The 57,000-nt window shown below is 71.5% G+C and carries 49 protein-coding genes and 1 pseudogene (1 of these 50 only partly in view); 18 read left to right on the top strand and 32 right to left on the bottom strand.

What is annotated here, in order from left to right:
- The 3 genes in view from ACWC5C_RS31525 to ACWC5C_RS31515 are tightly spaced (at most 9 nt apart) and all read left to right on the top strand, a layout consistent with a single transcriptional unit that may run on beyond the window.
- Positions 1-4,511 carry the 3' portion of an SDR family NAD(P)-dependent oxidoreductase gene (locus ACWC5C_RS31525; protein WP_450880948.1) on the top strand. It extends 2,818 nt beyond the left edge of the window, so only the last 4,511 of its 7,329 coding nucleotides appear in the window; its start codon lies beyond the left edge, outside the window; the stop codon is at positions 4,509-4,511.
- On the top strand, positions 4,508-5,299 hold the full coding sequence (locus ACWC5C_RS31520; RefSeq protein ID WP_450880946.1) for a thioesterase II family protein: 792 nt from the start codon (positions 4,508-4,510) through the stop codon (positions 5,297-5,299). Before ACWC5C_RS31525 ends, ACWC5C_RS31520 begins: the two co-directional genes overlap by 4 nt.
- Positions 5,300-5,308: 9 nt before the next feature.
- A complete protein-coding gene (locus tag ACWC5C_RS31515) occupies positions 5,309-5,704 on the top strand; it encodes a GNAT family N-acetyltransferase (RefSeq protein WP_450880944.1) in 396 nt (131 codons plus the stop codon).
- An 18-nt stretch (positions 5,705-5,722) separates the two neighbouring features.
- Here the strand turns inward: ACWC5C_RS31515 and ACWC5C_RS31510 are convergent, their stop codons facing one another.
- From ACWC5C_RS31510 to ACWC5C_RS31470, 9 genes are read right to left on the bottom strand one after another with little or no spacing between them, the layout of a single operon-like run.
- Complete coding sequence (locus ACWC5C_RS31510) at positions 5,723-6,337, bottom strand: hypothetical protein (RefSeq protein ID WP_450880942.1); 615 nt, start codon at positions 6,335-6,337, stop codon at positions 5,723-5,725.
- 37 nt (positions 6,338-6,374) lie between these two features.
- Positions 6,375-6,995, bottom strand: coding sequence for a hypothetical protein (locus ACWC5C_RS31505; RefSeq protein ID WP_450880940.1), 621 nt, complete (start codon positions 6,993-6,995; stop codon positions 6,375-6,377).
- A 9-nt stretch (positions 6,996-7,004) separates the two neighbouring features.
- Entirely contained in the window at positions 7,005-8,186 is a 1,182-nt protein-coding gene (locus tag ACWC5C_RS31500; RefSeq protein ID WP_450880938.1) for an MFS transporter, read from the bottom strand.
- Positions 8,183-9,415, bottom strand: a complete 1,233-nt coding sequence (locus ACWC5C_RS31495) for an ATP-grasp domain-containing protein (RefSeq protein ID WP_450880936.1) — start codon at positions 9,413-9,415, stop codon at positions 8,183-8,185. The genes ACWC5C_RS31500 and ACWC5C_RS31495 overlap by 4 nt, the downstream gene beginning before the upstream one ends.
- The gene (locus tag ACWC5C_RS31490) at positions 9,412-10,494 is read right to left on the bottom strand and encodes a pyridoxal-phosphate dependent enzyme (protein WP_450881115.1); all 1,083 of its coding nucleotides are present in this window, start codon (positions 10,492-10,494) and stop codon (positions 9,412-9,414) included. The genes ACWC5C_RS31495 and ACWC5C_RS31490 overlap by 4 nt, the downstream gene beginning before the upstream one ends.
- Before the next feature lie 8 nt (positions 10,495-10,502).
- Complete coding sequence (locus tag ACWC5C_RS31485) at positions 10,503-11,519, bottom strand: ABC transporter substrate-binding protein (RefSeq protein WP_450880934.1); 1,017 nt, start codon at positions 11,517-11,519, stop codon at positions 10,503-10,505.
- Entirely contained in the window at positions 11,516-12,358 is an 843-nt protein-coding gene (locus ACWC5C_RS31480) for an ABC transporter ATP-binding protein (RefSeq protein ID WP_450880932.1), read from the bottom strand. Before ACWC5C_RS31480 ends, ACWC5C_RS31485 begins: the two co-directional genes overlap by 4 nt.
- The gene (locus ACWC5C_RS31475) at positions 12,359-13,453 is read right to left on the bottom strand and encodes a FecCD family ABC transporter permease (RefSeq protein WP_450880930.1); all 1,095 of its coding nucleotides are present in this window, start codon (positions 13,451-13,453) and stop codon (positions 12,359-12,361) included. It abuts the gene before it with no gap.
- Positions 13,454-13,492: 39 nt separating this feature from the next.
- The gene (locus ACWC5C_RS31470) at positions 13,493-14,284 is read right to left on the bottom strand and encodes a class I SAM-dependent methyltransferase (protein ID WP_450881113.1); all 792 of its coding nucleotides are present in this window, start codon (positions 14,282-14,284) and stop codon (positions 13,493-13,495) included.
- 143 nt (positions 14,285-14,427) lie between these two features.
- Here ACWC5C_RS31470 and ACWC5C_RS31465 point away from each other — a divergent pair, with 143 nt between their 5' ends.
- Both ACWC5C_RS31465 and ACWC5C_RS31460 read left to right on the top strand, forming a co-directional pair.
- On the top strand, positions 14,428-15,174 hold the full coding sequence (locus ACWC5C_RS31465) for a hypothetical protein (protein WP_450880928.1): 747 nt from the start codon (positions 14,428-14,430) through the stop codon (positions 15,172-15,174).
- 68 nt (positions 15,175-15,242) lie between these two features.
- On the top strand, positions 15,243-15,896 hold the full coding sequence (locus ACWC5C_RS31460; RefSeq protein WP_450880926.1) for a sigma-70 family RNA polymerase sigma factor: 654 nt from the start codon (positions 15,243-15,245) through the stop codon (positions 15,894-15,896).
- Positions 15,897-16,136: 240 nt separating this feature from the next.
- Here the strand turns inward: ACWC5C_RS31460 and ACWC5C_RS31455 are convergent, their stop codons facing one another.
- The gene (locus ACWC5C_RS31455) at positions 16,137-18,137 is read right to left on the bottom strand and encodes a beta-N-acetylglucosaminidase domain-containing protein (RefSeq protein WP_450880924.1); all 2,001 of its coding nucleotides are present in this window, start codon (positions 18,135-18,137) and stop codon (positions 16,137-16,139) included.
- Positions 18,138-18,317: 180 nt separating this feature from the next.
- Positions 18,318-19,244: an EamA family transporter gene (locus ACWC5C_RS31450; RefSeq protein WP_450880922.1), complete on the bottom strand. Its 927-nt coding sequence runs from the start codon at positions 19,242-19,244 to the stop codon at positions 18,318-18,320.
- A 122-nt stretch (positions 19,245-19,366) separates the two neighbouring features.
- Here ACWC5C_RS31450 and ACWC5C_RS31445 point away from each other — a divergent pair, with 122 nt between their 5' ends.
- A complete protein-coding gene (locus tag ACWC5C_RS31445; RefSeq protein ID WP_450880920.1) occupies positions 19,367-19,714 on the top strand; it encodes an ArsR/SmtB family transcription factor in 348 nt (115 codons plus the stop codon).
- Between the two features lie 23 nt (positions 19,715-19,737).
- Here the strand turns inward: ACWC5C_RS31445 and ACWC5C_RS31440 are convergent, their stop codons facing one another.
- Entirely contained in the window at positions 19,738-20,931 is a 1,194-nt protein-coding gene (locus ACWC5C_RS31440) for a cytochrome P450 family protein (RefSeq protein ID WP_450880918.1), read from the bottom strand.
- Between the two features lie 72 nt (positions 20,932-21,003).
- On the opposite strand from ACWC5C_RS31440, the gene ACWC5C_RS31435 reads away from it, so the two are divergent.
- Positions 21,004-22,623, top strand: a complete 1,620-nt coding sequence (locus ACWC5C_RS31435; RefSeq protein ID WP_450880916.1) for an ABC-F family ATP-binding cassette domain-containing protein — start codon at positions 21,004-21,006, stop codon at positions 22,621-22,623.
- Between the two features lie 23 nt (positions 22,624-22,646).
- Here the strand turns inward: ACWC5C_RS31435 and ACWC5C_RS31430 are convergent, their stop codons facing one another.
- From ACWC5C_RS31430 to ACWC5C_RS31410, 5 genes are all read right to left on the bottom strand, one after another.
- The gene (locus ACWC5C_RS31430; RefSeq protein WP_450880914.1) at positions 22,647-23,864 is read right to left on the bottom strand and encodes an acyl-CoA dehydrogenase family protein; all 1,218 of its coding nucleotides are present in this window, start codon (positions 23,862-23,864) and stop codon (positions 22,647-22,649) included.
- 44 nt (positions 23,865-23,908) lie between these two features.
- Positions 23,909-24,685: a crotonase/enoyl-CoA hydratase family protein gene (locus ACWC5C_RS31425; protein ID WP_450880912.1), complete on the bottom strand. Its 777-nt coding sequence runs from the start codon at positions 24,683-24,685 to the stop codon at positions 23,909-23,911.
- Positions 24,686-24,729: 44 nt separating this feature from the next.
- The gene (locus ACWC5C_RS31420; protein ID WP_450880910.1) at positions 24,730-25,896 is read right to left on the bottom strand and encodes a CaiB/BaiF CoA transferase family protein; all 1,167 of its coding nucleotides are present in this window, start codon (positions 25,894-25,896) and stop codon (positions 24,730-24,732) included.
- A gap of 132 nt (positions 25,897-26,028) precedes the next feature.
- Positions 26,029-26,940, bottom strand: a complete 912-nt coding sequence (locus ACWC5C_RS31415) for a LysR family transcriptional regulator (RefSeq protein WP_450880908.1) — start codon at positions 26,938-26,940, stop codon at positions 26,029-26,031.
- Positions 26,941-26,950: 10 nt separating this feature from the next.
- Positions 26,951-28,570 (bottom strand): carboxylesterase/lipase family protein, encoded by a 1,620-nt coding sequence (locus ACWC5C_RS31410; RefSeq protein WP_450880906.1) that lies wholly within the window; start codon positions 28,568-28,570, stop codon positions 26,951-26,953.
- A 265-nt stretch (positions 28,571-28,835) separates the two neighbouring features.
- On the opposite strand from ACWC5C_RS31410, the gene ACWC5C_RS31405 reads away from it, so the two are divergent.
- Positions 28,836-29,630, top strand: a complete 795-nt coding sequence (locus tag ACWC5C_RS31405; protein WP_450880904.1) for a SigB/SigF/SigG family RNA polymerase sigma factor — start codon at positions 28,836-28,838, stop codon at positions 29,628-29,630.
- Between the two features lie 70 nt (positions 29,631-29,700).
- Here the strand turns inward: ACWC5C_RS31405 and ACWC5C_RS31400 are convergent, their stop codons facing one another.
- The 7 genes from ACWC5C_RS31400 to ACWC5C_RS31370 form a co-directional block, all read right to left on the bottom strand.
- A complete protein-coding gene (locus ACWC5C_RS31400) occupies positions 29,701-30,156 on the bottom strand; it encodes a group II truncated hemoglobin (protein WP_450880902.1) in 456 nt (151 codons plus the stop codon).
- Complete coding sequence (locus ACWC5C_RS31395) at positions 30,153-30,479, bottom strand: putative quinol monooxygenase (RefSeq protein WP_385437280.1); 327 nt, start codon at positions 30,477-30,479, stop codon at positions 30,153-30,155. The genes ACWC5C_RS31400 and ACWC5C_RS31395 overlap by 4 nt, the downstream gene beginning before the upstream one ends.
- Before the next feature lie 284 nt (positions 30,480-30,763).
- A complete protein-coding gene (locus ACWC5C_RS31390) occupies positions 30,764-31,819 on the bottom strand; it encodes an acyl-CoA dehydrogenase family protein (RefSeq protein WP_450880900.1) in 1,056 nt (351 codons plus the stop codon).
- The gene (locus ACWC5C_RS31385; protein ID WP_450880898.1) at positions 31,816-32,886 is read right to left on the bottom strand and encodes a peroxidase-related enzyme; all 1,071 of its coding nucleotides are present in this window, start codon (positions 32,884-32,886) and stop codon (positions 31,816-31,818) included. Before ACWC5C_RS31385 ends, ACWC5C_RS31390 begins: the two co-directional genes overlap by 4 nt.
- A gap of 52 nt (positions 32,887-32,938) precedes the next feature.
- Positions 32,939-33,880: a carbohydrate ABC transporter permease gene (locus ACWC5C_RS31380; RefSeq protein WP_450880896.1), complete on the bottom strand. Its 942-nt coding sequence runs from the start codon at positions 33,878-33,880 to the stop codon at positions 32,939-32,941.
- The gene (locus ACWC5C_RS31375; protein WP_450880894.1) at positions 33,877-34,725 is read right to left on the bottom strand and encodes a carbohydrate ABC transporter permease; all 849 of its coding nucleotides are present in this window, start codon (positions 34,723-34,725) and stop codon (positions 33,877-33,879) included. The genes ACWC5C_RS31380 and ACWC5C_RS31375 overlap by 4 nt, the downstream gene beginning before the upstream one ends.
- The gene (locus tag ACWC5C_RS31370; RefSeq protein WP_450880892.1) at positions 34,722-36,116 is read right to left on the bottom strand and encodes an ABC transporter substrate-binding protein; all 1,395 of its coding nucleotides are present in this window, start codon (positions 36,114-36,116) and stop codon (positions 34,722-34,724) included. The genes ACWC5C_RS31375 and ACWC5C_RS31370 overlap by 4 nt, the downstream gene beginning before the upstream one ends.
- A 325-nt stretch (positions 36,117-36,441) precedes the next feature.
- On the opposite strand from ACWC5C_RS31370, the gene ACWC5C_RS31365 reads away from it, so the two are divergent.
- The 9 genes from ACWC5C_RS31365 (at position 36,442) to ACWC5C_RS31325 (ending at position 47,712) form a co-directional block, all read left to right on the top strand.
- Entirely contained in the window at positions 36,442-36,858 is a 417-nt protein-coding gene (locus ACWC5C_RS31365) for a (2Fe-2S) ferredoxin domain-containing protein (RefSeq protein ID WP_450880890.1), read from the top strand.
- 104 nt (positions 36,859-36,962) lie between these two features.
- The gene (locus tag ACWC5C_RS31360) at positions 36,963-39,104 is read left to right on the top strand and encodes a glycoside hydrolase family 127 protein (protein ID WP_450880888.1); all 2,142 of its coding nucleotides are present in this window, start codon (positions 36,963-36,965) and stop codon (positions 39,102-39,104) included.
- Between the two features lies 1 nt (position 39,105).
- Positions 39,106-40,365, top strand: a complete 1,260-nt coding sequence (locus ACWC5C_RS31355; protein WP_450880886.1) for an SGNH/GDSL hydrolase family protein — start codon at positions 39,106-39,108, stop codon at positions 40,363-40,365.
- A gap of 181 nt (positions 40,366-40,546) precedes the next feature.
- Positions 40,547-42,256, top strand: coding sequence for an ABC transporter substrate-binding protein (locus tag ACWC5C_RS31350; RefSeq protein ID WP_450880884.1), 1,710 nt, complete (start codon positions 40,547-40,549; stop codon positions 42,254-42,256).
- Complete coding sequence (locus ACWC5C_RS31345; RefSeq protein WP_450880882.1) at positions 42,256-43,212, top strand: ABC transporter permease; 957 nt, start codon at positions 42,256-42,258, stop codon at positions 43,210-43,212. The genes ACWC5C_RS31350 and ACWC5C_RS31345 overlap by 1 nt, the downstream gene beginning before the upstream one ends.
- Complete coding sequence (locus tag ACWC5C_RS31340; RefSeq protein ID WP_450880880.1) at positions 43,212-44,201, top strand: ABC transporter permease; 990 nt, start codon at positions 43,212-43,214, stop codon at positions 44,199-44,201. The genes ACWC5C_RS31345 and ACWC5C_RS31340 overlap by 1 nt, the downstream gene beginning before the upstream one ends.
- Positions 44,198-45,013, top strand: coding sequence for an ABC transporter ATP-binding protein (locus ACWC5C_RS31335; protein WP_450880878.1), 816 nt, complete (start codon positions 44,198-44,200; stop codon positions 45,011-45,013). The genes ACWC5C_RS31340 and ACWC5C_RS31335 overlap by 4 nt, the downstream gene beginning before the upstream one ends.
- Complete coding sequence (locus tag ACWC5C_RS31330; RefSeq protein ID WP_450880876.1) at positions 45,010-45,891, top strand: ATP-binding cassette domain-containing protein; 882 nt, start codon at positions 45,010-45,012, stop codon at positions 45,889-45,891. Before ACWC5C_RS31335 ends, ACWC5C_RS31330 begins: the two co-directional genes overlap by 4 nt.
- 357 nt (positions 45,892-46,248) lie before the next feature.
- Positions 46,249-47,712, top strand: a complete 1,464-nt coding sequence (locus ACWC5C_RS31325) for an aminopeptidase P family protein (RefSeq protein WP_450880874.1) — start codon at positions 46,249-46,251, stop codon at positions 47,710-47,712.
- Here the strand turns inward: ACWC5C_RS31325 and ACWC5C_RS31320 are convergent.
- Positions 47,709-48,347, bottom strand: a complete 639-nt coding sequence (locus ACWC5C_RS31320; RefSeq protein ID WP_450881111.1) for a GntR family transcriptional regulator — start codon at positions 48,345-48,347, stop codon at positions 47,709-47,711. The genes ACWC5C_RS31325 and ACWC5C_RS31320 overlap by 4 nt on opposite strands.
- Positions 48,348-48,467: 120 nt before the next feature.
- Between ACWC5C_RS31320 and ACWC5C_RS31315 the strand changes: the two genes are divergently transcribed.
- Entirely contained in the window at positions 48,468-49,292 is an 825-nt protein-coding gene (locus ACWC5C_RS31315; RefSeq protein ID WP_450880872.1) for an SCO6745 family protein, read from the top strand.
- 60 nt (positions 49,293-49,352) lie between these two features.
- On the opposite strand, the gene ACWC5C_RS31310 is transcribed toward ACWC5C_RS31315, so the two are convergent.
- The 7 genes and pseudogenes from ACWC5C_RS31310 to ACWC5C_RS31280 form a co-directional block, all read right to left on the bottom strand.
- Entirely contained in the window at positions 49,353-49,925 is a 573-nt protein-coding gene (locus ACWC5C_RS31310; RefSeq protein WP_450880870.1) for a DUF2165 domain-containing protein, read from the bottom strand.
- Between the two features lie 115 nt (positions 49,926-50,040).
- A complete protein-coding gene (locus ACWC5C_RS31305) occupies positions 50,041-50,649 on the bottom strand; it encodes a cytochrome P450 (RefSeq protein ID WP_450880868.1) in 609 nt (202 codons plus the stop codon).
- Positions 50,650-51,002: 353 nt separating this feature from the next.
- Positions 51,003-51,791, bottom strand: a complete 789-nt coding sequence (locus ACWC5C_RS31300) for a hypothetical protein (RefSeq protein ID WP_450880866.1) — start codon at positions 51,789-51,791, stop codon at positions 51,003-51,005.
- Complete coding sequence (locus ACWC5C_RS31295) at positions 51,788-53,860, bottom strand: hypothetical protein (RefSeq protein WP_450880864.1); 2,073 nt, start codon at positions 53,858-53,860, stop codon at positions 51,788-51,790. Before ACWC5C_RS31295 ends, ACWC5C_RS31300 begins: the two co-directional genes overlap by 4 nt.
- Positions 53,857-54,939, bottom strand: a complete 1,083-nt coding sequence (locus ACWC5C_RS31290; RefSeq protein ID WP_450880863.1) for a hypothetical protein — start codon at positions 54,937-54,939, stop codon at positions 53,857-53,859. The genes ACWC5C_RS31295 and ACWC5C_RS31290 overlap by 4 nt, the downstream gene beginning before the upstream one ends.
- A gap of 96 nt (positions 54,940-55,035) precedes the next feature.
- Positions 55,036-55,731: a Crp/Fnr family transcriptional regulator gene (locus ACWC5C_RS31285; RefSeq protein ID WP_450880861.1), complete on the bottom strand. Its 696-nt coding sequence runs from the start codon at positions 55,729-55,731 to the stop codon at positions 55,036-55,038.
- A 946-nt stretch (positions 55,732-56,677) separates the two neighbouring features.
- Positions 56,678-57,000, bottom strand: a pseudogene (locus tag ACWC5C_RS31280) (IS200/IS605 family accessory protein TnpB-related protein); the annotation flags it as partial.

Genomic DNA, 57,000 nt, shown 5'->3' with positions numbered 1-57,000 from the left:
GCGGGGCGGTGGTGATGCCAGGCGCCGCGTATCTGGAGATGGCGCTCGCGGCTGGTCGTCGAACCGGCCACGAGGGGCCGGTCGAGGTCACCGGCCTGGACATCGGCAAAGCGCTCGTCCTGCCGTGGGACGACCCGGACATGGACGTCACCGTGCAGACCTCCCTCTCCGGCGAGGTGGCCCGGATGGCCTCCCGCCGGGGCGGTGAGGACTGGCAGGAACACGCCCGGGGGCGGGTGCGCCGACTGCACACCGGGCCACCGGCGCCGCTGGACGTGGTCGCCCTCCGCGAGGCCGCTCGGACCGAGGTCTCCGGGGAACGCCACTACGCGCGGATGCGGCAGGTCGAGCTGGCGTACGGGGAGGCGTTCCGCGGTGTCCAACGGCTCGCCGTGGCCGATGACACGGTGCTCGCCGACTACGCCAACCCCTCGGGGGTACGGGAGTTCGCCGCCCACCCGGCCCTGATCGACGCCACGCTGCAGTCCATCGGGGCGTTGCTCCCGCACGCCGAGAACGGGCAGGTCCACCAGTTCCTGCCCGCCGCGCTGGAGCGGGTCCGGTTCTGGCGGACCCCCGCCGACCGGGGCGTGGCCCTGATCCGGGCGCGCGATCTGTCGCTGCGCGAGGCGGTGGTGGACATCACCGTCGCGGATCCGGATGGCACCGTGGCCATGGAGTTGCACGGTGTCCGGGTAGGCCGGAACAAGGGCGCGGCGAACGGAGTCGACTGCGTCGTCAGCACGCTGCGGGCCGCCCCGCTTCCCGGCGCCACCGGCCCGGCCGGGCTGCCGACGGCCACCGCGCTCGCCGCCGCGCGGGCAGCCGAGGTGGCGGCGCTGACCGTGGCGTTCCGCCACTACGACATCCGCGCCTTCGTCCGCCGCGTCACCCACCTGACCGGCCACTTCGTGGTGGCCGCGCTCGCTGAACTGGAGGCGAAGGGCGCGCGGCCGGCCAACCGGATGCTGTACGAGAAGCTGCGGGCGCTCGCCGAGCGGGAAGGTGTGCTCGACCGGGCCCCGGAACCCGACCGGCTCCTGGCCGACCTGCTGCGGGACTTCCCCGGCATGGCGCCGGAGCTGCTGCTGTACGCGCGGTGCGGTCCGCAGCTGGCCGGGGTGCTCACCGGAGACGTGGATCCGGTGCGGTTGCTGTTCTCGGATACCGAGCGCCTCGCCGAACTGCACTACACGACCTCCCTGGCGCACCAGTACCTGAACCGGACGGCCAGGGAACTGCTCACCGAACTGGTCGAGGCGTGGCCCAAGGACCGGCCGCTGCGGATCCTGGAGGTCGGCGCCGGTACCGGGTCCACCACCGCCTGGCTGCTGCCCCGGCTGCCCGCCGACCGCGCCAGTTACGTCTACACGGACATCTCCAGCGCGTTCTTCCCCCGGGCCCGCCACCGGTTCGCCGACCACCGGTTCCTCGACTACCGGACGCTGGACCTGGACCGGGACCCCGCCGAACAGGGCTTCACCGCCGCCTCCTTCGACCTGGTCATCGCCGCCAACGTCCTGCACGCCACCACCGATGTGCGCCGGGCCCTCGGCCATGTCGCCGAACTCCTCGACAGCGGCGGGCGGTTGCTCGCCACCGAGTTTCACGACAACGACCTCTTCGCCCCCTGCTACGGGCTGCTCACCTCGGCGGCAAAGTTCACCGACACGGACCTGCGCGAGGACACGCTGCTCGCCCGTGAGCAGTGGCCCGAGGTGCTGCGCTCCACCGGGTTCGCCGACGTCGTGCAGCTCGGTGAGGAGCCCATCTGCTCGGTGCTCTTCGCCGACCGGGACGAACGCGAACAGCCCGCGCCGACGCCCGAGGCCGCCGCGCCCACCACACCCGGCCACTTCCTGGTGGCGACGGACGGCCTCGACGACCTGCCCGCAGCCGTCGCGGCGCGGCTGCGCGATCTGGGGTGCTCGGTGAGCCATGTCGACGCCTCGGGGGACCCCGCGCGATGGGGCGCCGCGCTGAACGACACCGAGGAGAGCACCGGGATCCTGGTCATGCTCGGGGAGGGGGCCGGGGAGGGCACCGGAGTGGATGACACCGACCTGGTGGTCCGGCAGGCGGCGATCCTGAGGGCGATGGTCACCGCCTGCCAGGCGCTGCTCGAGAGCCGTGAGGTGCGTGCCTGGGTACTGACGCCCGGTGCGCACACCGCGGTCCCCGAACGCCCCGCACCGGCCGCCGCCTGGGCCCAGGCGCGTACCCTGACCAGCGAAAACCCCCTGCTGAGGGTCCGCAGGATCGCGGTGGCCCCCGGTGCGACCGCGGCACACGTCTGCGCGGAGCTGCTCGCCGACACCGAGGAGGACGAGGTCGTGCTCACCGCGGGCGGGCGCTTCGCACCGCGGATCACCCAGCGCACGCCCGTCACCCGCACCGTCCGCCCCTTCGCCCTGGCCGTGGCGGACGACGGACCGGCGTGGACGGCCGTGGCCGAGCCCGAACCAGGCCCCGGAGAGGTGGTCATCGAGGTGCGGGCGGCGGCGCTCAACTACGCCGACATCATGGTCTCCCGGGGACTGGTGCCGCCCATGGCCGAGACACCGGACACCGGAACCCCGCTGCTGGGCCTCGAATGCGCCGGAGTGGTGATCCGCGTCGGTGCCGGTGTGACCGACCGGGCCGTGGGCGACCGGGTGATGGTCGCGCAATCCGGCAGCCTCACCACGCAGGTGCGCTGCCGGGCCGGGCTCACCGTTCCGATCCCCGAGGGCATGCCGTTCACCGAGGCGGCGACCATCCCGACGGTCTTCGCCACGGTGCACTACGGCCTCGACTACCTGGCCCGGCTCCGCCAGGGCGAGACGATCCTCGTACACGGCGCCGCCGGTGGCGTGGGCCTGGCCGCGCTGCGATACGCCGAACACGTCGGGGCCACCGTCATCGCCACCGCGGGCACCCCCGCCAAACGGCAGCTGCTGCGCCTGCTCGGCTACGAACACGTACTGGACTCCCGCGGACTCGGCTTCGCCGATGAGGTCCGCGAGATCACCGAGGGCCGCGGGGTGGACGTGGTGCTCAACTCGGTGGCGGGGGAGGCGCTGGGCCGTGGCATGGAGTTGCTGCGGCCGCACGGCCGGTTCGTGGAGCTGGGGAAGCGCGACATCCTCGCCGACAACGCGCTCGCCCTGCGGCCGTTCTCCCGCGACCTCTCCTTCTTCGGGGTCGACCTCACCAGTCTGCTCCAGGGCGACGGCCCGGTGGCCGGGCAGATGATCGCCGAACTGGCCGAGCGCGTGGCGTCCGGGGTGTACCGGCCGCTGCCGCATCTCACCTACCCGGCGCACCAGATCGCCGCCGCCATGGCGCTCCTGCGGGACTCCCGGCACATCGGCAAGATCGTCATCACGCTCGACCCCGCCGAGCCGGTGCCCGTACGGGTTCCGCGGCCGCCCATGGCACTGGATCCGGCGGCCACGTACCTCGTCACCGGCGGGCTGGGCGGGTTCGGCGCGGCCACCGCCGTGTGGCTGGCCCGGTGCGGGGCGCGCCACTTGGCGCTGGCCTCCCGCAGTGGCGCCGCCCACCCGGAGGCCGCCGCGGTGCTCGCCCGCCTCGCCGAGGAGGGGGCGCGGGGGACCGCCTACGCCACCGATATCAGCGACCCCGGGGCCGTCCGGGAGCTGGTGGCCGCCATCGACACCACCGGCCCTCCGCTGCGGGGCGTCATCAACGCCGCCATGGTGCTCGACGACGTCCTCGACGACGCCACCGCGGTGGAACTGGACGATGAGCGCACCCGCGCGGTGGTGAGCCCGAAACTCGACGGGACGTCACATCTGGACCGGCTCACCCGTGACCGGCCACTCGACTTCTTCGTCTTCTACAGCTCCATCTCCGCCCTCGCCGGAAACCTCCGGCAGAGCACCTACGCCGCGGGCAACCTGGCAGGCGAGGCGATCATCCGGCAGCGCCGGGCCGCGGGGCTGCCCGCACTCGCCGTGCAGTGGTGCGCCATCTCCGACACCGGCTACGCCGACCGGGCGGGCATGGTCGACACCATGCGGCAGGCCGGTTTCGGTGAACTCGATTCCACGACCGCCACCCGGGCCCTCGGTGAGCTGATCACCGATCCCGATGTGGACGTCATCATGGTGGGGAACACGGACTGGGCGCAGACCGCGAAGCTCCTCCCCGCCGTCGCCGCCCCGCGCTTCACCGACCTGCTGCCCGCGCCGGACGCCGATCCCCATGACACCGACCGGAACATCCCGGAGCTGGTGCGCTCGGCTTCCGAGCCGGAGGCGCTGGGCATCGTCACCGAGGTGCTGGTCTCGGCGCTGGCCACGGTGCTGCAGACCACCCCGGAGCGGATCGACCCGGACACCCGGCTCGACCAGCTCGGCCTGGAGTCGCTGATGGCGGCCGAGCTGAGTTCCGTGCTGCAGCGCAGGCTGGACTGCGTCGTCCCGACGATGGAACTGGCCACCGCGGCCGGTGTCCGGCAGCTCGCCCCACGCCTGCTCGGGCGGGTCAGGAGGGGCGCCGCATGACCCCGCCCCCGCCGTTCCCCGCCCCACGGCTCAACCGGCTCACCGACCGGCAGACCGCGCGGATCCGGCTCTACTGCGTGCCGCCGTCCGGCACCGGCTCGGAGTTCTTCCTGCCCTGGGTCGCCGCGTTCTCCGAACTCTTCGACCTGGCCGCCGTCGACCTGCCGGGCCGCGGCACCCGCGCCGTGGAACCGTCGATCACCGATGTCGGCTGGGCGGCCACCGGCATCGCGGAGGCCATCGCCACGGACCTCAGCCACCGGCCACCCGCCGACGGCTTCTACGCCGTCTTCGGCCACAGCTTCGGAGCGCTGCTCGCCTACGAGGCCACCCACCGGCTCCGCGCGGTGGCGCACACCGAACCCGACCTGCTCGCGCTGTCCGCCGTCCCGCCACCTGGCCGCGATGGCCTCGACGACCACATCGCGCGCAACCTCGGCTCCGGGATCGCCGCCATCACCGAAGTCATGGGCTGGGAGCAGCCCACCACCGACGACGCGCTCACCCGCACCGTCTACACCCCGTTCCTCGCGGACGCGGTGGCCCTGCTGCAACACACCCGGCAGCCACGCCCCCCGCTGCGCGCGCGGCTGAGCGTCTTCGGCGGCCTCGACGACCCGATGGTCGGCCCCGGGACACTGCACGAATGGAGCACCCACACAACGGCCGACACCCGAGTCCACCACTTCCCCGGCGGCCACCACTACGTACGCTCCCAAGCCCCCGAGGTGGCCGACCGCCTCACGGACGACCTGCTGTCCGCGTACCGGAGTCCGGCTGGACACTAGGATCCGGGCGTGACGATCCGGTACGAGTGGCGAGGCGACGTCGACAACGCCTCCCTCAACGCGCTGCACGCCGACGGCTTCGGCTCCCCGGTCGGTCGGACCGACTGGAGAGCCCGCCTTGAACGTCACAGCCTCGGCTGGGTCTGCGCGTGGGAAGACGGCTCTCTGGTCGGCTTCGTCAACGTCGCCTGGGACGGCGGAGCCCACGCCTTCCTCCTCGACACGGTGGTCGCCCGGCACCGCCGTTCGAGGGGAATCGGCGCCGCCCTCGTCGCGGCCGCGGCCAAGGAGGCCCGCGCCGCGAGGTGCGAGTGGCTGCACGTCGACTTCGAGGAGCACCTGCGCTCGTTCTATGTCGACGCCTGCGGCTTCAGGGAGTCGGGGGCGGGCCTGATCGCCCTCTGACGAAGACGGATCGCGGGCTCACTCCGGCAGGCCGATCAGGCCCCAGCCGTGGCGGGCGGCCTCCGTTACGACGTCGCCCCATTCGCGGATGAGGACGCTGAACGCCTCGTAGGTGTCCGGGCGTCCGGCCCAGCCCTCGCACTCCGCGGCGAAGGGGCCGCGCAGCTTCTCCAGGCGCGGAGCCGCCCGCTCCCAGGCGTGGGCCTTGGCGCGCGTCACCTCTGGCGGGCAGACGAGGAGCAGGTTGCGCCGCCAGCGGTCGGTGGCGGGCGGGAAGAAGCCCCCGCCGCCGGTCAGCGTGGGGTCCTCGTCCGGATCCTCGTCCCAGATCAGCCCGTTCAGGAAGTGGTCCATCACCTCGCGCAGCGACGCGTCGGCGAGCGCCCGCATGTCGTCCCACGCATCGCCTGCGCGACTGTGCCACCGGTAGGAGCCGGTGGTGCAGAAGAATCGGTACTCGGCACACCACGCGGGCCCCGGCCCCGGCGGCCAGACCCACCCGTCGGCCACGCCGTACGCGCTGTCGAGACCGGTCGGCCAGAGGGCATCGTCCAGTGCCGCGATGCGCTCGCCGACGGGCAACGCGCGGAGCCGTTCCCAGTCGGCCATGACCACGGTGAGATCCAGTCCCATGGCGGCAGCCTACGCATGGCAGGTGTCGGCGGCGGGATCAGGTTTTGGGGCGGATGTGGATGGCCGCGCGGTCGTAGGCGCCGTATGTGATCAGGTCCTCGGCCGTGAGCAGGGCCACCCAGGAGTTGCCGCGCTCCCACGCCAGGTACTTGTGCACGGTCTCCTCGTCGTCGGGGAGCTGGTACGTGCCCTCGGGGAGCGGGGGGCCCAGGCGGGTGGTGAGCAGGTCGGATACCCGTTGGTACTGGGCCTCGAAGTCGTCGGCCGTGGCCTCGGGGGTCACGTCACGTCGGCTGTGGAAGGGGCCGAACTCGTTGTCCCATTCCTTGGGGTCCACCGGGTCGGTGAAGTACGCGAAGGGGTGCTCGACGAAGCAGCCCGTTCGGCAGTCGGGGTGGGCGCAGACCACGGTGGGGTCCGGGTCGCGGCGGCATCCGGGGGGTTCACCGAGCAGGAGCCACCAGTCGTCCACTCCTTCCTCGCCACTGATCCACCAGGGCTCTTCCCAGGCCACGCCCGGCTCGTCGGGGTCCTCGCCCGCACACCAGCCGTTGCGTGCGAAGGCGTCCTCGTAGGCCTGTCGGCTCCAGGGCAGGTCCGCGAGTTCGATCACGCGGTCCAGTAGGGCGTCGCCGAAGGGCAGCAGTTGCATGGCCATGGAAGGACGCTATCGGACGCGCCGGGCGCGCAGGACCGTGGTCAGCAGTGGCGGCAGCAGTACGCACTGCACCGCCACCGCGGCCCAGAACAGACCGGCGTGGTCGGCCCGTTCGGCCACCTGGTAGCCCTCGCCGCCCGCGACGCCGCTGGCGAACGCGCCGATTCCGGCCGCGAGGCGCTGGCGGCCGAAGACCACGGCGGGGGAGCGGGGCGAGCGGGCGAGGGCTTCGAGGTCGTTCTTGAGGAAGAGGATGACCTCGGCACAGCAGATGAGCAGGGCCCCGGTCAGGATCGCGGCGTGGCTGCCGAGGCCGAGCGTGGCCATGCCGGTGGCCATCGTGGCGAAGCCGATCCGCAGGGCGCGGCCGTACGGCAGACGGGCGATCCAGCCCGAGGCGAGGGGTTGCGCCACCACGAGGAGCAGGGCGTAGAGGGCGAGGACGAGGCCGTAGTACGTGGCGGACGTCCGGGGCACGGCGTAGAGGGCGAGGTAGTGCTGGAAGAACATGAACAGGTACAGGCTCAGCACGGTGGCCGCGAACGGCAGGGCGTCGTGTCGGGTGGTGTTCTCCTCGCTCTCCTCATGCTCCGGTCCGACCGGGGTGGGCTCGGTGACTTCGGCGGGCAGCAGCGCGTGGCCCGCCGTGATGGCCGCGAAGAGGACGGCGACGGCGGTGAAGAGCCCGGCCGAGGCGCTGAGCACGAAGGGCGCGGCGGCCAGCGGCCCCAGCGCGATACCGGCGTTGAGCGCGGAGCCGCTCGCGGACAGCAGCAGGGGGCGCCGGGCCTCTTCGACGCCGTGCACCAGATAAGCCTTGTTCGCCGGGAGGTAGAGCGCCGCGCCGCAGGAGACGAGGAAGAGCGCGGCGACGGCCACGTACGCGTGGCGCAGCCCGGGCAGAAAGGCCGCGAAGCCCACCGTACGGATCACCAGCGCCAGCAGCATGGTGCGCCGCAGCCCGAGGCGTTCGGCGGCGGCGCCGCCCACCACCCCGCCGGAGAACTGCACCAGCGAGGCGGTGGCGAGCACCACGCCGACCGCGCCGAGCCCCATGCCCAGCCGCTCGTGGAGCAGTACGGACATGAAGGGCAGCACGGCGAAGCTGCCCAGCGGGATGAGGAACGACCCGGCCAGCAGGAACCGCTGGGGGCCGGTGAAGCCCGCCAGATGGCCCGAGAGCGTGCTCACGGCCGGTGGCCGTCGGCGATGAGCGGCCGTACGCTTCCGGCGGCGCTGAGCGCGCGGTGCAGGGCGAGTTCGGCGGTGGCGGCCTCGGCCAGCACGATGCCGGTGCAGCCACGCTGATCGGCCAGGTGCTCGACGCGGTCCCCGGGGGCGGCGGTGGGATACCACTCGGGCGCGCCGGGGAAGGTGGCCAGGGTGTCCAGCCCGGACCAACCGGTGAGCGTGCCGGGCCGGTCGGGGTAGCGGAGGACGAAGGCGGTGGCGGGACCGGCGGGGGCCGGGGCGTCGAGCAGAGCGGGGCGCCGCCCGAGGGCGACGTCGACCATGGCCTCGTACACATTGGTGTCCAGGGCGCGGCACAGGGCCTCGCCGACGAGTGCGCCACCGATCCGCCGGTTGATCTCCACCAGCTCCGGGCCCTCGGTGGTCAGCACGAATTCCACATGGGCGAAGCCGCTGTCGTGTCCGGCCGTGGCGAGGACCCGGCCCACCCAGTCGTGGATCAGGATGTGCGGGGACGACGGCAGGGCGACGGGGAACGCGGCGGCCTCCTCGCGCACGGCGGGCTCGGGGGAGAGCTGGCGGCTGAGGACGCCCAGCAGCCGGGTGCGCCCCGCCCAGCTCAGCGTTTCCGCGCTGTACACGGGACCGGCGAGGAACGGTTCGGCGAACAGGCCACCCTTGAAGGCCCGTTGCCCCGCTTCGGCGAGCGCGGCGCGCAGCTGGTGTTCGTCGCGTACGACCCATACGTTGCGGGAGGAGGTGCCCGCGGAGTCCTTGAGGACGGAGGGCAGGCCCGTCCCGCGTATCACCTCGGCGACCGCGCCGGGATCGGTGGCGGTGACGGCCACGGCGCGGCCACGGCTCAGTCCGTGGTCGTGGAGGAGGTTGCGTACGCGGTGCTTGTCGCGCAGCAGACGTACGGCGGCCGGGTCGGGGCCGGGCAGGCCGAACCGGGCGGCGAGGTCGGCGCCCGGCACGCTCCAGGTGTCGGTGGAGTTGATGAGTCCACGCAGGTCGGGCAGCGTGGCGAGGGTTTTGGCGCAGGCTTCTTCGTCGCCGGTGTCGACGTCGACGATGTCGAGCGCGGCGCCGGGCGGCAGATGGGCCAGCTCATGGCGGTAGACGTGGCGGTCCTGGGTGAGGAGGGCCAGCCGGTGTCCGGCGCTGGTGGCCGCTTCCACCAGCCGTCCCAGGCCGAACGTGAGGGCTTCCAGGGCGGCGATGGTCACGACGCGCTCTCCTCCTTGGTGAGGGTCCGGGTGACGTCGTAGGGGCGCCGTCGCCAGTCCATGACCGACCACGGCATGGCGAGGTCGGCGAGCGTGGCGATCTGCCGTGGCCACAGCAGGGCGGGGTCCGGTGCCTCGCGGTGGCGCGTGAACACCTTCTCGGCGTACCGGTGTCCGGTGTCCGCGCCGATGACCAGGTGGGTGCGCTCGGGGTGGCGTACGGCCTCCCAGCCCGCCACGAGGTGCGCCGCGCCGGTGGACAGCCCGGCGAACACCGCGTGGTCGCGCAGCAGGCCGACGGCGCCCGCCATGGCGTGGCGGAAGTCGACCCAGTGCAGGGTGTCGTAGAGGTGGTGGCGGACGTTGTCGAAGGGGATGGAGCTGCCGATGCCCGCGATGATCGCCTCGGGGTCCTGGAAGGCCTCGCTGCCGAAGGTGACACTGCCGAAGGGCTGCACGCCCAGCAGCGCGACCTCGCGGCCCCGCTCCCGCAGCGGCTGGACCAGTCCGCCGGTGGAGGCGCCGGTGCCCACGGCTCCGACCACCGTGAGCAGCGCGCCGGGGAGCGCGTCGTCGATGAGATCCGCGAGTTCCCGGTATCCGGCGTAGTGGACGGTGTCGTGGTACTGGCGCATCCAGTGCATACCGGGCCGCTCGGCGATGAGCTGCCGCACGCGCCGCACCCGCCGCTCCTGGTCCAGCCTCAGGTCCGCCGAGGGCGGCATCTGGTCCACGGTGGCGCCGAGGATTTCCAACTGGGCGCGCATGGTGGCGTCGACGGTGGTGGAGGCCACGATGTGGCAGTGCAGTCCGTAGCGGTGGCAGGCCATGGCGAGCGCCAGGGCGTAGATGCCGCTGGAACTGTCCACGAGGGTCTGACCGGGTGCGATGGTGCCGCGCTCCAGCAGGGTGCGGACGGCGCCGAGCGCGGCGTAGATCTTCATCGTCTCGAAGCGGGCGAGGACGATGTTGTCGCTCAGCCGGAGCAGGTCGGGGGCTTTCATGGCGTCGGTGATGTGCTGGTGGACGACGGTGGCGGTGGCGGCCGTCGGGGCGGCTTCGGTGTGCAGCGGTGTCATCGGCGTGGTCACCGCCCGACCGAGCGCAGATAGCGGCCCAGGTCTTCGGCGCCCTTGACGTTGCGCGGCCCGCTGACGGCGTCGCCGTACGACATGACGAAGAAGCGCCCGTTCTTCACCGCCGGGACGGATCGCAGCGCGGGCAACGACTTCAGGTACTTGATCTTGTCCTTCGCGGGCTGGTCCGCGTAGTCGACCACGACGATCACCTCGGGCTTGGCCTTGACCACGGGCTCCCACCCCACGCTCGTCCACCCCTTGTCGAGGCCGTCGAGGACGTTGCGGCCACCGGCGGCGCGGATGATGTCGTTGGGGGCCGCGTGGCGTCCCGCCGTGAACGGCTGGTCGGTGCCCGAGTCGTAGACGAACACCTTGGCGGGGTCGCCCTTCGTCGGCCACGTTTTCTTCAGCGCCGCGACGCGGTGCTTGAGACCGCTGACGAGCCGGTCGGCCCGCCGCTCGACGCCGAAGATCCGGCCCAGGTTGTCCAGGTCGGTGTAGAGCGCTTCCAGCGGTGTGACGTCCAGCTTCTCGCCGCCGTAGTCCCAGCAGGTCTCGGTGTGCACGTACGAGGCGATGTCCACCTTCTTGAGGAGGGCGGGGGTGATGCCCCGGTCCTCGCCGAAGCCGGAGTTCCAACCGGCCAGCACCCAGTCGGCCTTGGCGTCGATGACGATCTCGCGGGTGATGCGCTCGGTGCCCAGCCGGTCGACTTCTCCGTAGTCGCCACGCCAGGGGGATCCGGCGATCGCGGGGTCGCCGAGCTTGTTCATGACGTAGCCGCGCATCCGGTCCGCCAGCCCCAGGGAGAACATCTTCTCGGCGCCGCTGACGTCGTAGGCCACCGCCCGCTCGGGGCGGGTGTACGTGACCTTCTCGCCGCAGTTGGAGATGGTGACCCGCGTGGGCTCGCCGTCCTTGGCCGTGGATTCGACGTCGGCGCCGCAGCCGGTCGTGGTCGCCAGCAGCCCGGCCGCGAGGAGCCCGGCGGCCAGGGCGCGGGGGGAGCGCGGGGATCTGATCACGAGCGTGTTCCTTCCGGAAGGGCATCGGCGGGTGTGGCGGGTGTGGCGTCGCCCGGTGGGGTCGAGGTGTCCGTGGGCACGAGGTCGTACAGCAACTGCGGGATCCCGGTGCGCGGATGAGGTACGACGGTGGCGGCGACGCCGAACACCTTCCGCACCAGGCCGGGCGTCAGGACATCGGCCGGAGGCCCGTCCGCGACGAGGGTGCCGTGGCTCAGCACCGCCACGCGGTGGCACACGGCGGCGGCCAGGTTCAGGTCGTGGAGCGCGGTCAGGACGGTCAGCCCGGAGCCGCGCAGGAACGACAGCAGCCCCACCTGGTGGCGGATGTCGAGGTGGTTGGTGGGCTCGTCCAGCACCAGAACACGCGGCTCCTGCACCAGGGCCCGGGCGACGAGCACACGCTGACGTTCCCCGCCGGAGAGGGTCAGCACGCTGCGGTCGGCGAGGTGTCCGATGTCCATGCGGTCCATCGCCTCGTGGCACAGCTCGCGTTCTCCCGGGGTCAGCGGCCGGTTGCCGCGCGAGTGCGGGGCGCGGCCCAGGGCCACCACCTCCCCTGCCGTGAAGTCGAGTTCGGACCGGCTCTCCTGGGTCAGCGCGGCGATCTGCCGGGCGCTGTCGCGCAGCGAGAGCGTGGCCAGGTCCGTGCCGTCCAGCAGCACCGCGCCGGAGGTCGGCTTCAGGGCCCGGTACACGCAGCGCAGCGCGGTCGACTTGCCGCTGCCGTTGGGCCCGACCAGGCCGACCACCTCGCCCTCCGCCACCTCGAGCGCCAGCCGGTCGACCAGGGCGCGACCGCCCGCCTCGACCGACATGGCACGCAGACACAAGGACATCTACCGGCCTCCGAACTGGTAGCCCCGCCGCCGCATCAGCGTGATGAACACCGGCACCCCGATCAGCGCGGTGATCACCCCGAGCGGCAGTTCCTCCGGGGCGAACGCGGTACGGGCCAGCAGGTCGACCCAGACCATGAAGCAGGCCCCGGCGAGCGGGGCGACCGCCAGCACCCGGCGGTGGGTGGCGCCGACCAGGATGCGTACGACATGGGGGAGCACCAGCCCGACGAAGGCGATCGCCCCGCTCACCGCCACGATCAGCCCCGTGACGGCGGCGGTGAGCACGAACAGCGCCCGCCGCAGCCGCTCCGCGTCCACCCCCAGACTGGCCGCGGTCTCGTCCCCCATCGACAGCACATCCAGCGACCGGCTCTGCCGCAGCAGCACCACGACCATGACCAGGACCCCGGCGGCCGCCAGCGGCAGCGACTCCCACGACGCCGACCCGAGGCTCCCCAGCAGCCAGAACAGCACGGTGCGGGCGGCCTGCCCGTTGGGGGAGAGGAAGACCAGCACGCTCATCAGGGCCTGAAAGCCGTACCCCAGCGCGACACCGGTCAGCACCAGCCGCAGCGGGGTCAGCCCCAGCGGTGTGCGCGCCGCCAGGTACACCAGCACCGTGGCGCCGAGCGCCCCGAGGAACGCCGCCGCCGACAGCGCGTACACCCCCAGCGAGGCGAACACGCCGAAGACGACGACGGCCGTGGCGCCGACCGAGGCGCCCGACGAGATGCCCAGGACGAACGGATCGGCGAGCGCGTTGCGCACCAGCGCCTGCACGGCCACGCCCACGACGGCGAGCCCCGCCCCGACCACGGAGGCCAGCAGGACACGCGGCGTGCGCACCTCCCACACGACGGCGTACCCGGTCGCGTCCGCCGCGTCGATGGTGCCCCCGGTGACGGCGGCCACGAGGAAGCGCAGCACGTCCCCGGGCGGCACGACCGTGGGGCCGAGGGCGATACCGGCCAGCACGGAGACCACGAGGACGACGGAGAGCACCGCGAGCACGGTCGGCAACCGGCCGCGCCCGTCCCGGGCGGTGGATGCCGTGTGCTCCGATCTGACGGTGTCCTGTGCGGTGTTGGCCATGGAACCTTCCTCAAGCGGCGGCCGAGCACCGCCGTCTCCTCAGTGGTCGGCCGCCGGGGCGTCAGAGTTCCCGGAACCTGCTGAATTGTTCAGCGGGCGGGTGCCGCGCACGATGAGCCGCCGCGCGTGCTGGTCGTACGGAGCGCCGTCGAAATCGCCGTAACACTCCACGTCCGTGAAGCCCACCTGCTCGAACAGCCCCCGCAGCTCGGTCGCGCTGTAGAGGAACGAGGTGATCGACGCCTCCCGCGCCGTGCCGCCCCGCACCAGCGTCCAGTCGGTGCGCAACCGCGACCAGTCATCGAGGATGGTGTCGCGCTGCACCACGTACGCGCCGCCCTCCAGCTCGACCAGCTGGGGACGGCCGATCCACCCGGCGAGCACTTCCTTGCCCATGACGTCGATCAGCAGCCTCCCGCCCGGCACCAGCGAGTCATGGGCGTTGCGCAGCACCCGGAGGTTGTCGCGAGGGTCGTCGAAGTAGCCGAACGAGGTGAAGACATTGAGTACGACGTCGTACGACTCCGGCTCGATGTGCTCCAGCATGTCCGCGCGCACCAGACGGACGTCGGCTCCGGCCTCGGCGCAGACGGCCCGCGCCCGCTCCAGCAGGGCCGGGCTGAGGTCGACGCCGGTCACCGCGTAGCCGCGCCGCGCCAGTGGCACGAGATAGACCCCCGGGCCGCAGCACAGATCCAGCACCCGGGCCCCGGCCGGGAAGGCCAGGAGCGGTGATGCCGCCACGGTTTCGGCCGTTTTCTCCCGTCTGTGTCCGGAGAACATGGTCTCCGAGAATTCCGACCAGAACGCCTCGTCCTCGTACCAGTGCATGCTGCCGTGCTCCCGATTCCCGCGCTGCTGTTCCTCGCTGCCCTTCACGTCCCGGTAGTCGGATGGAAGGTGCGGCTGGTTCCCGGCATGTGCCGTGGCCCCAGCGCCGGGCCGCGAATCCCGGATGCGACCATGAGGCGGTCATGAGAGCTGGCCAGGGTCTTCGAACGGTACGAGCCGCGGTGTTCGCGGCCGTCTGTGTGCCGCTCGCTGCCCTGGGCCACGCCATGATGTCCGGCGCCGGAGTCCCGTGGTGGTCCCTGACCGCCGCGCTCGTCGCCACCGTCGCCGTGGGCTGGTGCTGTGCGGGGCGGGAACGCGGACGGGTCTTCGTCACCGCGTTCGCCGTCGGCGCCCAACTCGCCCTGCACGCCCTCTTCTCGCTCGGCCAGACGACGGCCGAGGCCGCGTCGTCCGACGGAGGTTCCTTCGCCCGGCAATGGGCGGGTGAGTTGCTGTGCGGCCCCGGCCGCGCCGCGACACTGACCCCCGCGGAGGCCGAACACATCGTGCGCTCGGCGGGCCTCGGCCACCATCTGGCCCACCCGCCCCCGGGAACACACTCCATGGGGTCCATGGCGGGGACCGGACACGCGGACATGTCCTCCATGCCGGACGGCAGCGGCGTCGGCATGATCGTGGCCCACCTGATCGCGGCGCTCGTGTGCGGCCTGTGGCTCGCGTACGGCGAACGCGCCGCGTTCCGGATCGGCCGAGCGCTGGCGGCCCGGCTGTTCGCACCGCTCCTCCTGCTGATCCGCGTCGCCGAGCCACCGCACCGGCCCCGGATCCGCGCCCGTCGCCACCCCGTCGCACACCGCCCGCGGACACTTCTTCTCGCTCACGCCATCACCACCCGGGGGCCGCCCCACGGGCCCGCTGTCGCCTGACAGCTGACGCCACCGACTTGTCACCGGGCCGCCCGAGGCTGCCCGGATTCAACGAAGGACCTCAGGTGATGACCCCTGCCCTGCCACCCGTCCTGACCGGCGCGGGCCCCTTGGAACGCCCCTCCGGGGCATACGACGACGACCCGGCCACCAGGCTGGCCCTGGCCGCGCGCGACGGCGACGCCGACGCGGTCGACGAGTTCATCCGCGCGACCCGCCATGATGTGCGGCGATTCGTGACGTACCTCAGCACCGATCCGCAGGCCGCCGACGATCTGACACAGGAGACGTATCTCCGTGTCCTGCGCAGCCTGCCGCGCTTCGAGGGCCGCTCGTCGGCGCGCACCTGGCTGCTGACCATCGCCCGCCGCGTCGTGGCGGACCGCATCCGGACCGCCGCGGCCCGGCCCCGGCTGTCCGCCACCACCGACTGGCAGTCCGCCGCCGAACGCACCCAGCCACGCGGCCTGCCGGGCTTCGAGGAGGGCGTGGCCCTGAGCGAGTTGCTGGCCGCGCTGCCGGACGAGCGGCGCGAGGCGTTCTACCTGACGAGCGTGCTCGGCCTGCCGTACGCGGAAGCCGCCACCGTGGCCGGGTGCCCGATCGGCACCGTACGGTCGCGCGTGGCGCGGGCCCGGACGTCGCTGATCGACGCGCTGGAGAGCTGCGACCGGGAAAGCGCCGCCCGCGAGCCGGTGGCCCTGGCCCCCGCCGGGGCCTGACCACCGGCCGTCCCCGGGGCCGACAGCCGTACCGTCGGCCCCGGGGACGGCGAATTTCCCGCGCCCTGTCGCGGCTAGTGGCGATGTGCGAGGCCGCCGATGGCCCAGGCGGCGGCCTGGGCCGGGCGGGTCGGCCGTGTGGTCGACGGCCGCGCGGCCCCGGCCGGGCCCAGACGCGGTGGGCGCCTGGGCCACCGACACCGTGGTTCGTTCCGCACCTGTGGGCGGGCGGGCCCTCGGTCAGTCGGCCGTAGTGGACGTCGCCCGGGTGCCCGTTCCGCCGAGGCCGGGGGCGGCCGCGAGGAAGGTGTCGAGGACTCCGTCGGCGACGCGGACCGGGCCCTCCGGGCGGGTCTCGCCCGGGATCGTACGGATCCGCCCGGCCTGCTTGGCCAGCGACGACGCCTCGGCGAACCACCGCTCGGCCTGCCCGGTGTCGCCGTCGAGCCGGGCGCCCAGCGCGTCCAGGGTGCGTTCGAAGGCACGGCCCCACAGCGTCAGCGCGTCCAGCCACGGCGCGCTGTCCGCCACGAAACCACGGTCGGCCACGTCCGCCCTGATGGTGGCCGGTGTGGTGGCCAGCAGCGTCGCGGTGGGGCGCAGGGCGTCCAGCGCCGCCCGCTGCCGTCCGGCGTCCCAGTCGGTACGGAACTGGGCCAGCCGCGCGGCCAGTTCGGGGGCCTGCGGCTGCCACGGTTCGTCGCCGAAGGTGGGTGCGAGGTGCTGGGTGTCGAAGAAGGCCAGCAGCGCGGAGACGGTGGCCGTGTCCGCGTCGTTCCCGGCCAGATACGCGGCGGCGGCCCGCCACGTGCGGTCCGGGTCGTACGCCGTGTCGTTCCACGCGAAGTCCGCGCCGCCGAAGAGGGCGACCTTGCTGGCGGCGGCCTGGTTCATCGGGTTGAGGACCAGCCCGGAGAGCTGCTGGTGCAGACCGGGCTCACGGGCGTCGTACGGGGCGAGCAGCAGCCGTCCCTCGGCCTGGCCGTAGTCGTTGACCGGGTAGTTGTCCCAGACGAACACCTTGCGCCCCCAGACCGTGGCGGCCCGCGTGGCGTCGGCCACGGTGATGCGCGGCGGCACCACGTCGGTCCCGGTCCACATGACCTCGACCCGCGCGTCCAGCCGCTCGCGCAGGGTCTGCTTGTACGCGGTGTCGGCGAGGTCGCCGTACTCGGTCGGCACCATCTGGAGCGGCGCGGTGCCCTCGCGCGTGTCCAGGAACCGCTGCTGCACCCGGTTCAGCAGATCGGCCTGTGCCGCGCCCGCGGCCCGCTGCGAGGGCTCGCCGTAGGCGGCGCGGTCGGCGGCGCAGTTCCACCGGGTGTAGCTGATGTCGTCCAGCGGCACCGAGAAGCTGCGCACCCCGAGGTCGTACATCGCCCCCAGCTTGGCCTGGAGCGCCGTGAACTCGGCGGGATCGCTGTAGCAGAGGGAGTTGCCGGGGGAGAGGGCGAAGGTGAACCGCACATGGTGGGCGGTGGCCTGCCGGACCAGCTCACCGAGCTGGGCGAGCTTGTCGGCCGGGTACGGCTCGCGCCACTTCTCCCGGTGGTACGGGTCGTCCTTGGGCGCGTAGACGTACGTGTTCATCTTGACGTCCCCGTAGAACGCCAGCTGATCCATGCGCTCGGCGTGGGTCCACGGGCTTCCGTAGAACCCCTCGATCACCCCGCGCAGCGGCATCAGCGGGTGATCCACGACGGACACGGAGGCGATCGCGCGCTTGCCGGTGGCCCGGGGGCCGGTGACCAGCTGACGCAGCGTCTGCGCCGCGTAGTACGTCCCGTCGGCGTCCGCGCCCGCGAGCGCCACCGCCCTGCCCCGCGCGGCGAGCGCGTACCCCTCCGCGCGCAGCTCCCCGGGCACCCGGCCCCCGGCGGCCCGCAGCGCCGCCGCGACCCGGGCGTCGGTGATCCGCCCGACGGTCACCGTCAGCCCCGGCCCATAGCCGCCCCGCAGGTGCCGCGCTCCCGCGCGGCGCAGTACGGAGGCGACGAGGTCGCGCGTGGGTTGGTCCACCCCGTCGCCGTAGACCACCCGCACCGTGGCGGGCACCGCGACGTCCGGGCCGAGCCGGGTCATCGTCTGCGGACGCGGGACGACGGGTGGCAACGCCCTGGCCCCGCCCGCCGCCGGGGCCCCGGCGGCGGTGGCGGTGGCGGTGGTGCCGAGGGGCAGCAGCAGCCCGAGGAAGGCGAGGAACGCGATCACAGCGGCCAGAGGGCGGGAGCGAGGGCGCATGGGACATCTCCTCCGTGGCGTGGCGTGGCATACGGCGGCAGTGCACGGCGGTGACACGTGGAGCGGAGTGAGCGACGGGGCGGATCATACCCATGACCCGGGACCGGCGAATCCCGGCGCGGCCGTTCAAGTAGAGGGACGACAGACTGTCAACAGCCTTCTGCTATCCGATATATGACGCTACGTCAGTATCGATTCCCTCTCGGCCGCCTTCGCGGCCGCGCGCGGGCGCTCTCCGGTTCCCAGGAAGGTCGCGGCGACGGAGGCGAGGGCGACCGCGGCGATGCCGAGCCACTGCGGCCAGGCCAGCCGCTGGCCGAGGATGAGGAGGCCGAACAGGGCCCCGGCGGCGGGCTCCAGGCTCGTCAGGACGCCGAACACGCGCGGTGGGATCCGCCGCAGTGCCTCCAGATTGAGCGAGTACGGCAGCACGCTGGCCGCCACCGCCACCACCGCGGCCACCCACAGTACCTGGGGGTCCAGCAGGGCGGTCCCGGCGTGGGCGATGCCGTACGGGGTGCTCAGCAGGGCCGCCCACAGCACCGCCAGTGCCAGGCCCTGGCCGCCGCTGAGGCGTCGTGCCATCCGGGCGGAGACGAGGATGTAGCCGCCCCAGCAGGACGCCGCCACCGCGGCCAGGGCGAGGCCGACCGGGTCGAGGGGCACGCCACCCCCGCCGAGCAACAGCACACCGGCGGCCGCCAGGCACGCGGGCAGCAGGTCGACGGCGCGTCGTGATCCGGCCAGGGCGATGGCGAAGGGGCCGAGGAATTCGATCGTGGCCACGGCGCCCAGGGGGATGTGGTTCACGGCCTCGTAGAACGCGAGGTGGTGCCCCGCGAGCAGGGCTCCGGCGCCGATCACCGTCCCCCAGGTGCCCCGCACCGAGGCCAGCGTCCGCCGCCGGGGCCGCCACACCAGGCAGAGCACCACACCGGCGATCAGCAGCCGGAGGAACACCACGCCTGGCGCCCCCACCTGCGGGAATATCTGGGGTGAGAAGGCCGCGCCGAACTGGATTCCGCACACACCGCCCAGCACCAGCGCGGGAGCGGGAATGTTCCCCACGACCCCGGTGAAGCCACGGGGCGCACTGCTGTCGTTCATTCCTCGGTCCACGTTCCTCTCCCCTTGTGCGGTTGCCAGCAGTGTTCAATGAAAAGCGAACACTGGGGACTGTAAGATATTCATCGAACACTGGGCAAGGCGGGAGCAAGGTGAGGTGGGGCATGGTGAACCAGGCCACAGGTGGCGGTCACCGCGCCGCACCCGTGCACACGGACCCCGGCGAGGTGTCCGTCCTGACCGCGCTGTCCGCGCTCGCCGATCCGGTGCGCATCCAGCTGGTCCGCGAGCTGGCGGGCTCCGCCGAGTGGACACGCAGCTGCGGCAGCTTCGACGTGTCCGTCGGCAAGGCCGCGCTCAGCCACCACTTCTCGGTCCTGCGCGGCGCCGGTCTGGTCGAGCAGCGCGACCAGGGGCCCCGGCGGGTCAACCGGCTGCGCCGCGAGGAGTTCGACGCCCACTTCCCCGGGCTGCTCGACCTGGTCCTGCGCCCCGACGCGATAGCCGATTGACGCACGCGGCCTCCGCCGTCAGGTCACAGCGAGACGGGAAGGGACCGCAGGCCGCGGCTGCGCAGCGATGCCGTCCACCGCAGGTCGTCGGCGGAGCCGAGCAGCGCGAGCTTCGGGAAACGCCGCACCAGGGATGTCACGGCGATGGTGTTCTCCATGCGGGCCAGGGCCGCGCCCGGGCAGAAGTGGGAGCCGTGCCCGAACGACAGGTGCTTGGTGTCTTCACGGTGGGGGTCGAACGCGTCCGGTTCCGCGAAGCGGGCGGGGTCGCGGTTGGCCGCCGCCCAGGACAGCCAGACGCGCTCACCGGCCGGGATGGCGGTGCCGTCTATCTCGATGTCCTCGGTGGCGAAGCGCCGGACGGCGAGCATGGTCGGCGGATTCCAGCGCAACACCTCCTCCGTCACCGCGTCCATGGCCAGCTCGCCGGTACGGACGGCCACCAGGTGCCGTGGGTGCGTCAGCAGCGCCAGCACGCTGGTGGCGATCAGGCTCGCCGTGTTGTCGTAGCCGCCGAAGAGCACCAGGAAGGCCATGGCCACCAGCTCGTCCTCGCTCAGCCGGTCTCCCTCGTCGCGCGCCGCGATGAGGGCCGACAGCAGGTCTTCCCCCGGCGCCACGCGTTTGCGGTCGATGAGGTGTGCCAGGAAGCGGTGCATCTCCCGCATGGCCTCGCGGGAGCGCTGGGGAGCGCCGGGTTCGGAACTCAGCAGGGTGTCCGTCCACCGCCGGAAGTCCGGGCGGTCGTCGGACGGAACGCCCATCAGGTCGCAGATCACCGTCATGGACAGCGGAAGGGCCAGATCGGTGGCGACATCGGCGCGGTCCTTCGAGGCCATCGTGTCCAGCAGCTGGTCGGCTGCCTGCCGCACCGCCTCCCGCAGGCTCTCCGTGCGGCGAGGGGTGAACGCCGTGCCCACCAGGCGGCGCAGCCGTGCGTGGGTGGCGGGGTCGCTGTTGAGCAGGTGCGCGTCCAGCTCGGCGGGCATGGAGTGCACATGGCCGCGGGCGGCCCGCGCATACCGCTTGCTGACCGACAGCCGCCGGTCCGCGGCGGCGGCGCGGACATCCTGGTAACGCGTCACCAGGAAGAGCGGGCCTCCGTCGGGGTCGACGGCCCGGTGCACCGAACCGGTTCGGCGTAAGGCGGCATAAGAGGCGTGCGGGTCTGCGAGGAAATCCCCGCCCAGCGGTAGGGGGTTCTGTGGCGTGGACATGGGTTCTCCTCCTGTGAAGGGGCATGAAAATGCCTTGCCGGTCATGGCGCGGTGACAAGAGAATGCCGGATCATGGGACATCTGGAGGCCGCGCATCTCGCCTACTTCCTGCCGGACGGGCGGTTGCTGCTCGGCGACGTCTCGTTCCGGGTGGGCGAAGGCACCGTCGCCGCGCTGGTGGGGCCGAACGGGGCGGGCAAGACCACGCTGGTGCGGCTTCTCTCCCGCGAGACGGAACCCCATGAGGGGACGGTGACCGTCAGCGGCTCACTGGGGGTGATGCCGCAGTTCGTCGGTTCCGTACGGGATGAGCGGACGGTGCGGGACCTGCTGGTCTCGGTGGCGCGGCCCGCCGTACGGGAGGCCGCCCGAGCGGTCGACGCGGCGGAACTCGCGGTGATGGAGCGGGACGACGAGGCCGCCCAGATGGGGTACGCCCAGGCGCTCAGCGACTGGGCCGAGGTGCGTGGCTACGAGGCCGAGACGCTGTGGGACATGTGCACCACGGCCGCGCTCGGGGTGCCGTACGAGAAGGCGCAGTGGCGATCGGTGCGCACGCTCAGCGGGGGCGAGCAGAAGCGGCTGGTGCTGGAGGCGCTGCTGCGGGGCCCGGATGACGTCCTGCTGCTGGACGAGCCGGACAACTACCTGGATGTGCCGGGGAAGCAGTGGCTGGAGGAGCGGCTCCGGGAGACACCCAAGACCGTGCTGTTCATCAGCCACGACCGGGAACTGCTGTCCCGCGCGGCGACCCGCATCGTCAGTGTCGAGCCCAGCCCGGCGGGCAGCGACGTATGGGTCCACGGCGGCGGTTTCGCCACGTACCACACGGCCCGCGACGAGCGGTTCGCACGGTTCGAGGAGCTGCGTCGCCGCTGGGACGAGAAACACGCCCAGCTGAAGCGTCTGGTGCTGGACATGCAGCGGTACGCGGCGCGAAGCGATGAGATGGCGTCGCGCTATCAGGCCGCGAAGACCCGGCTGCGGAAGTTCGAGGAGGCGGGCCCGCCCCCGGAGCCACCGCGCAAGCAGGACATCACCATGCGGCTGGCGGGCGGACGCACCGGGGTGAGGGCGCTGACCTGCCGGGGGCTGGAGCTGGACGGGCTGATGCGCCCCTTCGACCTGGAGGTCTTCTACGGCGAGCGGGTGGCCGTGCTGGGGTCCAACGGGTCGGGCAAGTCCCACTTCCTGCGGCTGCTGGCCGGTGAGCACGTGGCCCACCGGGGGGAGTGGAAACTGGGCGCGCGCGTCGTGCCCGGCCACTTCGCGCAGACCCATGCCCGCCCCGAGCTGACCGGCCGCACACTGGTCGAGATCCTGTGGACCGACCATGCCCGGGACCGGGGCCGGGCGATGAGCGCCCTGCGGCGGTACGAGATGGAACGCCAGGGCGACCAGCTCTTCGACCGGCTCTCGGGCGGCCAGCAGGCCCGTTTCCAGATTCTGCTGCTCGAACTGGCCGGGACGACCGCGCTGCTGCTGGACGAGCCGACCGACAACCTGGACCTGGAGTCGGCGGAGGCGCTTCAGGAGGGGCTGGAGGCGTACGACGGCACGGTGCTGGCCGTCACCCACGACCGCTGGTTCGCACGCTCCTTCGACCGCTTCCTGGTCTTCGGTTCGGACGGTGTCATCCGCGAGACAGCGGAGCCGGTGTGGGACGAACGCCGCGTCGACCGGCTCCGCTGACCCGGAATCACCCGAAGGCGGACCTATACGAAGGCGCTCTGGCCGGTGATCGACTTGCCGACGATCAGGGTGTTCATCTCCCGGGTGCCCTCGAAGGAGTAGATGGCCTCGGCGTCGGCGAAGAACCGGGCGATGTCGTGGTCCAGGAGGATGCCGTTGCCCCCGAAGATCTCCCGGCACCAGGCCACGACCTCCCGCATCCGGGCGGTGACGAACGCCTTGGCCAGCGCGGAGTGTTCGTCGCGGAAGATACCGGCGTCCTGCATCCGGGCGAGCTGCGCCAGCATGCCCCAGGACGCGGTGACGTTGCCCAGGCTCTTGACCAGCAGGTCCTGCACGAGCTGGAAGCCACCGATCGGGCGGCCGAACTGGTGGCGCTCCCGGGCGTAGTCCAGCGCCAGTTCATACGCACCGGCCATCACGCCCAGCGCCTGCCACGCCACCCCGCCTCGGGTGGCGCGCAGGATCTCCGCGACGTCCCGGAAGGAGTTGATGTTCCGCAGCCGGTCGGCCTCCGGCACCCGGACGTCAGTCAGGGTGATCTCGGCGTTCTCCACGATCCGGAAGGCGAGCTTGTTCTCGATCTTCGCGGGGCTGAACCCGGGTGTGCCCTTCTCCACGACGAAGCCCTTGACGTGGTTGTCGTCGACGTCCCGGGCCCACACCACGACGTAGTCGGCGAAGGTGGCGTTGCCGATCCACTTCTTGGCGCCGTTCAGAATCCAGGTGTCGCCCTCGCGCCGGGCGGTGGTGCGCATGCCGCCCGCGACGTCGGAGCCGCCGAGCGGCTCGGTCATGGCGAACGCGCCGATCTTGTCCATCGCGGCCATCGCCGGGAGCCAGCGGTCGCGCTGCTCCTGGTCGCCGCCCGAGTGGATGGAGTACATCGCCAGGCCGTTGTGGACGCCGAAGAAGGTGGACACCGAGGCGTCGGTGCGGGCCATCTCCATCGCCAGCATGCCGCTCAGGAGGTTGCTGACGGCGGGGCGGTGCGTGCCGTAGCCCTCGTACGGCAGGCCCGCGAGGCCACTGTCACGGAACAGGGCGATCAGCTCCCTGGGGAACTCGCCCTTGGCCCAGTTCTCGTTCACCAGCGGCTTGACCTGGTCGCGCAGGAGGGCACGGGCCCCCAGGAGGATCTTGCGCTCCTCGTCCGGCAGCAGCGACTCGTAGTGGTAGAAGTCGGCGGTCAGTTCGTCCGCGATCGGTCCGACGGCCGACGGCTGCGCGGGGGTGGTCATCTCAGGCTCTCCTCCTCGGAAGTGGTCGTGCTTCATGGCGTGTCTCACCGCCCCGTCCACCGCGCGGGGCGGCGTTCGGCGAAGGCGGTCATGCCCTCGCGGACATCGGCCGAGGCCATCAGCGCCGCCATCTCCCCGCGCTGGAAGGCGAAGGCGTCGGCGTCGGACGCGCCGTCCGCCGCGCGGACGACGCGCTTGACGGCGGCCAGTGCGAGCGGGGCGTTGCCGCCGAGCTGTTCGGCCAGCTGAAGCGCCTCCGCGACGGCCTGTCCGGCGGCGGTGACGCGGTTGGCCAGGCCCAGGTCGGCGGCGCGGCGGCCGTCGACCGGCTCGCCGGTCAGCAGCAGCTCCATGGCCAGGTGGTACGGGATGCGCTGGGGCAGCCGGATCACACCGCCGCCCGCCGCGATCAGCCCGCGCTTGACCTCGGGCAGGCCGAACCGGGCGTCCTCGGCCGTGACGATCAGATCGCAGGCCAGGGCCAGTTCGAATCCGCCGCCCATGGCCCAGCCCTCCACGGCGGCGATCAGGGGCTTCTCCCGGTCGGCCTCGGTCAGACCGCCGAACCCGCGGCCCTCGACCTCGGGCGACTCGCCGCGCACCGCCGCCTTGAGGTCCATCCCGGCGCTGAACGTGCCTCCCGCACCGGTCAGGACACCGGCCCGGAGCGCGGGGTCGGCCTCCAGTTCGTCCAGGGCGCCGGTCAGACCGGCGGCGACCGCCGCGTTCACGGCGTTGCGGGCCTCGGGGCGGTCGAGGGTGATCAGCAGGGTGGAGTCGATGCGCTCGGTGCGTACGGGGTGTGCGGGGGGAGTGCTCATGGGGGTCCTCGTCGGAGCGGTGGTGTGGTGTGGGGCGGCGGCGCTCAGCGGGTGGCGTCGAACTCGGCGAACACGTCCTCGGTGTCCTGGCCCGCGACCGGCGCCAGGCGGCGGATCGTGCCGGGAGTGGCGGAGAAGCGCATCGGGATGCCGATGGTGCGGACCGTGCCCTCGGTCGGGTGCTCGACGGTGTCCAGCAGATGGCCGTCCCGGACGTACGGGTCCTCGTGGGCTCGGTCCAGTTCCAGCACCGGGGCCATCGGGATGCTGTGCTGGGCGCATACCTCGGTCCACTCCGCGGTGGTCAGCGCCGGGGCGCAGGCGTCGATCAGCGCGGCCAGGCCCTCGTAGTCGTCCCGGTCGATCTCCTCGCCGCACACCCGCGGGTCCTCGGTCAGGTCCGGGCGTCCGGCGGCCGCGAAGAAGTCCCGGTAGTTCTGCGGGTTGTACGGGATGACGCAGGCCAGACCGTCCTTGGTGCGCACCGCCTTATGCCCCTTGGTCATCGACAGATGGAAGCCGGTGGGGCCCATCTCGGGCTCGTAGGTGTGGCCCGCCAGATGCTCGACCAGGTTGAACGCGATCAGAGTGTCCGTCATCGGGACCTCGACGAGCTGGCCCCGGCCGGTCCGGTCCCGGTGCAGCAGGGCGGCGAGGACGCTGTAGGCGATGGTCAGCGAGGAGACCTTGTCGCCGATGATGGTGGGGAGGTAGACGGGCTCGCCCAGGGCGCGGTCGGCGATGTCGACCAGGCCGGAGGCGGCCTGCACGGTCTCGTCGTAGGCGGCGTTCCCGGCCCGGTCCGAGTCGCCGCGGAAGCCCTGCGCGTGCGCGTAGACGAGGCGCGGATGGCGGGTGGCGAGGTCGTCGTAGGACAGGCCGAGGCGGCCCAGCGCACCGGGGCGCATGTTCGTGATCAGTACGTCGGCGGTGTCGATCAGTTCGAGCGCCCGCTCCCGCTCCGTCTCGTCCTTGAGGTTGAGGGTCACGCTGCGCTTGTTGCGGTTGACGTTGAGGTTCAGCGCGGTCATGCCTGGCGTGGTGCGGTAGTGGCCCACCCGCACGGTGTCGGCGGGCGACTCGATCTTGATCACATCGGCGCCCAGGTCCCCGAGGATCTGGGCCGCGTAGGGGCCCATCACCACGGTCGAGAGGTCGATCACGCGCACGCCTTCCAGGGGACCGGCGATGGTATCCGTGATGTCCGTCATCGTTGTGCCTTCACTCCTTGCTCCACCGCTGTATGTGCATCTGGAAACTAAATTAGCAAGGGGGTGGCGAAGACGGAATGATCATGTTGCGAAAAGCGGTATGACCGCAGTGGTCATGCCGCCCTGTGAAGGTTAGGCGTGGAGTGGTTCGGCGAATATCTCGCGGGCGGCGGAAGCGACTTCTTCCAGGTCACCGCCGTCCGTGCGGTCCTGTCGCCAGAGCAGTCCGGTCTCCAGTTGGGGATGGAAATCGGAAAAGGGGAGGACGCTTACATTGTCAAGACGGTAATTCTGCAGAGGACTTCTCGGGTCCAGCATGGAAATGGAGAATGCCAGACCGCTCGACACTATTTCGGAAACCGCGTCGAAGCTCGCGCTGTTCAGTTTGATGCGCTTCTTGAGGCCGAGATCGGACAGCTGCTGGTCGAGTCCGCGGAAATACGCGTGGGTCACCGCCACCGGAGAACCCGCGTAGGCGAGGTCGGCCAGCTCCGCCAGCGCGACCGACTCCCGCCCGGGGAACCCGTCCCTGGGCACGACCGCGCCGAGCCGTTCCGACATCACCGTCACCTGCTCCAGCGCCGGGTCGCCGCAGACCGGTAGCCGGGCCAGAGTCAGCCCCAGCCTGCCGTCGCACACCGCGTCGACCAGACGGTCGGTGGCACCCGGCCACCGTTTGATCTCGAACCGGTCGCGGACCCGCTCGGCGAGGGCGTCGATACGTTCCCGCAGGTCCGGGTGGATGCCGGTGGGTACGCCGAGCAGCACGGTGGTCCGCTGCGGCCGGGTCGTCTCGTCCAGCCGCCACTTGATGGAATCGACCTGCTCCAGCACACCGCGCGCGATCGGCAGCAGTGCGCTGCCCGCCGGGGTGAGCCGCACATGGTGGGTGTCGCGGTCGAACAGCCGGTGGCCGAGTTCGTTTTCGAGATCCTTGATCCGCCGGCTCAGCGGGGACGCCGCCATGTGCAGTTTGCGGGCCGCTGTGGAGAAGTTCAGTTCCTGGGCGACGGCGGCGAAGTAACGCAGGTGTAGAAGCTCCACGGAACCCACCCTAGGGCGTGCCACGGACGCGCAGCGCGTCCGCGAGCGGGGCCGGGTCGGTGGTCAGCCAGTCGTAGTCGATCCCGTTCCAGAAGGAGCACTGGTGTTGTGCCGCATAGGCCTTCGCGCTGAGGGTCTTGCTGCTGTCGCCCGGCAGGAGAGACATCAGACGGCCACCGCGGTACGACGGCCACTTCGCCTGCCCCCGCGTCGTGGGGTCCGCGTCCCGTACGAACGCGCCCCAGTGGCGCATCATCGTCCGCGACAGCTTCCGCTGCTCCGGTGTGAGGGGTTTCTGGGCCATGCTGGGCCACAGGTAGGCGAGTTCGGTGGCGTGGCTCGCGCCCGCCGCGAAGCCCGGCGGAACGGGGCCGGGGGAGGGGGTGTCGCGGTCGCCGAATTCGTAGAAGTACGTCCTGGGCTGCTGGGACGCGAACCGTCCCGCGAGGCGTTGGTACTGGCAGCCGCCCATCCCGTAGAACACGCTGCTGTCGGTCCACACCGCGCTGAGGGCGTACGCCGCGTTGTACCGGCCGGGCCGGGCGCCGTACGGGTAGCGGGCGAGCACACCACCGGCGTGCGGGCCGTAGTGCTGCCGGATCACCCGCTCGTACTGCGCCTTGGTCGCGTTCGCGAACGGGGGTGACCACTTGCGTGTCTCATCGCGGTTGGCGCCGATGAGGAGCGGGACATCGGCGGACCGGCCGGATCGCACCGCGACACCCGGCGCGACCGGCAGTTCGGGAACGCCGGACACCGGCAGGGGCCCGTTCAGGATGCCGCCGAAGTCGCGCCCGGCGGCGAGCACGTCGTCCGGCCGCTTGGCCCGCAGACAGGACACGGCGGTGGCGGAATCGCGGCAACCGGCGGCGGTGGCAACGCTTCTGCCACGCACCGTGGCCTGCGCGGGCGTGAGGCTCGGACACCCACCGCTCTGGATGATCGCGCGGTCGAAGAGACCTCGGGCCGGTGGCGAGGCCAGCAGGGAACACACGGACTGGCCACCGGCCGACTCGCCCGAGAGGGTCACCCGGCCGGGGTCCCCGCCGAACGCGGCGATGTTCCGCTGGGTCCAGCGCAGCGCCGCCGTCTGGTCGAGCAGGCCGTAGTTGCCCGCGCCACGTGTGCTCAGCCCGGGCAGATCGAGGAAGCCGAACACACCGAGCCGGTAGTTGATGGTGACGACCACGATGTTGTTGGTCCGCGCGAGCTGCGAGCCGTCGTAGAGATCGCCCGAACCGCTCATGAAGCCGCCGCCGTGAATCCAGAACAGCACCGGCAGCGGGCGCTGCGTGCGCCGCTCGGGGGCGTAGACGTTGAGGTAGAGGCAGTCCTCACTCGTGCCCGGGCCGTCGCCGGTGGCCGTCTGGACGCAGCGCGCGCCTGGGTCGTGCGCCGAGCGCACCCCCGGCCACTCGGCGGCGGGTGCGGGCGGCTGCCAGCGCCGGTCGCCGACCGGTGGCGCGGCGTACGGAATACCGAGGTACCGGCCGACCCCGCCCGTGGCGGCCCCCGTGACCTCGCCCTTGTCGGTGGACACCGTCAAGGGGCGCGACACCGTGGGCGCGGCCGAGGGGACGGTGAGCAGCGCGGCCAGGGCCACCGCGGCGGCGAGTATGCGTCGGATCATGGAACGTCCTGGACCTCCCGGAAACAGGTGTCCATCGAATCATGTGGCGCACCCGCGCCTCGATCCCCCCATAGACACTGCGGCCCATACACACTGCGGACGGAGGTTGTTTGCGGGTGCCCGCCAGGGGCAGGCGCATGGATGTGCTTCGGAACGGAGGCACGCCCACGGGAGCGGTTCGGTTGCTCCGGGGTGTGCTCTGTCCGCCACCCCGGTCAGCCAGATGTCTCCCACGCCGCCCACGCCACGAGGGAGAGACCGGCGCATGACTGCCGTACGCACACGGAGCAAGCACTCGCACGACGACGCTCCCGACACCGCCGCCCAGTTCGAGCGCATCGCCGAGCTGCCCGACGGTCCCGAGAAGGAGGCGCTGCGGCAGGACGTGGTCCGCGCGTGGATGCCGATGGCGGAGCGGCTGGCGCGGCAGTTCCGCAACCGTGGTGAGCTGGCGGAGGACCTGCGGCAGGTGGCGATGCTCGGCCTGGTGAAGGCCGTCAAGCGGTACGAGCCGGACCGTGGCAGCGCGTTCGCCAGCTTCGCCGTGCCGACCGTCGTCGGTGAGATCAAGCGCCACTTCCGCGACCACATGTGGGGCGTCCATGTACCGCGCCGCGTACAGGAGTTGCGCAACCGGGTGCGCACCGCCGCGCAGGAACTCACCCGCACTCCCGACGACCGCCGCCCGAGTGTGCGGGACATCGCCGAGCACACCGGGATGAGCGAGGAAGACGTACTGCTGGGGATGGAGGCGATGGAGAGTTTCTCCGCGCTGTCCCTGGACGCCGAACTGCCGGGCGCGGAAGACGGATACTCCCTTGCCGACACCCTCGGCGCCACCGAGCCCTCCTACGACCGCGTCATCCAGCGCGAAGCCCTCAAGCCCAAGCTGCGCGCCCTGCCCGAACGCGAGCGCCACATCCTCTACCTGCGCTTCTTCCGCGAGGAGACACAGGGCCGGATCGCCGAGCAACTCGGCATCTCCCAGATGCACGTCTCCCGGCTCATCAACCGCACCTGCGCCCGGCTGCACGACCAGATCGAGGCCACGGCCGCGTGACGGGCGTCCGCGACCGCTCCGGCCCCGGACACGGCGCGGTGGGGGCCGCCGGGCGGCGGCCCCCACGTGTTCACACCAGTCCGTCCCAGCCCCAGCGTGGCGTCGGGCCCGGCTCGCCGAGGTCGTCACCGGGCGATCCGGCCGAGACGTCGCGGGCGATCCGGGTTCCCCAGTCGAAGTACTCCAGGGCCCGGCGGCGCAGCAGTTCGTCGTCCGGGAACTCCTTCTCCACCGCGGTGGCCATCAACTCCATCCAGCGGAGCCGCTGTTCCTCGGTGATGGACTGGCCCAGGTGGGAGCGGAGCAGGGCTTGGTGGCCGCCGAGCCGCGCCGTGAAGTCGGCCGGGCCGCCGAAGACTTCGGCGAGCCAGACGGCGACGTGGTCGATGTGCGTCCGGGTGAAGTTCGCGAAGACCGGGGCGAGCAGCGGGTCCGCGAGGACGCCCTCGTAGAAGGTGTCGCTCAGCCGCCGCAGCGCGTCCATACCGCCGACGGCGTCGAACAGGGACTCGGTGCGCCCGGTCATGCCGCCCCTCCGGTGGCGGACACGACGGGCGTCCTCGCGTAGTGCTTCATCTCCTCGATGTCCTGGATGTACGAACGAATCGAGGCGAGGAACGGCGGGAAGTGCGGGCCGCCGCGAAACCCCTGCAGGTGGTCCTCGACGGAGGTCCACTCGATCCGCAGGATGTAGCGCTCGGGCTCCTCGACCCCCTGAGACAGCTCATAGCCCAGGCACTGCGGGGCGAGGTCCAGCTGCTCGGCGGCGGTCGCGTAGTCCTTTTCGAAGGCGGCTCTTCGCTCGGGGGCGGTGATGCGGTAGCGGATGTATTCCACTGTCACGGTCATCCTCCATGGCTTGATTCCGCCAGGATTGACGACCGGCGTCCCGGAGCCCAGGGGGTTCGCCGACGGCGCACCAACTGGATTGCGCCGTTCCCGCAGCCGCTCCCTTAGCCGCCCCGTAGCTGTCCCCACCACCCGCCGCTGGGACAGCTGAGACTCCTGAGGTGACTGCGGTAGATATATGCCAAGTTTGTTGCCCGGAAGGGGGACATGGCGGCACCATCCGTGCCACACTGAACGCAGGCCCTCACCGCATCCCCCGTCGGTGAGGGCCATTCTCTTTCCCGCTACCGCCGCAGCGCCGCCAGATGCGCCGTGCGGACTTCCGAGGTCTGGCCCTGGACGACGAGGAACAGGCCCTCCCGGGCGAGGCGCTGGGCCGGGTGGGAGAGGCCGAAGGCCCGGCCGCCGCCCGCCGCGATCGCGGCCGTGGTGGCGGCGCGCATCACGTCGTACGCCCGGGTCTTGGCCGCGAGCCGGTCGTCCAGCCGTTCGGCGGGCGGCACCTCGTCCACCAGGGCGTAGGCATCGCGGCGTACGGCGTCCAGGCGCTCGCGCAGGACGCCCGCCGTCTCCTTCGCCTCGCCGTCCCCCGAGGCGTCGACAAGGTCGAGCGCGGCGCGGGCCACGCCGAAGACGGCGGGGTTGGTGTTGGTGTTCTTCGGACGGTCGTCCGTCGCCCAGCGCTCGTGCGGGAGGCGCACCGCGACCGCCTCGTCGGGCACCACGAGCCCGTCGAGCAGCAGCCCGACCGTGTGCGAACCGGTGAGCGCGGCGAGCTGGAGCGGGCCGGTGGCGGTGAGGCCCGGCTGCTCACGCGCGTCGACGACGCCGAAGACCACCTCGCCGTCCTCGGTGCCGCCGCCCAGCAGGAACAGGTCGTTCAGCCCCCAGCCGGTGTACCAGGGCACCCGCCCGTCGAAGCGCCAGCCGTCCGCCACCCGGGTGGCCCGCACGGGCAGCTTCGGGTGGGCGCGCAGATGCGAGAAGGCGATTCCGGCGAGCAGCGTGCCGTCGCTCAGCGGCCGCAGCCAGCGCTCGCGCGCCGCCTCCTCGCCCGTGGCCAGCGTCCGCACCGGCGTGTGGTGCTGGGCCTGGATGAAGAACGTCGAGCAGCAGGCGCCCGACAGGATCTCGGCGATCTCCCGGCCCACGGCCGCCGGGGCCTGTGCGCCGCCGTACGCCGCCGGTGCGTTCACCCCCAGCACCCCCGACGCCTTCACGGCGGCGATGGCCTCGGCGGTGACGCCCTCCCGGTCGTGCGCCTCGGCGGCGGGGGCGAGGACGTCGTCGGCCAGCCGGTGGGCCGCGGCGACGAGGGGGTGGTCGGGCGTGGCGGTCATGCGGAGTGCTCCTCTGTGGTGGACCGAGGGGTACGGGGCTCGCCCAGGGTGAGCATCAGACGGTTGGCCCAGGCGAACACGGCGACGACGTGGACGAGGTCCAGGATCTCCGTATCGTCCAGGCCAGCGTCCGTCCGCAGCGCCGTGAGATCGAGCGGCTGATGGGGCTCGCGGGTGAGGCGTACCGCGAAGTCGGCCACGGCCCGCCGCCGCACCGTGCCCAGGTCCGCGCCGGGGCCCGCGTCGAGGAGCGCCCGCGCGGGGCCCTCGTCCCTGGCGAGCTGCGCGAAGCGCCGGGCGTGCACGGACGCGCAGTACACGCAGCCGTTGACGTGCGAGACGGCGAGCGCGGCGATCTCCCGGTCGCGCCGGTCGAGCCCGCGCGGCGCGTACATGATGGCGTTGTAGAGCCGCGACCGCTCGCGCAGCGCCGTCACATCGTGGACGAGCGCCAGGTAGTACGGCGAGGTCTTCGCCGTCGGCAGCGACTCCTCCAGCACGGCGATCTGCTCGGGCGTGGCGCGGTCCACGTCCACCGTCTCCACCCAGGCGTCCCACTCCAGCGCGTCGAGCGTGAACGGGCGCCCCTCGCTCGCCACCCCGTGCGCGGGGACCTCGCCGCCCTCCGCCGGGAGCCCGCCGAGCGCCCGCAGCCCGGCCGCGAGCCGCGCCTGGTACGTGACGAACGCGACGAGCTGCGAGGCCGCGACCACATCGGGCGCGCCCCAGCCCGCCTCCGTCAGCGCCGCGATGTCCTTCGGACCCGCCGTGGAGGGGCTGAGGACGAGGAGTTCGGCGTGGCGCAGCAGCGCGTCGAAGCGCGCGGACGGCGCGGGCGCCGGGGCCAGGCCCCGGTAGTGCGCCGCCAGCGCCCGCGCGCCGTCCCGCTCGGCGGCGTGGGCGGCGAGCGCCGCGCGCTCGGCGCGGGGCAGGCTGTCCGTGCCGGTCAGCAGCGCGTCATGGGCGCCCTGGGTGCGGTCGTACGCCGTGTCGCGGTACGTCCGCAGGGTGGCGGGCGTACCGGCGACGGCGTCGATGACGTCGGAAGCTACAGACGTTTCAACCACAGTTGGTGCCTTTCGGGATTTCCTGGGGCCGTGCTGATCAGTGGGGCCGTGCTCAGCCCGTCGCGTCCTCGCTGGCCCGGTACGCGCGCAGATACAGCCGCGCGCCCGCGACCAGGAGGATGGCCACGCATACCGCCAGCGCGGAGGCGAGACCGAGGTCCTGATCGGCGAAGGCCAGCTTCCTGATCTCCAGTGGGACGGTCGTCGAGGTGTCCATCGGGCCGCCGCCGGAGAGCAGATAGGGCAGGTCGAAGTCGTACGCCGTCCAGATCGTGCGCATCAGCATGGCGATGATCAGCGCGGGCGCGATCCACGGCAGCGTCACATGCCGGAAGATCCCGAACCGCCCCGCGCCGTCCAGCGACGCCGCCTCGCGCAGTTCGCCCGGCAGGGTCTGCAGGCGGGCCAGGACGACGATCACGATGAACGGCACGTACTTCCAGCAGTTCACGGCGACCAGCGCGAACATCACCGTCGCCGGGTCGGCGAACGGGTTCACCAGGGTGTCGCTCAGCCCGAGCGTCCGCAGCAGATAACCGGCCATGCCCGAGGTGTCGTTGAACGCGAAGCGGAACACCATCGCGGCGACCACGGCGGGCACGACGTACGGGAAGAGCACGAGCCCCCGGGCCAGGGTCTGGCCGCGCAGCCCCGCGTTGAGGAGCAGCGCGACGGCGACCCCGGCGGCGGCCTGGATCACCATGTTCCCCGCGACCCACAGCACACTGCGCCCGAACGCGCCGCGCACCGACGGGTCCTCCCACAGGCGGCGGTAGTTGTCGAGGCCGAGGAAGGTGTGTTCGCGGGTGAGGAAGTCGACGCGGAAGAAGCTGTCGAAGACCGACGCGAAGAAGGGGTAGACCGCGAAGACGAGCAGCAGCAGGAGCGCGGGCACCAGCATGAGGGTGCCGAGCGCACGGTCGGACAGCCCCCGGCGCCGGGCCCGGTCGCGCGATCCGGTGCCCGTACGGGACGTCTGGGATACGGCAGTCACTTCACGGCCCCCTGTCCGATTCCGCCGACGAGGAACTTCTGGACGAGCACGAACAGCACCAGCACGGGCGCCACCACGATCAGCGCGGCGGCCATCAGCACGCCCCACGAGTAGACGCTCGTCTGGTCCATGAGCAGCGAGAGCCCCGGGCTGAGCGTCAGCTTGTCCGGCTCCGCCATCAGCGTGGAGGCGAAGAGGTATTCGCTCCAGGCCGCGTTGAAGGCGAACACGGCGGTCGCGATCAGCCCCGGCACCGACTGCGGCAGGACGACCCGTACGAACGCGCCGAACCGGGTGCAGCCGTCGACCATCGCCGCGTCCTCCAGCTCGATGGTGAGCCCGTGGAAGTACGAGCGCAGCGTCCACAGCGCGAACGGCAGCAGCGTGGCCGTGTAGATCACGATCAGCGCGAGGAGGTTGTTGGCGAGCCCGAACCGCGCCACCAGCTGCGAGACCGGCACCAGCACCAGGATCGGCGGCACCAGATACGCGAACAGCGACAGCTCCCCGACCCACCGCAGCCCCGGTATCCGGAACCGGACGAGCGCGTACGCGGCGCAGGTGCCCAAGCCGACGACCAGCAGCGTGGCGGCGGTGGCCACGATCAGCGAGTTGGTGAGATACGTGCCGAAGGACGAGATCTCGAAGAGCGTGCGGAAGTTGTCGAGCGTGACCGTGTCCGGGAAGAACGTCGGGGGATAGGAGATGATCTCCTCATCCGGTTTGACCGCCGTGAACAGGATCCACAGCAGCGGCAGATCGGCGATGAGCACGACGGCGGCCAGCGCCACGTACTGCAGCACCCGCCCGAGCCGGAGCGGGCGTCCGGAGCGCGGAGTCCTCATGCTGCGGGCCTCCACTCCGGGTTGGCCGACTTCCAGTCGCGGGCCGCGAAGGCGAACTGGTCCACGGCCCGGCGCCACGCCTCCTCGGGGTCGTCGCCGCGCAGCAGGATCGACTGCACCATCGAGGCGTCGGCCGGTGGCGGCGCCCACGCCTTGCCCGCCCAGGGGCAGGGGTTGGACAGCTTGCCGTCGTACCGCCCGTTCACCACCGAGCCCATGGCCATGTCGGGGCTCAGCGCGTTCGGCACGAGATCGAGGATGGTGCGCACCCACTCGCCGTGCTTCCGCAGGTACGGGTCGTCCGAGACACCGATCTCCGCGCGCAGCCGCTCCCCTACGGACTTCAGCGGCGGCACCAGGTGGCCGGGGACGGTGAGGGAGAACTTCAGCGCGTTCTCGCCGGTGGTCAGCTCCTTGAGGAACGCCCTGGCCGCGCGTCTGTGCCGGGTGTGCGCGAAGACGCTGTACTGGTTCTTGCCGCCGTACGCCAGCCGCCCGGTGCGGAACGGGCCTGCGGGGACCGGCAGGACGCCGGTGACCTCGGCGATCCGCGGGTTCTGCTCGGCGAGGTTGACGCCGAGCCGGCCCGCCATCGTCGCGAACGCGGCCTTCCCGGAGATGTAGGTGTTCATCAGGTCCGGGTAGTTGGTGTTGTACGCGCCCTTGCGCGCGTACCGCATGATCGCGACGTGCCGTTTCACGCCGTCGAGCACCTCGTCCTTGCCGAACAGCACCTCGCCGTCCGGGCCGTAGTAGTCCCAGCCCGCCTGGTAGACGTACGGGGAGAGGAACTGGGTCGTCATCCCGGGTGTGTTTCCGGCGCCCGACGAGATGCCGTCGATGCCGTCCCTGCCGTGCAGCTCGCGCACCGCGCCGAGGAACTGGCCGTAGGTGCGCGGCGGCTCGATGCCCGCCTTGTCGAGCAGGTCCTTGCGGTAGTAGAGGACGGAGGCGTTGGCCTGGAACGGCATCGCGTAGTCCTCGCCGCGGTGCACGATGCGGGTGCCGGGCAGGAAATCGTCCTCGCCGATGTCCTCGATCATGCCGCTGAGGGGCAGCAGATAGCCCTTGACGGCCCAGTCGAGGATGTTCGCGGCGGGCGGCGCGAAGACACCGATGTCGGTGCCGGTCTGCATGGCCGTCTGGAGGTACTGGAGCTGGTTCTCGTCCGAGTACAGCGTCATCTTCACGGTGACACCGGGGTGGCTGCGCTCGAACCGCTTGATCACGGAGCGGTAGAAGGCGAGCGATTTGGGGTCCGACTCGGTCGTGTAGAAGGGCACGACCGTGCCACCGGAGTCGGTGTCGGCGCATGCGGACAGCAGCGCGGAACCGGAGGAGGCAGCAGCCAGCGACAGCAGGCCACGCCGCGATACGCGGGCGGAGGGCATGGTGGTCCAGGGGAGGGAGGCGCGGCGGAAGGACGGGGGAGCGGGCAGGAACCGCTCAACATCCCGTGGTGGTGGACCTGCGGAGGTCGAGATACCGGCGCTTGGTGAGAAGCAGAGTCCGCACAACAGCCCCCTCGAATCCGTGTGCGATACAGGTGACCTTGAAGCTATGCGGTGGGTCGTCCGCTGTCAAAGCTGTCTTGAGGTGCGGGCGGGGAAGGCGCCGTGGTGCGGTCGGGTGTGCGAATGGAATGATGGCGGCGGGGGCGGATCTCCCCGATACCAGAGACCGGCGTCCGGCGACCGGAGAGAGGGAGGGCCCGCCATGTCCACGAGGCTGCCTGGAGAGACGGCCGAGCCGACCGGCGACCCACTGGACGAAGGCCCACGCCGCAGCTCGGTGCAGTGCCGCCTCGTCGTGTGCCGGGACTGCTGCTGCGGCAGCGCCAAGCTGTCCCACGTCGACCACGCGGCCCAGACCGAGCGGCTGCGCGAGGTCGCCCCGGTGCGGATCTCCGACTGCCTCGACGTCTGCGACCACGCCAACGTGGTCGTCGTACAGCCCTCCGCCGAGGGCCGCGCGGCCGGTGCCCGGCCGGTCTGGCTGGGGCTGGTCAATGACCCGGCCGCGAACGAGGACATCGCCGCGTGGATCCGCGCCGGTGGCCCCGGTGTCGCGCCACTGCCGGAGATCCTGGACCTGTACACGATCCTCCCGCCGGGGCGTCGTACGGCGTCCTGATCGCTGAAACCCTTACCGCTTTTCCCCGTAGGTCATGTTTTCTTCGTAGGTCATGCGCCACCGCACCCATCGCCGTCATCCGGATCGACGATCGGAGTTCGAGCATGTCCCAACCTCCCTCCCGCCGCCGGGCGTTGAGGCTCGCGGCCGGAGCCGCGGCCGCCGCCCCGCTCGTACCCGCCCTGCCGCAGGCACACGCGGCGGCGGCCACTGCCCCCGGCGCCGCGTCCGCCCAGGCCGAGTGGTCGGTGCACCCCTTCCCGCTGGGTCACGTCACCCTCGGCGACGGGGTGTTCCGCCGCAAGCGCGACCTCATGCTCGACTACGCCCGGTCCTACCCGGCCGACCGCATCCTGGCCGTCTTCCGGGCAACCGCCGGGCTCGACACCCGTGGGGCCAGGCCGCCCGGCGGCTGGGAGACCTCGGACGGCAATCTGCGCGGCCACTACGGCGGCCACTTCCTCACCCTCATCGCCCAGGCCTGCGCCGATACGGGGGAGCCCGCGCTCAAGGCCAAGCTCGACTATCTGGTCGGCGCGCTCGGCGAGTGTCAGCGGGCCCTGGCGGAACACGGCACGCCCAGACCCAGCCACCCCGGCTATCTGGCGGCGTACCCGGAGACCCAGTTCATCCTGCTGGAGAGCTACACCACGTACCCGACCATCTGGGCCCCGTACTACACCTGCCACAAGATCATGCGCGGGCTGCTCGACGCCCACACCCTGGCCGGGAACGAACAGGCGCTGAAAATCGCCTCGGCGATGGGCGACTGGGTGCACAGCAGGCTCGGCCACCTGCCGAAGGCCCAGCTGGAGCGGATGTGGGCCATCTACATCGCCGGTGAGTACGGCGGGATGAACGAGGTGATGGCGGACCTGTACGCGCTCACCGGCCGCCCCGAACACCTCGCCGCCGCCCGCTGCTTCGACAACACCACCCTGCTCAACGCCTGCGCGGAGGACCGCGACACGCTGGAGGGCAAGCACGCCAACCAGCACATCCCGCAGTTCACCGGCTATCTGCGGCTGTTCGACCACACCGGCCAGGACACCTACGCCGACGCGGCCCGCAACTTCTGGGGCATGGTGGCCGGACCCCGGATGTACAGCCTGGGCGGCACGGGACAGGGGGAGATGTTCCGGGCCAGGAACGCCATCGCGGCCACCCTGGATGACAAGAACGCCGAGACCTGCGCCACGTACAACATGCTCAAGCTGAGCAGGCAGTTGTTCTTCCGCGAGCCGGACCCCGCGTACCTGGACTACTACGAGCGCGGCCTGACCAACCACATCCTCGCCTCCCGCCGGGACGCCCCCTCCACCACCAGCCCGGAGGTCACGTACTTCGTCGGGATGGGCCCGGGGGTGCGGCGCGGGTACGACAACACCGGCACCTGCTGCGGCGGCACCGGCATGGAGAACCACACCAAGTACCAGGACTCGGTGTACTTCCGCTCCGCCGACGGCACCGCGCTGTACGTCAACCTCTCCCTCGCCTCGACGCTGCGGTGGCCGGAGCGTGGCTTCGTCATCGAGCAGACCAGCGACTACCCGGCCGAGGGCGCCCGCACCCTGACGTTCCGTGAGGGCACCGGGCGGCTCGACCTGAAACTCCGGGTCCCGGCCTGGGCCACGGCGGGCTTCACCGTCACCGTCAACGGGGTCCGGCAGCGGGCCGATGCGCGGCCCGGCAGCTACCTCACCCTCAGCAGGAACTGGCGGCGCGGCGACCGGGTCCGGATCTCCGCGCCCTACCGCCTGCGGATCGAGCGGGCCGTGGACGATCCCGCCGTGCAGTCGGTGTTCTACGGTCCGGTCCTGCTGGTCGCCCGGAGCGCGGAGACGGCGTTCCGCCCGTTCTCCTTCTACAAGGACTTCACGCTGCGCGGCGACCTCGCCGACGCGATCACACCCGGCGAGCGGCCGATGCACTTCACCACCCACGGCCTGACCCTCGCGCCGTTCCACCTCGCCGACGACGCCCCGTACCACGCCTACTTCCGGCGCGTGGAACCCGTCGTCGTCTTCGGCGCCGCCGATTCTGGCGTGCCGAACCGCGCCCGCGGGGACGGGCTCACCTTCCTCGACGTGCTCTGGGAGCAGGCCCCCTTCGCGACCTCCGGCCGCTTCGTCCGGGCGGTGCGCGCCCTCGCCGACACCTGGCTGGCCGAGGGGCTGTTCAGCCGCGCCGAGCGGGACGAGGTCATCACGGCGGCGGTCGGGGCGGACCTCCGGAGAGGTGAATAAGGTGCGGAGACCTGGCTTATCCGTCCGCGCCCTCGGCATCCTGCTCGCGACCGCCGCCGCTCTCGGCGTGGTCGTAGCCACCGGAACCGAATCCTCCGCAGCCACCCAGGCCGCAGCCCAGGCCACCCAGGCCACCACGCCCCCCGCCCCGCGCTCCTCCGTCGTCACCTGGGGCTCCAGCGCCTACCCGGCGGGAACCGCCGCCCAGGACCTGACCTACCGGTTCGTCATCCACACCAGCGTCGGCGGCCGCGACCTGCGCATCCGGCTCTCCAACGCCTACGGCGACCAGCCGGTGACCTTCGGGCGCGGCTACGCGGGCGTCCGCGCGTCCGGGGCCGCGCTCGTGCCCGGCAGCAACGCGCGGCTGACCTTCCGGGGCGCGCCGTCGGTGACCGTACCGGCGGGCGGCGTCGTCTACAGCGATCCGCTGCCAGGCCGGGCCCGGGCCCAGTCGGACCTGGCGATCAGCCTCTACGTACGCAGCGCGGGCACCCTCGCGACCGGCCACAAGGGGGCCCGTGCGACCCAGTACGTCGCACCGGCCGGCGACCACGCCGCGGAGGAGGGCGCCGCTTCGTACACCCAGCAGATCACCTCCTGGTACTACCTGGACGCGGCCGTCGTGCGGCCGCGCCCGGGCACCGGCGCCGTCGTCGCCTTCGGCGACTCGATCACCGACGGCTCCGCCTCCACCACGGACACCAACCGCCGCTGGCCGGACTTCCTCGCCCGCCGCCTGCTCGCCGACCCCCGCACCCACCTCAAGGGCGTCGCCAACGAGGGGATCTCCGGCAACAAGATCCTGGCCGACGGCTCCGCCGAGAGCGCGCTGAAGCGGCTCGACCGGGACGTGCTCTCCCAAGCCGGGGTGCGCACGACGATCCTGCTGGAGGGCATCAACGACATCAAGGCCACGCCGGGCCCCACCGCCGCCGACCTGATCGCCGGTTACCGGCAGATCATCGCCAGGTCCCACGCGCGCGGCGTCTGCGTGGTCGGGGCGACCGTCATGCCGTACGAGGGCTGGCGGGAGTACGAGGCCGTCGACGAGACGGTCCGCCAGCAGGTCAACTCCTACATCCGCACCAGCGGCGAGTTCGACGCGGTCGTGGACTTCGACCAGGCCGTACGGGACCCCGCCGCGCCCTCCAAGATGCTCCCCGCCTACGACAGCGGCGACCACCTCCACCCCAATGACGCCGGTATGCGGGTGATGGGCGACGCCATCGCCCTCCGCGACCTGCGCTGCGGCCGCTGACCCCTGCGCCCGCTCGGCCCCGCCCCCGGCACCGCGCGTGCCGGGGGCTTCAACTCGCGCCACAGCACGGCATCTTGGCAACGCCCCGCCCGCCCCTTACCGTCACGAGCACCAGTGCAATGTCACACAGCGCCCCATCGGTGGCCCAGCTCAGTCAGGCCCAGCCCCGAAAGAAGGCACAGTGAATAGATCGCACTCGCTCCGGATCGCCACGCTGACCTCATCGCTGGCCCTGGCACTCGTCGCCTGCTCCGGCGGCGGTCCGCAAGGCGCCACCTCCGCGGCCGGACCCGGCGGCAAGGCGGCCAAGGGCGGCACCGTGCGCGTCCTGACCAACGTGGCGTTCTCCCACCTCGACCCCGCCCGTGGCTTCGACGGCGGCGTCAACAACTTCTACCGCCTCATCTACCGCACCCTCACCACCCAGGGCGCGGCACCCGGCAAGGCCGGTACGGCCATCCGCCCCGACCTCGCCACCGACACCGGCACGCCCTCCCAGGGCGGCAAGACCTGGACGTTCACCCTGAAGAAGGGGCTCCGCTTCCAGAACGGCGACCCCATCACCAGCGCGGAGGTGAAGTTCGGCGTCTCGCGGGCCTGGGACCCCGAGATCGGCATCGGCTCCCCGTACGCCAGGCAGCTCATCGACGCCCCGAGCGGCTACAAAGGCCCGTACGCCTCCGGCGACCTGCCCACGATCGAGACCCCGGACCCGCGGACGATCGTCTTCCATCTGAAGAAGCCCTACGCGGACTTCGGCAGCGTCGTCGCCCAGCCCACGTTCACCCCCTTCCCCAAGGGCACCGGCGGCAAGGGGGAGTTCGACCGCGCGCCCATCGCCTCCGGCCCGTACCAGGTCGCCTCGTACAAGCGCGGCGCCTCGCTGACGCTGGACCGCAACAAGCACTGGGACCCCGGCACGGACACCGTCCGCAAGGCCCTGCCCGACCACTTCGCGTGGACCTTCGGCCTGGACGGCGCCACGATCGACGAGCGCATGATCGCGAACCAGGGCGACGACGCCAGCGCCCTCGCGGGCGGGGCCGGCATCCAGCCCGCCACCGTCGCCCGGATCCAGACCCCCGCGGTGCGGGCGCGCACCCTCTCCGGGCTCACCGGCTGCACCACCTACCTGGGCCTGAACACCACCAAGAAACCCCTCGACCAGGTGAAGGTGCGCCAGGCCATCGCGTACGCGGTCAACAAGGCGACCCAGGTCGACGCGGTCGGCGGCACGGCCAAGGCGCAGCAGGCCACGTCCATCCAGCCGCCGACCGTCGTCGGCCGCAAGAGCTACGACCCGTACCCCAGCGAGGGCGGCAAGGGCGACCTCGCGGCCGCGCGGCGGCTGCTCGGCGAGGCGGGCGCCCGGGGCGGCTTCACCCTCACCCTCGACATCCGCTCCCAGCCGTATATGCAGCAGCAGGGCGTGGCGATCCAGCAGGCGCTGGCCCCGCTGAAGATCAAGGTCAAGCTCAACACCATCGACACCGCCACCTACTACGAGGCCATCGGCACCCCGTCCCAGCAGCACGACGCGGCGATCACCGGCTGGTGCCCGGACTGGCCGTCCGGCGCCACCTTCCTGCCGCCGCTGTTCGACGGGCGGCACATCTCCGCCAAGGGCAACCAGAATCTGGCGCAACTGGACGACAAGGCGGTCAACGACCGGATCGACGCGATCGCCGCCATGAAGGACCTCGACCAGCAGAACACGGCCTACGGCGAGCTGGACGAGCAGATCATGAAGCTCGCTCCGGTCGTGCCGCTGATGTACGAGAAGTACGTCGGCGTCGTCGGCGGCAACATCGCGGGGGCGTACCTCCACGCGGGCTTCTCCGGCGGCATCGACCTCGTCTCCGTCGGCCTCGCGGACCCGGACAAGTCCTGATGAGCCTCGTCGGCACACCGCTCCCGGACGCCGAGGCGCAGGGCCTGGCGTCCGTTTCGTCCCCGACGTCGGGCCGCCGCGTCGTCGGCGCCCTGCGGCGCGACCGCGCGGCGGTGGCCGCCGCCGGGTTCCTGGGGCTGCTCTGCCTGATGGCCCTGGGCGCCCCGCTGATCACCGCGCTGACCGGCTGGGGCCCGTACGCCTTCGACTCCGCCGCCGTCGACACCGGCCTCGGCGGGCTGCCCAGGGGCTCGTACGGCGGTATCGGCGCGGACCATCTGCTGGGCGTCGAACCGCAGAACGGCCGGGACATCCTGGCCCGCATCGTCCACGGCGCCCGGGTGTCCCTGCTGATCGCGCTCTCCTGCACCCTGCTCACCGGGGTGCTCGGCGTGGTCCTCGGGATGCTCGCCGGGTTCTACCGGGGGTGGGTGGACCAGGTGATCTCCCGGCTCATGGACTTCCTCATGGCGTTCCCCGCGCTGATCTTCATGATCGCGATCCTGTCCTCCCTGCCCTCCGGGAACCGGCCGGTGCTGCTGGTGGTGGTCATCAGCGGCTTCGGCTGGCCGTATCTCGCCCGCGTCATCCGGGGGCAGACGATGGCGCTGGCGAGCCGGGAGTTCGTGGAGGCGGCCAGGGCGTCGGGCGCCCGCGACCGTGACCTGGTGTTCCGCGAGATCCTGCCCAATCTGCGCGGCCCGATCACCGTCATGGCCACGCTCGCCGTGCCCGGCTACATCGGCACCGAGGCCGGGCTGTCCTTCCTCGGCGTCGGCCTCACCCCGCCCACCCCGTCCTGGGGCCAGATGATCGCGAACTCGGTGAGCTGGTACCAGGTCGACCCGATGTACTTCGTGATCCCGGGCACGTTCCTCTTCCTCACCGTGCTGTCGCTCACCGTCCTCGGGGACCGGCTGCGGCATGCGATCGACGAAGGGGAGGCCGCCGCCTGATGCTCCGCTACCTCCTCGGACGGCTCGCCGGAGTCGTCCTCATCCTCTTCGCCGTCTGCCTCTTCACCTACCTCATCTTCTTCCAGCTCTCGCCCGACCCGGCGGTGATGATCTGCGGCAAGACCTGCACCGAGGAGCGGATCGACGCCATCCGCGCGGCCCTTGGCCTCGACCGGCCGTTCCTCAGCCAGTTCGGGGCGTTCCTCGGCGGGCTCTTCGCGGGCCGGGACTACGGCTCGGGTGCCACGCTCGTCCACTGCCCGGCGCCCTGCCTCGGCTACAGCTTCCAGACCGACGAATCCGTCTGGTCCATGATCACCGCACGGCTGCCGGTCAGCGCCACCCTGGCCATCGGCGCCGCGCTGCTGTGGCTGCTCGTCGGGGTGGCCGCCGGGCTGCTCAGCGCCGTCCGGCAGGGGAGCTGGTGGGATCGCGGCGCGATGGCCCTGGCCCTCGGCGGGATCAGCGTCCCGAACTATGTGCTGGCGCTGGTGCTTCAGTACGTGCTGGTCGTCAAGCTCGAATGGCTGCCGTTCCCCTCGGCCGTCGCCTTCTCGGACGATCCGGCGCGGTGGTTCCAGTCGTACCTGATGCCGTGGATGGTGCTCGCAGCCGGATACGCCTGCCTGTACGCGCGGCTGACCCGGACCCATGTGATCGAGACGCTGTCCGAGAACTTCCTGCGCACCGCCCGGGCCAAGGGGCTGAGCAGGCCGCTTGTGCTGCGCCGCCACGCGCTCCGGCCCGCGCTCACCCCCGTCACCACCCTCTTCGGGATGGACTTCGCCGGGCTGCTCGGCGGCGCCCTCATCACCGAGACCGTCTTCGGCCTCGGCGGCATCGGGAAGCTGGCCGCCGACTCCATCGCCAAGAACGACCAGCCGGTGATCATGGCGGTCACGCTGCTGGCGGCCTTCTTCGTGGTGGTCGGCAACGTAGTCGTGGACCTCGTCTACACCGCCCTCGACCCGAGAGTGAGGATCCGATGAGCGCGCCACCGGGGCTCCTCGTAGTGGACGATCTCACCGTCACCCTGCCCACCAGCCGTGGCCCGGTGGACGTCGTCAAGGGCGTCTCCTTCACCGTCGGCAGGAACGACACCATCGGCATCGTCGGGGAATCGGGCTCCGGCAAGTCCATGACCAGCCTCGCCATCATGGGGCTGCTGCCGCGCGGCGCGAGAACCACCGGCAGCGTCCGCCTCGACGGCGAGGAACTGCTCGGCCGCCCCGACCGCGAGCTGCGCCGGATCCGGGGCGACGGGATCTCCATGGTGTTCCAGGACCCGCTGTCCTCGCTCAACCCCTACTACACGGTGGGCCTCCAGATCGAGGAGGCCTACCGGGCCCACCGCGGCGGCTCCCGGAAGGCCGCCCGCGCCGTGGCCGCCGAGGCGCTGACGCGGGTGGGCATCGCCGAGCCCGAGCGGCGGGCGGGCCACTACCCGCACCAGTTCTCCGGCGGGCAGCGCCAGCGCGTCATGATCGCCATGGCGCTCGTCTGCTCCCCGTCCCTGCTGATCGCGGACGAGCCGACGACCGCGCTCGACGTCACCGTCCAGGCCCAGATCCTGCGGCTGCTCGCCGGGCTCCAGGAGCGGACTGGCACCGGGATGGTCTTCATCACCCACGACCTGGCCGTCGTCAGCTCCCTCGCGCGGCGGATCCTGGTGATGCGCGAGGGCGACCCGGTCGAGTACGGGGAGGCGGAACGGGTCTTCTCCGATCCCCACCATCCGTATACGCGGGCGCTGCTGGAGAGCGTGCCGCGCATAGACGACGACACGGAGGCCCCGCTGTGAGCGCGCACCCGGGGGAGCCGCTGCTGCGAGCCCATGAGCTGACCAAGACCTTCACCGGTCGCCGAGGCTTTGGCGGGCGGCACGCGTTCACCGCCGTCGACCGGGTCAGCTTCGACATCCGCGCGGGGGAGACCCTCGCCGTCGTCGGCGAGTCCGGTAGCGGGAAGTCCACCACGGCCCGGATGGCGGCGAAGCTGATGGAACCGACGGGCGGCGGCCTGGAGTTCGCGGGCGAGGACGTCACCCGCGCCAAGGGGCCCGCCCTCGCCCGGTTCCGTAAGGACGTACAGGTCGTCTTCCAGGACCCGTACTCCTCGCTGAACCCGCGCCACACCGTGGAACGCATCCTGATGGCGCCGCTGGACTACCAGGGCATCGCCCCCAGGGGCGGCAGGCGCGCGCTCACCAAGGAGCTGATGGAACGGGTCGGCCTCGACCCCGACCACTCCCAGCGCTACCCCGCGCAGTTCTCCGGCGGCCAGGCCCAGCGCATCGGCATCGCCCGCGCGCTCGCCGTGGACCCGAGGCTCGTCATCTGCGACGAGGCCGTCTCCGCGCTGGACGTCTCGGTCCGGGCCCAGGTGCTCGACCTGCTGCGGCGGCTCCAGCGCGAGAGCGGCTACGCGTACCTCTTCATCGCCCACGACCTCGCCGTGGTGCGCCGCATCGCGCACCGGGTGGCGGTGATGAGCGAGGGCCGCATCGTCGAATCGGGCCCCTGCGCACAGGTCTTCGCCGCCCCGAAGGCCCCGTACACCCGCACCCTGCTGTCCGCGATCCCCCGCATCAACCCAGAGTGGGACCGAACCCGCCGCGCCCGGACGGCCGCGCCCCGAAACCCAGCGAAGCCCCAGCCGGGCGACGGACCGCCCCGGTGACGGCCGCGCGGCGGGGCTGCCGGGCAACTGCCCAGCGGCGGACCGTCCCGGTGACGGCTGCGCGGCGGATCGGTGGAGCGACGGCCGCGCGGGGGGTCTGTGGGGCGACGGTTGGGAGGTGGGACAGCCGGGCGAGCTGCCGTGTGGCGGGCCGTCCGGGTAGTCCCCGGGCGGGGGGCCGGTCGGGTGACGGCTGCGCGGCGGAGCGGCTGGGCGACTGCCCAGCGGCGGACCGTCCCGGTGGCGGCTGCGCGGCGGGGCTGCCGGGCAACCTCCGCGCGGCGGACCGGCTTGGCAACTACACAGCGGCGCACCGTACCGGTGACGACCGAGCGAGTGATCAAGGAGGCACCACCCATGGCTGACCCCGACCGTGACCCTCACCGGACGATCCCCACACCCGGCCGGTCCGGACCCGTTCCCGCCGGACCGGATCCCCGCCTGCCTCGGCTGGCCGAACTCCCCGGGTTCGCCGCGTACATGGGGCAGGGCTGGGCCATTCCCGACCGTACGCCGCGCACCACCCCCGGCGCGGCCACGGCCGCCGCCGCGCATCGTGAGCGGCTTGGGGCGCTGTTCCCCGGGCGGGCCGTCGTCGTCGGCTCGGGCAGTGCCCCCGTACGCAGCAACGACACCCGCTACGACTTCCGCCCGGACAGCAACTTCGTCTGGCTCACCGGCTGCGCGGCCGAGGACGCCGTCCTCGTCCTGCGGCCCTCGGGCGCGGGCCACGACGCGGCGCTGTATCTGCCGCCCCCGGCCCGGCCCGGTGAGCCGGGGTTCTTCTCCGACGCCGCCCACGGCGAGCTGTGGGTCGGCGGCGCGCCCGGCCCCGCCGACTGGGCGGACGCGCTGCAGCTGGAGGTGCGTCCGTCCGGCGAGCTGGGGGCCGCGCTGACCGGGCTCACCGACCCGCTGATCACCGGCGCGCCCGGCACCGGACCCCTCACCGCCGACCGCCACAAGCCCTCGGGCGAACTGGAGCGCGCCCTCGCCGAGTTGCGCATGATCAAGGACGACTGGGAGATCGCCCGGCTCCGCGAGGCCGTGGACCACACCGTCTCCGGATTCGCCGCCGTCGTACGGGAGTTCCCCACCGCCCTGGAAGGCCCCGGCGAGCGCTGGCTCCAGGGCACCTTCGAACGCCACGCCCGCACCTACGGCAACGGACCCGGCTACGCCACGATCGTCGGCAGCGGAGCCCACGCCCCCACCCTGCACTGGGTGCGGTGCGACGGCCCGGTGCGCCCGGACGACGTGGTCCTGCTCGACATGGGCGTCGAGACCCGCGACCTCTACACCGCCGACGTCACCCGCACCTTCCCCGCCTCCGGCCGCTTCTCCGCCGCACAGACCCAGGTCCACGACCTCGTCGAGAAGGCCCACCGCGCGGCGCTCGCCCAGGTGCGCCCCGGGGCGCGCTTCACCGACTTCCACCACGCCGCGATGGAGGTCATCGCGCACGGCCTCCACGACTGGGGGCTGCTCCCGGTCTCCGTGGACGAGGCCCTGTCGGACCGTGGCCAGCACCACCGCCGCTGGCTGGTCTGCGGCATCGGCCACCACCTCGGCCTCGATGTGCACGACTGCGCCCAGTCCTCGTACGAGGCGTACCAGGGCGCCGAGATGACCCCCGGCATGGTGCTCACCGTGGAGCCCGGACTGTACTTCCACGCCCACGACCTGAAGGCCCCGCCGGAGCTGCGCGGCATCGGGATACGCATCGAGGACGACATCCTGGTGACCCCGGACGGCTCCGAGGTGCTCTCGGCGGACCTGCCGCTGGACGCGGCGGGCCTGGAGCGCTGGATGGGCAGCTAGGGAACGTCGGTCAGCGCGGCCGCGGTCAGGGTGAGGTGCTGGACGAGCAGCGCGGCCGCGGCGTCGGCGTCGCGGGCCAGCGCCGCCTCCTCCAGCCGCCGGTGCTCGTCGGCGCCGTCCCGGCCGGGGTCGCGGTGGGCCGACCAGCGGCGGGCCAGCTCGCTCGCCGTCCACATCCGGTCGAAGGTCTCCAGCAGCACGGGGTTGCCGCAGCCCTCCAGCAGCGTCCGGTGGAAGACCCGATGCGCCTCGGACCAGGCTTCGCAGTAGTACGTGCCCTGGTCCGGCCGGTACGCCGGGGTGCGGGCCAGCCGGTGGTGGGCGGCCCGTACCCGCGCCTCCCAGTCGACGTCGCCGCGCTCGACTGACAGGCGCAGCACGACCGGCTCGATCGTGCGCCGCGCCTCGGTGATCTCCTGCCAGCACTGATGGGTGAGGGCGGGCACGGCGAAGCCGCGGTTGTGCAGCCGGTCGGCGAGGCCGTCGCCGACCACCCGCACCAGCGCCTCGCGCACGACGGCCAGGCTCACGCCTTGCTCCCTGGCCAGGTCCTGCGGCTTGAGGGCCTCGCCGGGGGCGTATTCCCCCCGCATGATCGCGTCCCGCAGGCAGGTGTAGACCTGCTCGGAAAGCATCTTCTCTGGCATCTCTCCAGCATAGACGGTGGGGCGCGATAATCGATTATTGTTGCTAGGGTCGATGACTGCTCGTCAGTATCAACTGACGATTCCTCAACTCTCCGGGAGAACAACCGCATGAGCGCCGTTCGCGAGGTCAGCCTCGCCATCAACCGGACCCACGGATTCATCTACTTCGTCCCCGAGGCCGCGGAGGAGGCCGCCACGTTCGGCGTCACCGAGCGCGGACCGGCGTACTTCGCGTTCCGCTCGGCGCCGATGGGCGCGGTTCCGTGGCAGGTCGCGCTCGCGACCTTCTACAACTTCAGCCCGCGTGCGGTGCGGTCCATGATCGGTGTGTGGGACGCGGCCTCGCCCGAGCAGTGGCAGGCCGCCCGCTTCGCCAGCGCCGAACGTGCGCTGCGGCGCGTCGGGGCGAAGCTCACGGACGAAGAGATCGCGGAGGCGCGGTCGCTGATAGACCCGGTCGTCGCCGGGGCCGACTACGCGGGCAAGACCCTGGCCGCCGCGAACGCGTCGGTCGCGCTCCCGTCCGATCCGCTCACCGCGCTGTGGCAGCAGGTCACGGTGGCGCGCGAGTGGCGTGGCGACGCGCATCTCGTCGTGCTCGGCGCCCACCACCTCGGACCGGCCGACTGTACCGTCCTGCAGGCCGCCACGGGCCGCATGCCGATGGCGCTCGGGCGGGCGACCCGCCAGTGGGACGACGAGGAGTGGGACGCGGCGACGGCACGTCTCGTCGCGCGCGGCTGGATCGGCACCGACGGCGCCGTCACCGACGAGGGCACCGCGGCGCGTGAGCGGATCGAGGTCGAGACCGACGAACTGTGCGCCGCGCTCTGGGCGCCGATCGGCGATGAGGGTGCCCGCCGCCTCGCCTCGCTCCTCACGCCGATCAACGACGCGTTCACCGCGGCCGGGACGTTCGACCAACTCCGCTGAATCCGCGGCACCCTGGGCGGCGGCGGGCGTTCCCCCGCCGCCGCGCTCCGGTCACTCCGGTCAGCCCTCGGAGCCCGGTTCCGCCCGCTCGGCGGCGGAGGGCAGGTGCGTGAGCACCAGGACGAGGCCGGAGAGCAGGAAGACGCGCGTGGCGGCGTCCAGCCCGTTCCACGACTTCGACTGCCACATGGAGAACCACTCACCGCCGATCGCGATGAACCCGGCACCGAACAGCAGCATCAGCATCAACAGCCCCACCGTGCCCGCGCGGCGGGCGCGGCGGACGACCTCGCCGCCCGCCCGCAGGCTCATGCACCACAGCGCCGTCGCGGCGATGAGGACGACGGCGGCCAGGGTCTCCCACGCGATGATGGCGATGTAGGCGGCGTCCTGAAGCGCGGTGGACTCGATCGCCCGCCACATCAGGTCCTCGTCCTTGAACGTCGTGTCCATCGCCAGGACATGCCGCACGAACTGCTGGTTGGTGCCGAAGTCGGTGATGTTGCCGAACGCCACGAGCGCGATGTACAGCGCCATCGTCCCCGTAAGCACCGCCGAAGCGACGGCGAGGGTACGGGGCGAACGCACCCCGCCCGTTCGTTCGCTCACCACTTGTTCTCTGACCACGGCCATGTCCTCCCCCTGGATCCCCCTGGACCCTGCTTGATCCCGCTGATCGAGGTGGATCATCCACCATGTACGGGAAAAAGGTCCAGCGCCGGTACGTTTTTCCGGCTGCCGCTTCCGGCTACCACCCCACCGGAACCCGCTCGAAGCCGCCCGCGGGCCAGCACCTGGCCCACGCAGGAGTGCGAGCCCGCGCCGAAGTCGATGTGCCGGTTGGGGACCGGCCCAGATCCAGCGCGTCCGGGTCGGGGAACATCCGCTCGTCGCGGTTGGCGGCGTCGATGACCGAGAGGGTCGTGCTGCCCTTCGGAATCACCTCACCGCCCAGCTCGACGTCCTCCATGAGGTAACGCGGCATGCCCGGCGCCCGGTTGACGTCGACGGGCAGCAACAGCTTCCCGATCGCGCTGGACGTCGTCTCATGCCCGGACACCATCACCCCCCGCGCGATCCGCACCAGGATCTCATCGGGGAGACTGCGACCGGTGGCGTCGGTGATCGCGATGACCTGACTGATCAGATCGTCCCCCGGTTCAGACCGCTTACAGCCCACATGCTCGCCCAGATACGCCCCCAGATCCCCCTGCGCCGTACGCGTCTCCCGCTCGTTGTGCCGCTCCGGACGGAACAGGGTGCCCGACCTGTACGCGAAGCGCTCCCAGTCCCCCTCCGGCACGCCCAGCAGGGCGCCGATGACCCGCACCGGCAGCGGATCCGCGAACTCCACCATGAGATCCGCGGCTTCGGCCGGGCCGCCATCACGTCCACTAGGCCATGCCCGATGGTGGCGATCCGCGGCCGCAACGCCGCCGCCTGCTTCCCCGTCAGCACCCGGCCCAGCAAGCGCCGCCATAGCTCGTGCTGTTCGCCCGTATCGACCGGCTCCCGCGAGAAGCGCGGATCGGACAGCATCGCGTGCACATCCGCGTACCGCGTCAACACCCGCACCGACGCCCCGCCCGCCCCCAACGCCACCCTTCGACACATACGGAAAGCCACCCGCCACCTCTGGTTCGACCACGGGAGTTCCTCCAGAAACACACGGCATTCGGCGAACAGTTACTCACCTCACGGCGCGGGAGATCAAGGTGGTTCGGATGCCGGTACCGGGATCTTCCGCTCTGCCTCCACCCGTTTCGAGGCCGCCGGCTCGGGCGCGAGAAGGTTCAGGACGCTCTCCAGGAGATCCATCGCGCGCAGCCTTGTGCTCGGGTCGTGAAAGGCACCGAGCAGTTCCTCGACCCGGGCTCTCATCAGGGCGTCCTCGTCGTGCTGGCCGGAGGCTGCATCGGCCCGCAGGGCATCGGTGACGAGCTGGAAGGCACCCAGGACCGACTCGGTCTTGACCTTCGGGTTTCCGGCCGAGAACTGCAGGTCCGCGTACCTGTCGATCCACCACACCAGGCCGAGTCCGCCGTCGAGCAGGAGGTCCCGGAGCCCTTCCAGGCGTGCCACGTGGGCTGCCTCCTCGACGCGGTACCGCTCGGCGGCCTCGCTTCGGCGGCGAGCGGCCAGCAGTGTGGCCTCCGTGACGACCACGGTGCCCCGGCCGGTCACGCACAGCCTCTGATCGTCACGGATCTCCTCGCTGAGCACGCGGTTGACGGCGGTCTCCGCGGTGTCGGCCATGAGGATGGGGTATGTGCGCAGGGCTTCTCCGGCATGGTCCGTCAGCAGTGATCGCGCCACGGCGTCGCCGTTGAGGAGCGGAACCTGCCGTGACGACTCAGCTGTCCAGTCGTAGGCGATACGCACGTCGAAGTAGAGACCATGGTCCGCGCTGGGCAGCTGAGCGGAGAACGTCCTGCCGAAGGGGCGGGTCTCCTGCCGGGCAGGGCCCGCGTCGCGCCGACGGAAGAGACGCGGCCTCATGCGGCGCCGTGAGCGCTGGACGCCGCCCGGCGGGCCGCCGTCTCCCGGACGACCTGGAAGAGCCGCGTACGCAGCTGGGCGCGGAACGGAGCCGTGCCGCCGATGAGCCTGTTGAGTTCACCGCCCAGCACGTCGGCCTGGGCCGAGAAGATGACGGCGACGACTTCTTCCACGGCATCTCCGGGCAGCTCACCGGCCTCGGCCGCGTCGCACCACTGACCGAGCACCTCAGACGCGCGCTCGCGTAGTTCAGGAGACTGCCATGTGGCCTGCCAGCCCTCGCGGAGCAACTCCCGGACGGCCTCGCCGTGCTCCGCTTCGGCGGTGAGGAGGAAGGGGACCGGCGAGGTGGCGCATTCGGTGTCGTCCAGCGCGAACACGTCGAGGAAGGCGGTGCGGCTGAACTCGCCCTTCTCCGATGCGTTCTTCTCCGGGATGGTCCAGTCGACGAGCGTCTTCAGCACCCGTGCCGAGAGATCGGTGTCGCCCAGCAGGGACTTCAGCGTGCTGAGCGCTGCCGTGCGTACCTTCTCGTCGTCAGCTGTCCGCTCCTTCTTCTTCCAGCTGCTTTCCAGGACGTACTTCAGCCTGGTAAGGGCGACGCTCGTGTACTCGCGTACCAGCTTCCTCCCGCACACCTTTGCGACGGCCAACTGGCGTTCGGGCGTGTTGGTGCCCTGAGCCCACCCGGCGAGGTCCCGTCGGACTTCCGGTCCCAGAACGGGATGGACGGCGAGGTGGTCCATCACGTCGACCACAAGCCGCGAGTAGCGGTCACTGCCCTTGCGCAGCCAGTCCTGCGTCAAGTCGAGGACGACATCTGCTCCTTCGGACTCGGCCAGCGTCGTCAGGATCTCGGCCAGCCTGGGGAGGCAGGCGTCCGCGATGCCCTGCGGCTGGCTGATCGCCGAGAGCCAGCGGGTGAGGACGGGCACGAGCTGCGGCCGCTCCCGCCAGACATGACCGAGCAGTGCCCGGTCTATGCCCGGGCGATGCTTGGTGATGGAGACGGTGCCGTCCGGCGCATAGTCCAGGTCGGCGTCGGAGCAGCGTTGGCTGCCGCCCGCACCTCCCAGCGGACCGCCTTGCTGCACCGGCCAGTGGATATCCGGATCGGCCAGGAGGGCGTCAGCGGCGTCCAGGACGGTGCGGACCCGCGCGCCGTCGAGGAAAGCGGCGGCAATCTGGAGGGCCCGGCGCTCCGGCGCCTCCTGGTCGGTGGAGCCGAACCAGTCGGTGAGTTTGTGCTTCCAGCCCTTGAACTCATCGAGCGCGTCCTTGTCCTGGGGACCCTCCGCACGCAGGACCACATGGGCCAGGTGTACGGCCTCGGCAGGCGGCTCGTCGCCGCGCAGCAGACCTGCGAACACGGTGGACTCGTCCGTAAGCCATGACGTGCGTCCGGCACGCTCGGGGCGGTCCTCGATCCGTCGACGGGCGACCTTCAGCGCGGAGGGCGGGTCCATCTCCATGACCCCGACCGGTGAGGTCCGGGTGTTCATGGCGGCGCTGTTCCAGACACGCGGGGTGGCGACGACGATCAGGCGGGTGTTGGCGCTGTGGGCCCGCATGGCGTATTCGGCGAGCCGGTCGTGGAACTCCCTGTCGAGCGGGTCCTTGACCCCGGCGAGGCTGAGAAGGTACCCGGTGTCGGACTCGCAGGGGATGCGGTCGGCGTCGGGCTTCTCCCAGTCCGGGTACAGCTCGAATATTTCGCTGTCCTTGTCGGCCACGGCGGCATCGAGCAGCTCGAGTGCCGCAGTGCGGCGGCCCGAGGACTCCTTGCCCAGGAGTGCGATGACGCTGCCGTCGAGCGGGTCGGCAACAGGAAACGGCTCTGGTGCCGGCCCACCGAACCTCATGAGCGGTCGGACGAAGAGTGGCTCGCGGAGGATGAGGCCGCGGTCGACGGGGTGTGGACGCAGCAGGGCGAGGCCCGAGACGATGTTCCTGATGGTGACGTCGCCGCGCGCCACCACCAGATCCCGTCCCACGGACGAGTGGTCAACCGAGATCCCCGGGTTCATCGCCTCTTCGAAGCTCTCGGGGCGATCACCGTCGAAGTTCATCGCTGTCCTCCCTTGTACACGTTGGTGTCGCGGCCGCCCAGGATGAAGTCCCCCTTGGCCCGCACGTCGCGGATGCTGATGGTGCTCCGGGGCGTGCTCTCCGTACGCGCGGACTCCGCCGCCTCGCCGAGAGTGCGTACCTCGTCGGCCGCTTCATCGGAGAGCGCCGCGATGCGTGCCAGCGCGGTGGCGGCCTGGGCTTCGAACACGGCGGCCAGGCTGCCGTGCTGGCCGCCCTCCACAGCCGCAAGGCACCGGTCGAAGCCGTCGAACAGATCCAGGACGGTCTGCCGCTCCTCGGGCGCGTGACGGCCGAGGAGAGCAGCGCACCGGTTCCGTACGAAAGACCAGGCGTCAGTGGCCATGGCTGCCACGACGGCACTACCGGCCAGCGTCGCAATTGCTTCGGGCGCGTTCATGCTGGGGTCCTCCCGCTTTCCGTCCGCCAGGCTCGCCGTCGGGCGACTGTTCAGGGTGAGGCCCCGGATCTCGGCCGTACTGTGCTCGGGGATCTGAATCCAGCCGTATCCGGCGAACTCGTCATGCTCCACGTGCACCTTGAGGTACTGGTCCGGGTCCAGTCCGTGGCTGTGGTGCTGGATGACGTCCTGGTAGAGCCGGTCCGAGACGATGACGGCCAGGTTCGTGGTGAGGGTCCCGCTCAGCACGGACTTCAGCGGTGGCGCGTTGAGGTAGCGGGCGACGGCTATGGGCGCGGAGCCGCTGTGCCCGAGCGCAGCGGTCCTCGCCACCCCGAGATCTACGGCCAGCCGAAGCCTCATCGGCTGCTTCCGCGGACGATGAGCGTTGCACTCCCCGAGGGCGACCGTAAGATTCCTGACGAACTCGCCCAGCACGACCTGCTCTGAGGTGCCGGCGGGCAGCACGGCGAACTCCTGGTCGCCCTGCGGCTGACGCTTCCAGGACAGCCTGTCCAGGCTACTCAGAGCCGCCGCTCTGTCGAGCACTCCGACGAGTTCGGCCTGAGTCCGCTCCTGCTGTGGGATGTCGAGCCTGCTGTACCGCTCCACGTCAGCGGCCATGCAGAGATGGCGCGTGATGATGTCCTGTGATGCCATGCGACACCTGTCTGGTGAAGTGACGGATGTGGCTCGCTTCCGCGAGCCGGGCATCAACTGTGCAATCAGGTCGTGGAGAACAGGGCGAAAGCCGTATTAATACGGTTTCTGCGGAGGGCGGGTCGGCGGGTCGGACAGGCCCGCGGTCCGGCGGAGTCCCGGCAAGTCGAGTACCGTGATGCGGCGATATCCGGTGGCCAGCAGGCTTTCCTGGCGTAACTCTCTGAGTGCCTTGTGGACGGTGACTTCCGAGGAGCCGGTCAGGGCAGCCAGTTCCGGCTGGCTCAGGGCGACACCGATGACCAGACTCCGGCGCACCTGATGGCCGTGCGACACCGCGAGTTCCGACAGCACCCGCGCGAGACGAGCCTTCACGGGCAGCCCGCCGTACTCCACCCGGCGGCGGTTGGCCCAGCGCAGCTTCTCGACGACCATGCCGGTGAGCGTCATCGCGGCGTCGGAATGGCGGTGGAGGAACCGCTGGACATCCTCGTACTCCATGACACTGGCTGAAATCTCGCCACACGCGGTGACCGTCGCCGATCTCGGAGCGTCATCCAGGGCGGCCATCTCACCCACGATGTCACCGCCGGCCCGGATGGCCAGAAGGGCTTCACGGCCGTTCTCCGTCTGAGCGGTGACCTTGGCGAACCCGGAGTGCAGCAAGACCATGTACTGGGAACGGTCGCCCTCCTGGATGAGGATTTCCTCGGGCGAGAAGCGGCGGCGGGTCCCGAGCTGGAGCATCTCTGCCCGGACACAGCCTCGCAGCCTGCCCAGGAAGCTGCGCACGGGCCAGCCACCGGGTAACGGAGGGCAAGAACCAGCACGTTCAGGACCGCACGGGTGATTCGGGGCTGCGCCCTCCAGTGTCAAGATCACTTCCTCCCGACGCGGCGACCAGCGAGATTGGCTGAGACACAGACGTTTGGTGCTGTCTCAGGACAGCACTGTCAAGTGCTGTGAACAAGGGGGCACCCACTCACCAACCGGCGCATTTAGTCTCTGTGCCGTGCGCCCTTCGTGTGGCCGTCAGCTGACGCGTCCTGAACTCAACGCCGCGCGGAGCACCCGTCAGCGAGGGTCTGCCCCACCACCGTACGGAACCCTTCTCCCGCTGGCGCGTGCGGCGCGTCGCCCAGACGGAGCTGGACGGGGGGTTGGGCCTCGTCGACGTCACCGCCTGCCCAGCCGCGGCCGCTGAGGATACAGCTGGGTGCCCACCGGGCGACGGTGCTGTGCTGTCTGGTGGGCGCGGTGGGCTGTGTCTTGATGGCGGCGCTGAACGGCGCCGGCACTGTTCCAGGCCTGCGCTGGGGTGGCAGGTGAGCAGATAGGGGAGGAAGTCGCCGGCACTGTCGAGCTACGCCCGCTGCTGCCTCATCGGAGTCATACCAGCGCCCCCACGTCGGTACGGCCGGAGCAGCCCGCGCCGCTCCCAGAAGTGCAGCGTCGACAGGGGGAGTGACGTGCCGGAGAGGGCTGGCCGTTGAAGGCCTGGCACCTCAGGGGAGCCAGGCGGTTACGGAAGCATTAACAAGTATCCACAGGCATCGACGTCTTACCGTATGTTGATCGAGTGAGCTCACAAGACCCGGAACCCCGACATCCGTTCACCGCAGTCCGCAAGACGGACAGAGTACTGGCGATACTGATCATCATCGGTATCGCCTTCGGAGTGTTCTGGCTGGTCTCAAGCCTCGCCTCGTCCTACATAGGGTTCTTCACCTGACCGTTCCTAAAGACTGAGCGGTAGTGAGTCCTGGCTCCAGGACTCGTGCTCAGCCGGGTGCCCCGGACGGTGTTGGGCTCCCCCAGCTACCGCTGGGAGGTGCCCCCTCTGGTCACCCGCGTTCGCTCCGCCTCCGGCGCCGACGGATCGTGTGCGTGGTCCGGGGATGCGGGGGCGGGTTTCCTCACGCCCCGGGGTGGCCGGTCGGGCCTGGACGGTCCGATGCCCCGCACGATCGCTCTGGTCGTGCGGGGGCGGTGCCGTCCGTCGCCGGATCGGGTGCCCCAGGGCGCGCCTTCCGATCGCCACCGCTGCCGCGTCGTGGCGAG

It is taken from the genome of Streptomyces sp. NPDC001700, from assembly GCF_053596435.1.
This window is presented reverse-complemented; position numbering and strand designations above follow the sequence as displayed.

Coding starts and splice junctions, on each gene's coding strand:
- ACWC5C_RS31340 (WP_450880880.1), top strand. CDS start 43,212: ATGCTCCGCTACCTCCTCGGACGGCTCGCCGGAGTCGTCCTCATCCTC.
- ACWC5C_RS31290 (WP_450880863.1), bottom strand. CDS start 54,939: ATGGCATCACAGGACATCATCACGCGCCATCTCTGCATGGCCGCTGAC.
- ACWC5C_RS31420 (WP_450880910.1), bottom strand. CDS start 25,896: ATGACGGACATCACGGATACCATCGCCGGTCCCCTGGAAGGCGTGCGC.
- ACWC5C_RS31410 (WP_450880906.1), bottom strand. CDS start 28,570: ATGATCCGACGCATACTCGCCGCCGCGGTGGCCCTGGCCGCGCTGCTC.
- ACWC5C_RS31375 (WP_450880894.1), bottom strand. CDS start 34,725: ATGAGGACTCCGCGCTCCGGACGCCCGCTCCGGCTCGGGCGGGTGCTG.
- ACWC5C_RS31335 (WP_450880878.1), top strand. CDS start 44,198: ATGAGCGCGCCACCGGGGCTCCTCGTAGTGGACGATCTCACCGTCACC.
- ACWC5C_RS31510 (WP_450880942.1), bottom strand. CDS start 6,337: ATGGGACTGGATCTCACCGTGGTCATGGCCGACTGGGAACGGCTCCGC.
- ACWC5C_RS31325 (WP_450880874.1), top strand. CDS start 46,249: ATGGCTGACCCCGACCGTGACCCTCACCGGACGATCCCCACACCCGGC.
- ACWC5C_RS31295 (WP_450880864.1), bottom strand. CDS start 53,860: ATGAACTTCGACGGTGATCGCCCCGAGAGCTTCGAAGAGGCGATGAAC.
- ACWC5C_RS31465 (WP_450880928.1), top strand. CDS start 14,428: ATGAGAGCTGGCCAGGGTCTTCGAACGGTACGAGCCGCGGTGTTCGCG.
- ACWC5C_RS31445 (WP_450880920.1), top strand. CDS start 19,367: ATGGTGAACCAGGCCACAGGTGGCGGTCACCGCGCCGCACCCGTGCAC.
- ACWC5C_RS31305 (WP_450880868.1), bottom strand. CDS start 50,649: ATGGTGGAGTTCGCGGATCCGCTGCCGGTGCGGGTCATCGGCGCCCTG.
- ACWC5C_RS31480 (WP_450880932.1), bottom strand. CDS start 12,358: ATGTCCTTGTGTCTGCGTGCCATGTCGGTCGAGGCGGGCGGTCGCGCC.
- ACWC5C_RS31435 (WP_450880916.1), top strand. CDS start 21,004: ATGGGACATCTGGAGGCCGCGCATCTCGCCTACTTCCTGCCGGACGGG.
- ACWC5C_RS31365 (WP_450880890.1), top strand. CDS start 36,442: ATGTCCACGAGGCTGCCTGGAGAGACGGCCGAGCCGACCGGCGACCCA.
- ACWC5C_RS31405 (WP_450880904.1), top strand. CDS start 28,836: ATGACTGCCGTACGCACACGGAGCAAGCACTCGCACGACGACGCTCCC.
- ACWC5C_RS31475 (WP_450880930.1), bottom strand. CDS start 13,453: ATGGCCAACACCGCACAGGACACCGTCAGATCGGAGCACACGGCATCC.
- ACWC5C_RS31455 (WP_450880924.1), bottom strand. CDS start 18,137: ATGCGCCCTCGCTCCCGCCCTCTGGCCGCTGTGATCGCGTTCCTCGCC.
- ACWC5C_RS31505 (WP_450880940.1), bottom strand. CDS start 6,995: ATGGCCATGCAACTGCTGCCCTTCGGCGACGCCCTACTGGACCGCGTG.
- ACWC5C_RS31370 (WP_450880892.1), bottom strand. CDS start 36,116: ATGCCCTCCGCCCGCGTATCGCGGCGTGGCCTGCTGTCGCTGGCTGCT.
- ACWC5C_RS31430 (WP_450880914.1), bottom strand. CDS start 23,864: ATGACCACCCCCGCGCAGCCGTCGGCCGTCGGACCGATCGCGGACGAA.
- ACWC5C_RS31490 (WP_450881115.1), bottom strand. CDS start 10,494: ATGACACCGCTGCACACCGAAGCCGCCCCGACGGCCGCCACCGCCACC.
- ACWC5C_RS31320 (WP_450881111.1), bottom strand. CDS start 48,347: ATGCTTTCCGAGCAGGTCTACACCTGCCTGCGGGACGCGATCATGCGG.
- ACWC5C_RS31460 (WP_450880926.1), top strand. CDS start 15,243: ATGACCCCTGCCCTGCCACCCGTCCTGACCGGCGCGGGCCCCTTGGAA.
- ACWC5C_RS31425 (WP_450880912.1), bottom strand. CDS start 24,685: ATGAGCACTCCCCCCGCACACCCCGTACGCACCGAGCGCATCGACTCC.
- ACWC5C_RS31390 (WP_450880900.1), bottom strand. CDS start 31,819: ATGACCGCCACGCCCGACCACCCCCTCGTCGCCGCGGCCCACCGGCTG.
- ACWC5C_RS31520 (WP_450880946.1), top strand. CDS start 4,508: ATGACCCCGCCCCCGCCGTTCCCCGCCCCACGGCTCAACCGGCTCACC.
- ACWC5C_RS31440 (WP_450880918.1), bottom strand. CDS start 20,931: ATGTCCACGCCACAGAACCCCCTACCGCTGGGCGGGGATTTCCTCGCA.
- ACWC5C_RS31345 (WP_450880882.1), top strand. CDS start 42,256: ATGAGCCTCGTCGGCACACCGCTCCCGGACGCCGAGGCGCAGGGCCTG.
- ACWC5C_RS31470 (WP_450881113.1), bottom strand. CDS start 14,284: ATGCACTGGTACGAGGACGAGGCGTTCTGGTCGGAATTCTCGGAGACC.
- ACWC5C_RS31310 (WP_450880870.1), bottom strand. CDS start 49,925: ATGGCCGTGGTCAGAGAACAAGTGGTGAGCGAACGAACGGGCGGGGTG.
- ACWC5C_RS31300 (WP_450880866.1), bottom strand. CDS start 51,791: ATGAGGCCGCGTCTCTTCCGTCGGCGCGACGCGGGCCCTGCCCGGCAG.
- ACWC5C_RS31360 (WP_450880888.1), top strand. CDS start 36,963: ATGTCCCAACCTCCCTCCCGCCGCCGGGCGTTGAGGCTCGCGGCCGGA.
- ACWC5C_RS31395 (WP_385437280.1), bottom strand. CDS start 30,479: ATGACCGTGACAGTGGAATACATCCGCTACCGCATCACCGCCCCCGAG.
- ACWC5C_RS31315 (WP_450880872.1), top strand. CDS start 48,468: ATGAGCGCCGTTCGCGAGGTCAGCCTCGCCATCAACCGGACCCACGGA.
- ACWC5C_RS31400 (WP_450880902.1), bottom strand. CDS start 30,156: ATGACCGGGCGCACCGAGTCCCTGTTCGACGCCGTCGGCGGTATGGAC.
- ACWC5C_RS31450 (WP_450880922.1), bottom strand. CDS start 19,244: ATGAACGACAGCAGTGCGCCCCGTGGCTTCACCGGGGTCGTGGGGAAC.